30 protein-coding genes are annotated in these 45,697 nt (G+C 71.9%); 25 read left to right on the top strand and 5 right to left on the bottom strand.

The features are described from left to right. Positions 1-158: 158 nt before the first annotated feature. From E1267_RS16315 to trpA, 6 genes are all read left to right on the top strand, one after another. Positions 159-728, top strand: a complete 570-nt coding sequence (locus E1267_RS16315) for a DUF4190 domain-containing protein (RefSeq protein WP_132333384.1) — start codon at positions 159-161, stop codon at positions 726-728. Positions 729-883: 155 nt separating this feature from the next. After that, a complete protein-coding gene (locus E1267_RS16320) occupies positions 884-1,510 on the top strand; it encodes a CD225/dispanin family protein (RefSeq protein ID WP_132333386.1) in 627 nt (208 codons plus the stop codon). A 48-nt stretch (positions 1,511-1,558) separates the two neighbouring features. Continuing rightward, positions 1,559-1,990 (top strand): DUF2752 domain-containing protein, encoded by a 432-nt coding sequence (locus tag E1267_RS16325; protein ID WP_132333387.1) that lies wholly within the window; start codon positions 1,559-1,561, stop codon positions 1,988-1,990. A gap of 118 nt (positions 1,991-2,108) precedes the next feature. Then, positions 2,109-2,948 carry an indole-3-glycerol phosphate synthase TrpC gene (gene trpC / locus E1267_RS16330; RefSeq protein ID WP_132333388.1) on the top strand — a complete coding sequence of 280 codons (840 nt, stop codon included), beginning with the start codon at positions 2,109-2,111 and terminating at the stop codon, positions 2,946-2,948. A gap of 20 nt (positions 2,949-2,968) precedes the next feature. Further along, positions 2,969-4,192, top strand: a complete 1,224-nt coding sequence (gene trpB, locus E1267_RS16335; protein WP_132333425.1) for a tryptophan synthase subunit beta — start codon at positions 2,969-2,971, stop codon at positions 4,190-4,192. Between the two features lie 230 nt (positions 4,193-4,422). Continuing rightward, on the top strand, positions 4,423-5,217 hold the full coding sequence (gene trpA / locus E1267_RS16340) for a tryptophan synthase subunit alpha (RefSeq protein WP_132333389.1): 795 nt from the start codon (positions 4,423-4,425) through the stop codon (positions 5,215-5,217). 13 nt (positions 5,218-5,230) lie between these two features. Here the strand turns inward: trpA and E1267_RS16345 are convergent, their stop codons facing one another. Together E1267_RS16345 and E1267_RS16350 are read right to left on the bottom strand one after the other, a co-directional pair. After that, positions 5,231-5,905 carry a VC0807 family protein gene (locus E1267_RS16345; protein ID WP_132333391.1) on the bottom strand — a complete coding sequence of 225 codons (675 nt, stop codon included), beginning with the start codon at positions 5,903-5,905 and terminating at the stop codon, positions 5,231-5,233. Then, the gene (locus E1267_RS16350) at positions 5,875-6,480 is read right to left on the bottom strand and encodes a TetR/AcrR family transcriptional regulator (protein ID WP_132333392.1); all 606 of its coding nucleotides are present in this window, start codon (positions 6,478-6,480) and stop codon (positions 5,875-5,877) included. Before E1267_RS16350 ends, E1267_RS16345 begins: the two co-directional genes overlap by 31 nt. A 192-nt stretch (positions 6,481-6,672) precedes the next feature. Here E1267_RS16350 and E1267_RS16355 point away from each other — a divergent pair, with 192 nt between their 5' ends. From E1267_RS16355 to E1267_RS16380, 6 genes are all read left to right on the top strand, one after another. After that, the gene (locus E1267_RS16355; protein ID WP_132333394.1) at positions 6,673-7,146 is read left to right on the top strand and encodes a MauE/DoxX family redox-associated membrane protein; all 474 of its coding nucleotides are present in this window, start codon (positions 6,673-6,675) and stop codon (positions 7,144-7,146) included. Then, positions 7,143-7,907: a DsbA family protein gene (locus E1267_RS16360; protein ID WP_132333395.1), complete on the top strand. Its 765-nt coding sequence runs from the start codon at positions 7,143-7,145 to the stop codon at positions 7,905-7,907. Before E1267_RS16355 ends, E1267_RS16360 begins: the two co-directional genes overlap by 4 nt. Before the next feature lie 26 nt (positions 7,908-7,933). After that, positions 7,934-8,965: a prolipoprotein diacylglyceryl transferase gene (lgt, locus tag E1267_RS16365; protein ID WP_132333397.1), complete on the top strand. Its 1,032-nt coding sequence runs from the start codon at positions 7,934-7,936 to the stop codon at positions 8,963-8,965. Beyond that, complete coding sequence (locus E1267_RS16370) at positions 8,962-9,666, top strand: VIT1/CCC1 transporter family protein (RefSeq protein WP_132333399.1); 705 nt, start codon at positions 8,962-8,964, stop codon at positions 9,664-9,666. The genes lgt and E1267_RS16370 overlap by 4 nt, the downstream gene beginning before the upstream one ends. 830 nt (positions 9,667-10,496) lie before the next feature. Further along, a complete protein-coding gene (locus tag E1267_RS16375) occupies positions 10,497-11,354 on the top strand; it encodes a hypothetical protein (RefSeq protein ID WP_132333402.1) in 858 nt (285 codons plus the stop codon). After that, positions 11,354-11,941 (top strand): hypothetical protein, encoded by a 588-nt coding sequence (locus E1267_RS16380; protein ID WP_132333403.1) that lies wholly within the window; start codon positions 11,354-11,356, stop codon positions 11,939-11,941. Before E1267_RS16375 ends, E1267_RS16380 begins: the two co-directional genes overlap by 1 nt. 70 nt (positions 11,942-12,011) lie before the next feature. Here the strand turns inward: E1267_RS16380 and E1267_RS16385 are convergent, their stop codons facing one another. Beyond that, positions 12,012-13,571, bottom strand: a complete 1,560-nt coding sequence (locus E1267_RS16385; protein ID WP_246063942.1) for a bis-aminopropyl spermidine synthase family protein — start codon at positions 13,569-13,571, stop codon at positions 12,012-12,014. 321 nt (positions 13,572-13,892) lie between these two features. Here E1267_RS16385 and gltB point away from each other — a divergent pair, with 321 nt between their 5' ends. The 5 genes from gltB to E1267_RS16410 all read left to right on the top strand — a co-directional run bounded on the left by gltB (position 13,893) and on the right by E1267_RS16410 (position 23,603). Further along, complete coding sequence (gltB, locus tag E1267_RS16390; protein WP_132333404.1) at positions 13,893-18,398, top strand: glutamate synthase large subunit; 4,506 nt, start codon at positions 13,893-13,895, stop codon at positions 18,396-18,398. 12 nt (positions 18,399-18,410) lie between these two features. Next, entirely contained in the window at positions 18,411-19,889 is a 1,479-nt protein-coding gene (locus E1267_RS16395; protein WP_132333405.1) for a glutamate synthase subunit beta, read from the top strand. Between the two features lie 262 nt (positions 19,890-20,151). Next, positions 20,152-21,786: a S8 family peptidase gene (locus E1267_RS16400; protein ID WP_246063944.1), complete on the top strand. Its 1,635-nt coding sequence runs from the start codon at positions 20,152-20,154 to the stop codon at positions 21,784-21,786. A 137-nt stretch (positions 21,787-21,923) separates the two neighbouring features. After that, entirely contained in the window at positions 21,924-23,354 is a 1,431-nt protein-coding gene (pyk, locus tag E1267_RS16405) for a pyruvate kinase (protein ID WP_132333407.1), read from the top strand. Positions 23,355-23,375: 21 nt separating this feature from the next. Further along, positions 23,376-23,603 (top strand): hypothetical protein, encoded by a 228-nt coding sequence (locus tag E1267_RS16410; RefSeq protein ID WP_132333409.1) that lies wholly within the window; start codon positions 23,376-23,378, stop codon positions 23,601-23,603. Between the two features lie 467 nt (positions 23,604-24,070). Here E1267_RS16410 and dapD read toward each other — a convergent pair whose 3' ends face one another. Together dapD and E1267_RS16420 are read right to left on the bottom strand one after the other, a co-directional pair. Further along, positions 24,071-25,033: a 2,3,4,5-tetrahydropyridine-2,6-dicarboxylate N-succinyltransferase gene (dapD, locus tag E1267_RS16415; protein ID WP_132333410.1), complete on the bottom strand. Its 963-nt coding sequence runs from the start codon at positions 25,031-25,033 to the stop codon at positions 24,071-24,073. A gap of 22 nt (positions 25,034-25,055) precedes the next feature. Continuing rightward, positions 25,056-25,478: a pyridoxamine 5'-phosphate oxidase family protein gene (locus E1267_RS16420; RefSeq protein WP_132333412.1), complete on the bottom strand. Its 423-nt coding sequence runs from the start codon at positions 25,476-25,478 to the stop codon at positions 25,056-25,058. A gap of 225 nt (positions 25,479-25,703) precedes the next feature. Here E1267_RS16420 and E1267_RS16425 point away from each other — a divergent pair, with 225 nt between their 5' ends. The 8 genes from E1267_RS16425 to E1267_RS16460 all read left to right on the top strand — a co-directional run. Next, the gene (locus E1267_RS16425) at positions 25,704-27,041 is read left to right on the top strand and encodes a lysine N(6)-hydroxylase/L-ornithine N(5)-oxygenase family protein (RefSeq protein WP_132333414.1); all 1,338 of its coding nucleotides are present in this window, start codon (positions 25,704-25,706) and stop codon (positions 27,039-27,041) included. After that, positions 27,038-28,093 carry an iron chelate uptake ABC transporter family permease subunit gene (locus E1267_RS16430; RefSeq protein ID WP_246063946.1) on the top strand — a complete coding sequence of 352 codons (1,056 nt, stop codon included), beginning with the start codon at positions 27,038-27,040 and terminating at the stop codon, positions 28,091-28,093. The genes E1267_RS16425 and E1267_RS16430 overlap by 4 nt, the downstream gene beginning before the upstream one ends. Beyond that, entirely contained in the window at positions 28,090-29,142 is a 1,053-nt protein-coding gene (locus E1267_RS16435; protein ID WP_132333415.1) for a FecCD family ABC transporter permease, read from the top strand. Before E1267_RS16430 ends, E1267_RS16435 begins: the two co-directional genes overlap by 4 nt. Continuing rightward, entirely contained in the window at positions 29,139-29,957 is an 819-nt protein-coding gene (locus E1267_RS16440; protein ID WP_132333417.1) for an ABC transporter ATP-binding protein, read from the top strand. Before E1267_RS16435 ends, E1267_RS16440 begins: the two co-directional genes overlap by 4 nt. Next, on the top strand, positions 29,932-30,159 hold the full coding sequence (locus tag E1267_RS16445) for an MbtH family protein (protein ID WP_132333419.1): 228 nt from the start codon (positions 29,932-29,934) through the stop codon (positions 30,157-30,159). The genes E1267_RS16440 and E1267_RS16445 overlap by 26 nt, the downstream gene beginning before the upstream one ends. Positions 30,160-30,167: 8 nt before the next feature. Continuing rightward, positions 30,168-31,850 carry an ABC transporter ATP-binding protein gene (locus E1267_RS16450; protein WP_132333420.1) on the top strand — a complete coding sequence of 561 codons (1,683 nt, stop codon included), beginning with the start codon at positions 30,168-30,170 and terminating at the stop codon, positions 31,848-31,850. After that, the gene (locus tag E1267_RS16455; RefSeq protein WP_132333422.1) at positions 31,847-33,634 is read left to right on the top strand and encodes an ABC transporter ATP-binding protein; all 1,788 of its coding nucleotides are present in this window, start codon (positions 31,847-31,849) and stop codon (positions 33,632-33,634) included. The genes E1267_RS16450 and E1267_RS16455 overlap by 4 nt, the downstream gene beginning before the upstream one ends. A 6-nt stretch (positions 33,635-33,640) precedes the next feature. Beyond that, on the top strand, positions 33,641-45,697 hold a 12,057-nt coding region (locus E1267_RS16460; protein WP_132333423.1), incomplete at its 3' end, for a non-ribosomal peptide synthetase.

A 45,697-nucleotide genomic window follows, 5' to 3' on the forward strand; every position in this document is an offset into this window, starting at 1 on the left:
GCCACCCCACCGGCCACCCCACCGGCCACCCCACCGGCCACCGCTGAGCCGGGCGACGGTTACGAAACCTCCACTGTTGTGGACCTGCGGGCGCCGGGCAAACGTTTCCTCAATAGGCTGCCGTTGCAACTCGCCACGGACATCGAGGGAGCCGGCTCATGAGCTACGGGGATCAGGGCGGTAGCGGCGGATACGGCGCACAGCCTCCAGGGGGCGGCTACGGCCAGCAGCCCCCCGGCGGGGCCGGCTACGGTCAGCAACCGCCGAGCGGCGGAGGCTACGGCCAGCAACCGCCCTCCGGGAGCGGCGGCTACGGGCAGCAGCCGCCGAGCTACGGAGACCAGCCATACGCCTATGGTCAGCAGCCGCCGAGCTACGGCGGTGGTTACGGTCAGCAGCCCCCGAGCTACGGCGGCCACCCGCAGCAGGGCTACGGCTACCAGCAGCCCAGGTCCACCAACGGGATGGCGGTGGCCTCACTCGTCCTCGGCATCATCGGCCTGGTCTTCTGCGGCCTCACCAGCATCCCCGGCGTCATCCTCGGCCATGTCGCGCTCAACCGGATCAAGCGCACCGGCGAGGAGGGCTCGGGCATGGCCATCGGCGGCCTCATCACGTCCTACATCACGGTCGTGATCTGGCTCATGTGCTGGCTCATATTCGGCGGTATGCTCCTTTCCTTCATCGGGATCGCCAGTACCGCCGGCAGCACGGTGGACTACCAGTAGGCGGTACGCGGCTCGTGTAGCCGGACCGTGACGGCGTGCTTGCGGTCCGATTACGAATTGTCCGCAAAATCGACGTTGATCCACGTAGGAGATGGTTTCTCGCTAGGCTGCCGCGCGAACTGGATCCGAAGATGACGACATGAGGGGTCATTAGCATGAGTTACGGAAACCAGGGCGACGGTGGCTACGGCGCCCAGCCTCCCGGAGGCGGCTATGGCCAGCAGCCCCCGAGTGGCGGTGGCTACGGCCAGCAGCCCCCGGGCGGCGGTGGCTACGGCCAGCAGCCCCCGAGTGGTGGTGGCGGTTACGGCCAGCAGCCGCCCAGTGGCGGTGGTGGCTACGGCGGCGGTTATGGCCAGCAGCCGCCGAGCGGTGGCGGCGGTTACGGCCAGCAGCCGCCGAGCGGCGGTGGTTACGGCGGCTACGGTCAGCAGCCGCCCGGTGGTGGCTACGGCGACGGCGGTTACGGCCAACCTCCCGGCGGCGGCTACGGCGGCGGCGGCAACCCGCCCGACAACCAGCTCGTCCCGGCCATCCTCACGACCCTGTTCTGCTGCCTGCCGCTCGGCATCGTGGCGCTCGTCAAGTCGTCGCAGGTCAACTCGAAGTGGCAGGTCGGCGACTATCAGGGCGCGATGCAGGCCGCCGACGAGGCCAAGACCTGGTGGAAGCGCAGCCTGATCTTCGGCGCCATCAGCATCGTCATCGGCATCATCGCGTACATCGTGATCTTCTTCGTTCTGGCCGCGAGCGTGTCCACGTACTCGTACTCGACGTACTGAGCCGGCGCGACGGCGGGCAGCGGACGCCGGAAGGCGGATACTTAAGGCATGGGCATCGCAACAACCGAGCGGCGTGGCACGGATCGCGTCAGGCGTCTGCTCGCGCCGCTCGGTGTTGCCGCGGGCGTGGGCGCCGCGTTCGCGGTCGTCGGCGTGGTCGACCCCAACGAGCCCGGCCACTACCCGACGTGCCCGTTCCTGTGGCTGACCGGCCTCTACTGCCCTGGCTGCGGCACGATGCGCACCATGCACGCCCTCGCGCATCTCGACCCGGTCGCCGCGCTGGGGCTCAATCCGCTCGCCGTGGCCATGATCCCGTTCCTGCTGTTCTGGTGGGGGCGATGGGTGCTGCGCGCCTGGCAGGGCCGGCCCAGGCGGACGACGCTGGCGCATCCGGCGTGGCTGTGGGCGTTCATCGCGGTCGTCATGGTCTACTGGGTGGTCCGTAATCTGCCTGTCGGCGCGTTCCTCGCCCCCTAGGCAGGGCCGGTGGTGAGGTGACCCCGTGGGGGCCGATACCATCGCAGGACAAGGCGGAGAGCGTACGCGAGGCGAACTCCCCGCCACCCCCACTGTCGACCGGAGGGACTCCAAGCGCGTGAGTGAGCGGACGGAAGGGCCGAGTGTCCTCGACGGCATCCTCGACGGGGTGCGCGCCGACCTCGCCGCACGCCAGCAGACCGTGTCCATGGACGATCTCAAGCAGCGAGCCGAGCGGGCCCAGCCGCCCAGGGACGCGATGGCCGCGCTCGGAGGCGACAGGATCTCGGTGATCGCCGAGGTCAAGCGATCCAGCCCGTCCAAGGGCGCGCTCGCCGCGATCGCCGACCCCGCCGCGCTGGCCTCCGACTACGAAGCGGGCGGCGCCCACGTCATCAGCGTGCTGACCGAGCGCCGCAAGTTCGGGGGCAGCCTGGAAGACCTGGCCGCGGTCCGCTCCCGGGTCGACATCCCGATCCTGCGCAAGGACTTCATCCTCACCTCCTACCAGCTCTGGGAGGCCAGGGCCCACGGCGCCGACCTGGCGCTGCTGATGGTCGTCTGCCTGGAGCAGGAGGCGCTGGTGTCACTGATCGAGCGGGCCGAGTCGATCGGGCTCACCCCGCTGGTCGAGGTGCACACCGAGGAGGAGCTCGAACGAGCGGTCGCCGCGAAGGCCCGGGTCATCGGGATCAACGCCCGCAATCTGAAGACACTCGAGGTCGATCGCGACGTCTTCGCGAAGCTGGCGCCGAAGACCCCCGATAATGTGATCAAAATCGCCGAGTCGGGTGTGCGCGGCCCGCACGACCTGCTGGCCTACGCCAGAGGCGGTGCCGACGCCGTCCTGGTGGGGGAGAGCCTGGTCACCGGCAAGGACCCGCGCAAGGCCGTGGAGGCGCTGGTGACGGCCGGCGCCCATCCGTCGACGCGCCCCGACCACTCAGCAGAGGGATAGCAGTGGCACACGAAGGCTCCATCCTGACCGCCGCCGACCTGGCGGGCAACGGCGCGCGCGGCGACGACCCCGACGTGCACGGCAAGTTCGGCATCTTCGGCGGCAGATACGTGCCGGAGGCCCTCATCCCGGCGCTCGACGAGGTGGCCGCGGTCTACGAGAAGGCCAAGAACGACGCGCAGTTCCTGAGCGAGTTCGACCACCTCCTGCGCACCTACGCGGGCCGTCCCACCACGCTGACCGACGTGTCGCGCTTCAGCGAGCAGGCCGGCGGCGCCAGGATCGTGCTCAAGCGGGAGGACCTCACCCACACCGGCGCCCACAAGATCAACAACGTGCTCGGCCAGGCGCTGCTGACCAAGCGCCTGGGCAAGAAGCGGGTGATCGCCGAGACCGGCGCCGGCCAGCACGGTGTGGCCACGGCGACCGCCGCGGCCCTGCTCGGCCTGGAGTGCGTCATCTACATGGGCGCGGTCGACTGCGAGCGCCAGGCACTCAACGTCGCCAGGATGAAGCTGCTCGGCGCGACCGTGGTGCCGGTCACCAACGGCTCGCAGACGCTGAAGGACGCCATCAACGAGGCGTTCCGCGACTGGGTGACCAACGTCGACACCACCCACTACCTCTTCGGCACCGTCGCGGGCCCGCACCCGTTCCCCGAGATCGTGCGCGACTTCGCCCGCATCATCGGCGTCGAGGCCCGCCGCCAGATGCTCGAGCTGACCGGCCGGCTGCCCGACGCGGTGTGCGCCGCGGTCGGCGGCGGCAGCAACGCGATCGGCGCCTTCCACGCGTTCATCGGCGACGAGGGCGTGCAGCTGCACGGCTACGAAGCCGCCGGGCGCGGCCTGGAGAGCGGCGAGCACGCGCTCACCCTCACCTCGGGCTCGGTCGGCGTGCTGCACGGCTCGCGCACCTACGTCCTGCAGGACGACGAGGGCCAGACCATCGAGTCCCACTCGATCTCCGCCGGGCTCGACTACCCTGGCGTCGGCCCCGAGCACGCCTGGCTCAAGGACTCCGGCCGCGCCGTCTACCACGGCGTCACCGACGACGAGGCGATGGCCGCCTTCTCGCTGCTGGCCAGGACCGAGGGCATCATCCCCGCCATCGAGTCCTCCCACGCCCTGGCGGGCGCGCTGGTGCTCGGCCGCGAGCTCGGCCCCGAGGCGACCATCCTGGTCAACCTCTCCGGCCGCGGCGACAAGGACATGGGCACGGCGATGAAATACTTCAACCTCTGAACCTCGCGAGGCCTCGCGATTCCGAGCCTTCGGACGCCTCGCAGCTCGGGGCATCCGGAGGCCATCGAGACCGCTGAGGAGCCGGGGCCACGCGGATCCGCCGACGGCCTGCGCCGGGCCGCTCACCGCGCGGTCTCCCGCGACACCCCGGGCCTTCAGCGGCGCGGAGGATTCTGGGCGGGCGCGTGGCAGGGCATCATGGTGAGACTCGACTTTCGAAACGGACAGACATGACGACTCTTCAGACGGTTTTCGCCAAGGCGAAGGCGGACAACCGGGCCGCGCTCGTCGGCTACCTGCCCGCGGGGTTCCCGTCCAAGGACGGCGCCGTCGCCGCCGCCACGACTTTGGTCGAGGCCGGCTGCGACGTCATCGAGATCGGCCTGCCCTACTCCGACCCGCTCATGGACGGCCCCACCATCCAGGACGCCGTGCACCGGTCGCTGGTCAACGGCACGCGCATCGCCGACGTGATGCGCACGGTCGAGGGGGTCGCCGCCACCGGGGCCGCCACGCTCGTCATGACGTACTGGAACCCCATCGACAAATACGGCGCAGAGCGCTTCGCCCGCGATCTGGCCAACGCGGGCGGCGCGGGCACGATCACGCCCGACCTGACGCCCGAGGAGTCGGAGCCGTGGCGGGTGGCCTCGGCGGGCGCCGGCATCGACACCGTGTTCCTGGTGGCGCCCAGTTCGACGGACCAGCGCATCAAGGCCGTGGTCGACTGCTGCACGGGCTTCGTCTACGCGGCTTCGCTGATGGGCGTCACGGGTGCCAGGGAGAGCGTCAACGCCGCCGCCGAGGGTCTGGTGCAGCGCACTCGCGCCCACACGGACCTGCCGGTGTGCGTGGGTCTCGGGGTGGGCACCGGAGGCCAGGCGGCCGAGGTGGCGGCCTACGCCGACGGCGTCATCGTGGGATCGGCGTTCATCCGCCGCATGCTCGACGCACCCGACGAGGCCGCGGGCCGTGACTCGATCGCCGTCCTCGCGAAAGACATGGCCAAAGGCGTGCGCCGCTGACGACGGCCGCGCTTCACCCTGCGTGGCGAAGGTCGGCGTAGAGCCTGGAATGAGGGTTGTAGACGCCGCTGGGCACGAGATACAGGTTGAGCGCTACCTGCATCAGCACCAGCCACACGGCATACTGCACGGCGCTGAGGCCGGGGACGACGTCGATCGGCAGGGTATGGGCCATGACGACCCGAACGAGGGCGTCGATGATCAGTCCGACGCCGTAGATGACGGTCGCCACCCGCCAGATCCTGCGGAAGCGGGGCAGCCGATCCCACAACACGTCCCACGACTCGCGGGGCCCGAGCCGCCCTTCGATCATGAGCCTGGTGAACAAGAAGGCCAGCGGCCTGTCGCCGCGCACGCTGACCAGGAACCACAGGCCTCCGGCGGCCATGAACCAGCCGTCCTTGGCCAGCAGGAGCCTGGGGTCGTGGATCAGCGAGGCGACCGCGGCGCCGGTGAGCATCATGGTCGTCATGAACACGCCGATCCTGTCGGGCCTGCGGCGGCGTACGAGATCGGAGACGACGCTGAGGCCGGGGACGAAAGAGCAGATCAGCAACGCGGCGTAGGCGCCGACGTCGGCGGCGCGCAGGAGGTAGTACAGGCCGATGGGCACGCCCACGTCCACCGCCAGGGTGAGCAGCCCTCTGTTCCTGGCGCTCATGGCCGCGTGGCCCTGGCGAAGATCCATGCCAGTTCGTCGCCATATTCCCCAAGGTCGGCGTCCGGTACGGCCTCCAGCAGGAAGGGCAGCCCGTCGAGCGCCCGCTGGATCGCCATCGCCATCACGCGGGTGTTGAACGGGCCGAACTCGCCGCTTTCCTGGCCCTTGACGAGGAGGTGCTCGACGTGACCCAGCACCGCCAGGTCCGTGGCCGCGTCCTGCGCCGCGGAGCCGCCCTCGGGCTTGAAGTTGAGGAAGATCTCCGTGGCGGCGCGCATCTCGGCGCGGTGGCCCGCGATGTGCTCCACCAGCGAGCGGATGTAGGTGTCGAGCGCGGCGCGCGGCGTGGTCGCGGCGCTCACCCTGGCGGTCATGAACGCCGCCAGGTCGGTGTAGATCGTCCTGATCGCCTTGCTGATCAGCTCGTCCTTGCTGTCGAAGTGGTAGGAGATCAGCCGCGTGCTGCTGAGCCCGGCCCGCTCGGCGATCTTGGAGTAGGACGCCTGGCGGTAGCCGATCTCGGCGATCGTCGCGATGGCCGCGTCGACGATCTGTGCCCGACGCGCGGTGCTCGTCACCGAGTCCTCTCGCTTTACCTGCATGAGTAATTTTTAACTCATACAAGTAAAAATTGCAACTCGGGGGAGCCGGAAGGGGGAGCGGCTTAGCAGACGCTTATCGTGAACGTGATCGGATGGGAAGCCGGTACTGTGCCCATCTCGGCACAGAGAAAGAGGAGATGACCCGTGGCCGCGTCACAACCGTCACATCGAGCTACGTCAGCGATACCCTGGGTGACGGTCGTCGCCCGGCTGGTCCTGGGCGGGGTGCTGATCGTGGCGGGCGCGCTCAAGATCGGCAATCCGACGGACTCCGTGGTGGCGGTCAAGGCTTACCAGTTGCTGCCCGAGTCGGTCGCCGTCCCGGTGGGCTACGCCCTGCCGATGCTGGAGATCGTGGTCGGCGTGCTGCTGGTCGTCGGTCTGCTGACCAGGGTGGCCGCGGTGGTCGCGGGGCTGCTCATGTTCGCGTTCGTCTTCGGCATCGCCTGGGCCTGGGCGAACGGCCTGCGGATCGACTGCGGCTGCTTCGGCGGCGGCGGCCAGCTGGCACAAGGGCAGGAGCCCACCTACCTGCTCGACATCCTGCGTGACTTCGGCCTCGTGCTACTCGGCGCCTGGATCACGCGGTTCCCGCCGGGCCGCCTGGCTCTCGACGGAGCACTCGGTCTGGGAGGCGATACTCGTGATGTGGAGGACGAAGGATGAGCAAGGGGCAGCGGACGAAGGCCATGTCGAAGTCAGCGCGTGACAAGATCAAGGAACAGCAGGCCGCCGCTCGCGCTCAGGAGCGGCGAAGGAAGATCGTGACCTACGTCGCCGCGGGGGCGGTCGCGGTGGCCGCGGTCGGAGCGGGCTGGTGGTACGCGGCCAGCAACTCGCGCTCGGAGGAGGCCTCCGGCGCGCTCGCCCCCATCACGGTACAGTCCGACGGCGCCGCCGTGATGGCCAAGCAGGGCGTCACGGGGCCCGTGGTCGACATCTATGAGGACTTCCAGTGCCCCGCCTGTAAGGAGCTCGAGCGGGTCAGCGGCCAGACCTTCAAGAACCTCGCCGCCGAGGGTCTGGCGAAGGTGGTCTACCACCCCATCACGATCTTCTCCCAGGAGCCGACGAAGTCCAACTCCGTACGCGCGGGCAGCGCCTCCCGGTGTGTGGCCGACGGCAAGCAGTGGATGGCCTTCCACGACCTGCTCTTCGAGAACCAGCCGCCGGAGACCGAGCCGGGTTTCCAGCCCGAGCAGCTCGTGCAGTGGGGCAAGGACGCCGGGATCACGTCGCCGGAGTTCGAGCAGTGCGTCACCTCGGGCAAGCACGCCCAGACGCAGCTGTCGTACAGCAAGAAGGTCAGTGACGAACAGAAGCTCGACCATACGCCGACCGTGAAACTGAACGGCATAGAAATAGACAACGGGGTACTCTTCAGCCCACAAGAGTTGCGCGAAGAGATTACGAAGGCGGCCAAGTAGCCGCACTTCCGCTACCCTCACCTGACATGCCCCTTGCCTCGATTCCCAGCCCTTCCCAAGGGGTCTGGTATCTCGGAATCATCCCTATCCGGGCTTATGCGCTCTGCATTGTGCTCGGCGTCATCGTCGCTGTCTGGCTGAGCGAGCGGCGCTGGCGCGCTCGTGGCGGCGAGAAGGGGACGATCATCGACCTCGCGGTCCCCGCGGTCATCTTCGGCCTGATCGGCGGACGCCTCTACCACGTCATCACCGACTGGCAGACCTATTTCGGCAGCCGCGCGATCAAGGAGCCCATCCAGGCGCTGTTCATCTGGGAGGGCGGTCTCGGCATCTGGGGCGCGGTCGCGCTCGGCGGCGTCGGCGTCTGGTGGTGGGTGCGCAAGCGCGGCATCTCCCTGGGCGCCGTCGCCGACACGGTCGCCCCCGGCATCGCCTTCGCCCAGGGCATCGGCCGCTGGGGCAACTGGTTCAACCAGGAGCTGTACGGCGGGCCGACCACGCTGCCGTGGGGGCTGGAGATCGACGTCGCCCACGGGGGAGAGCCCGGCGTTCTCTACCACCCGACGTTCCTGTACGAGTCGGTGTGGGACATCGCGCTGGGCTTCGTGCTGCTGTTCGCAGGGGCGCGGTTCAGGCTGCACCACGGGCGGCTGTTCGCCCTCTACGTCGCCGGCTACACGCTCGGCAGGTTCTGGATCGAGGGCCTGCGCATCGACCCGGTCGGCGGGGTCGATCACGCTGTGACCTTCCTGGGGCTGCGGATCAACCAGTGGACGTCGATCCTGCTGTTCGTGGGCGCGCTGGTCTACCTCTGGGTGAGGCGGAAGAAGGACGACGAAGAGTTCGTCGTGCCCTTGTCCGAGCTCCCGGACCCGGCGCACGTGTCCGGTCAGGCCGATCCCGGCTCGCCCGACGCGCCCGACGGCGGCGGGGCCGACGGTGGCGGGGCCGACGGTGGCGGGGCCGATCGCGGGCGGCAGGACGACGACCCGGCGCCCGGCGAGCCGGAGGAGGTCCCTGACGGTGATGCCGTGACGAAGGGGAAGAAGTCGCGATGAGCGGTCGCGCGGAGGCTCACCACCAGCACCGCGACGTCACCGGAGGCTGGTTGCGGCCCTCGGTGTTCGGCGCGATGGACGGTCTGGTGTCGAACTTCGCGCTGATCGCGGGTGTCGCGGGTGGCACCGCCGACACCAAGGTCATCTCCCTTGCCGGCGTCGCCGGTCTGGCCGCGGGCGCGCTGTCCATGGCGGGCGGCGAATACGTCTCGGTGGCGAGCCAGCGTGAGCTGGCCCAGGCCGAGATCGCCGTCGAACGCCGCGAGCTCGCCCGCCACCCCGACGACGAACAAGCCGAGCTGGCGCAGACGTTCGTCGACCGGGGCGTGTCCCCGGAGCTCGCGGCCGAGGTGTCCCGGCAGATCTCACGCAACCCCGACCAGGCGCTGGAGGTGCACACCCGCAACGAGCTCGGCGTGGCCCCGGGCGAGCTGCCGTCGCCGTCCCTGGCCGCGGTGTCGTCGTTCCTGTCGTTCGGCGTGGGTGCGGTGCTGCCGTTGCTGCCGTACCTCCTCGGGGTTTCGAGCCTGACGGTGTCGGCGGTGCTCTCCTGCGTGGCGCTGTTCGGCGCGGGCGCGCTGGTCTCCACGGTGACCGCCCGCACCTGGTGGTATTCCGGTTTGCGGCAGCTCGTGGTGGGCGCGGTGGCCGCCGCGGTCACGTTCGCGCTGGGCAGCCTGATCGGAGCGGCGGCGCTGTGATGGCCAGGAGAAGAGCCACACCCGGCTCCGGCAACCCCTCGAAGCGCCCCAGGCCCGCAACCGACCCCCAGGGCGCCGGTGGGCGCAGCGGGGAGTGGCCGGTTGCGGATGGGTGGCCGGCCTCGGATGCGCTGGACGGTGGTGGTCGTGCCACTGGTGGGCGTAGTGGGGAGTGGCCCGCGGGCGCTCATGGCGGCGGGTCGCTTTCCGGAACCGAGGGCGTCCCCACGGACGGTGCGGACCGGTCACCGGGTTCCCGTGGCGGCCGGAGGGGGCGGGCGCGTGGCCGCAGGCAGCAGGCCGCGCCCGACCCGGACCTTACGAGCTCCCGTGGCCGGTCAGCGGACGGTGGTGACCGGCCCTCGGGCCAATCCGGCGGCGGCTGGCCCGCTGCGGCGAGCGGCGAGGGCGACGGCGGCCGGCCGGCTCGCACGCGCGGAGGACGCAGATCGGCCCGCCGGGCTGCCGCCGACCCACCAGCCGGCGATCCGGGAGCCGGGCCGCTCGGAGCCGGTACCAACACCGGGCCGTTCGCCGCGGGAGACGCGGCGGCAGGGGGCTTCCCTGACAGCACCGGGCAGCCCGGATCGGGAGGCGCCGGCTGGTTCCGCGACGACGGCCACGCCCACGGGCCCGGCAGAGACGGGGACATCGGCCGGTCACAGGGCCGGCGGGGCGCCGGCCGGTCCGGTGGTGAGGACGTTGGCCGGTCTGAGGGTCGGCGGGGTGGCAGTTGGGCCGGTGGTGGTGAGGACGTTGGCAGGCGGGCCGCCGGCCGTGCCGAGCGGTCCGGAGGCAGGGTCAAGCTCCGGGGAGGCGCCGGGTGGCCGTTGCAGGAGGACGGCGGTTCGGGTGAAGGCGCGCCCGGTGGCCGGGAGGCGGGCACGCCCTCGCGCAAGCGGCGGCGTACTCCTTCGTCCGACTGGCAGTTCCCGGTGCTCACCGCCTGGGGCCTGCGCCCGGATCAGCAGCGGTTGCTCGTGATCATCGCCGTGGTCGTGGGTGTGCTGGCGGGTGGCACCGGGCTGGTGTCCGTCGTGGGGTCCCTTGGCGAGTACACGCCGCAGCAGAGAACCAGCGCCGCCGTGATCGTGCCCGGCTCGACGTTGCCGCGGATTTTCCACGGCTGGAACTCGCCCAAACTGTTCGCGCCGCTGACCGACAGGACGAAGGACAAACGTGCGCTGACGAAGAAGGAAGTGTTCGGCGAGAAGCAGCTCACGGTCACCAAGAAGCTCAGGCTCAAGCTGGTCGCCAAGCAACTCGATTCCGACTGTTCGGCGGCCCTGTGGGGGCAGAGCGTCGTGGAGCGGGTCTCCGACGGCGGATGCAGCCAGGCGGCCCGCGGCCTGTACGCCAGCTCCGACGGGCGTTACGTCGGCCAGTACACCCTGCTCAACCTGAAGGACGGCGAGTCGGCCGCCGCCCTGGTGGAATCGTTGAAGACGGACTACCGGGGCGGGTGGACGATCCCCCTGCCCTCCTCCAAGGCGTCCTTTCCCGAGGGGGGCTATTCCGAGGCCGGCGGTTACGCGCTGGGCCACTATGTCGGTCTTGTCTGGCTCGGCAGGACCGACGGCGCCGAGCCGACCGCCAAGGACGACTTCGTCTCCCTGACCCTGGCGCTGCGCGGCGCGGAGAAGCCCGTCTACCGCAGGGTCGTCTCGCTGACGGGGCCGCCGGCCTGATGTCACGTCGTCTCGTCATCTCCGTCGCGATCGTGGGCGTGGTGGTCATCGCCGCGGCCGGCTGGTGGTGGTTGCGCCGCGACGCACCCCGCCCGTCCACCTTCCACGCCGAGCCCACCTCCGCCTTCTACGCGGCCATCGACGACCGCAAGAACGACGCCACCCCGCTCACCCCGCAGGAGGTCTTCACCTCCTCGGTCAAGACCGTGGGCGACATGCGGTTGGAGAGCACCCAGCAGTTCACCGACTGCGACGACGTCCTGTGGGGCGCCTCGGCCTCCGGCTGCACGCAGGCACTCCAGGCCGTCTACAAAGGGGACTCGACCGCGGGCCAGTTCGTCATCTTCAACATGGCCGACGGGCGCGCCGCCGACGCGCTGGTCTCGGCCCTCGGCGCGGACGGGTTCGTACGCCAGGGCATCCCCTTCCAGGCCGCCGGCAGTCGTGCGCAGGCCCGTGCCATGGGCCACTACGTAACGGTGAGCTGGGTAGGCGGTTCCGCGCCCGCGCAGGAACTGATTGCGGCGCTGGTGGCCCTCGACGGCCTGGGCCGTGTCGTCCAGGACCGCGTCGTCGCCGCCACCTGAGGCTCGCGCCGGGCGGTCGGCCGGTGCGGTTCGACGGAGTGCGAAGTGCGATGGGGTGTGCCGGTGCAGGTCAGGGGGTGGTGCCGGTCAGGGAGGTGACGGTCGCAGTGACCGCGTCCGGCAGGGCGGACAGGCGGTGCAGCGGCGCCTCCAACACGGTCAGGTCGTCCGACCAGGGGGCCGCCTCGCGGATGAGGGCTCTGGCGTCGTTCTTGGTGAGGGTGGTGCCCTGGTCGCGGGCCGCCGCGATGAGGGCTTCGCGCCACGTGTTGGCCAGCTTGGCGTGGCCGTTGTCGAGAATCCTGCGCAGCACGCGGGCCGCCGGGTCGCCGGGCTCCGGGAGGCGTACGGCGTCGAGTTCCTCCTCGTCGGCGCTGGTCGTGTAGACGGCGGACAGCACGTCGGGCAGCACGTCGGGCAGGGGCGGCAGGGCGGCTCCCAGAACGCGTACGCGGGAGGCGCGCGTCGCCAGGAGCAGGCGGGGGAGCGCGGCCTCCATGCCCGGTGGCAGGGCGACGGCCACGCGGCCGGGGGTGGCGGCGTACGGTTTGGCCAGCCAGGTCGGCAGCTTGACCCGGGGCTGGGTGAGGTCCTTGGGCCACTCGCCCACCAGCAGGTCGGGCTCGAAGTCTGAAATGCCCCTCTCTGAGGCTGAAATGCCCTTCTGAGCGTTTTCTATGGCTTGTGGGCCCTGAGTGTAGATGGCGGTGCTCTGGCGGCTCAGGCGGGATGTCACGGCCGGGCGGGTCTTCGTGGTGGGCCGGAGGATGTACAGGTCGGCGGCCGAACCGATGGCTTCCGCGCCGTAATAGCGGTTGAAGTCGGGATAGATGGCTTCGTAGGCGAGGTTGAGGTCCGCCAGGGCCTGCTGGACCTTGAACGCCAGCATGGGCATACGCTCCCCGGCGCCGTACGCCAGCACCACCCGCCCGTCGTCCTTCAGCCCCTCGACGGCGCGCGCCACGAACAGGCCGACCCCCTCCGGTGTGTACGGGGGGTCGGTGAGTGCCAGGTCGTGAGTCCTGGCCGAGGCCGGCAGGCCGAGCCGCAGGTCGGCCCAGCGGGTGCGGACCCCGAGCCGCTGCTCGTCGATGTAGGCCAGGACGCGCTCGTCGATGTCGGCCACCGTGACCTCGGTCTCCGGGCGGACGAGCTTGACGGCCAGCGAGGTCAGGTCGTGGTCGCCCACGCAGAGCAGGCGCGCACCAGGCAGCCAGAACCGCGCGCCGAGCAGCAGCGCCCGCCGCAGCACGGTCTCGGGCGTGGCGGCGACGTGGTCGAGGACGTGGCGGGCGCGCGGGGCGCCGGCGACGAGGGCGCTCAGGCGGTCGAGCACCCCGGAGTAGTGGGGGAGCAGGTGGGCGACGGGGTCTTCCGGGGGCGGCGCCACGGCGAAGAGGTCCTGGAAGGCGTGGGTATGGGCGAGCGGCACGCGGAAGGTGTCGCCGGAGCGCTCCAGCGGCAGCTCGCGCAGCAGCGCCTCGATGGTGCGCCTCGATGTGGCGCTTGCGCGAACCAGGTCGGCGAGCTTCCACCACCGGCCCTCGCACAGGAGTGTCAGCGCGTGCCTCAGCCGCCTGCTGTCAGCCCCTGCCTCCTGGAGCAGACGCTCCACCCCGTCACGGTCCATGGTCACGACCATATCGAGGGTAAGGGCTGGGGCAGGCACGCCGGAGAAGCGCGCCCGGCGAGCCGCCCGCCGGGCCAGGCCGGCAGAGAAATCGCCAGTCCTGCCGCATACAGGTGGGCAGAACCGGGAATGACACCGGCCTCGCCCAGAGTTTGGGATAGAGAGTTCGGATGCTGGACCAGCCCAAATGTTCGCATTGCGGACGTGGTGGGCACCATTCCGGCATCGTGTTGTAACCTCTACCCACGATATGCAGCAGGGCCAACGTCGTCCCCGCCTGTAGAGCAGTTCGAGACAGACGATGACGACGGGAGGGATTCAATGCCTGCTGCCCACCTCGGGTTCCCCGAGCCTCAGGGCCTCTACCACCCCGCCAACGAGCACGATGCCTGCGGTGTCGCCATGGTCGCCGACGTCGCGGGACGCCGTGGTCACGGCATCGTGGCCAAGGCGCTGACGGCGTTGTGCAACCTTGATCACCGGGGGGCCAAGGGTAGCGAGCCGGACACCGGCGACGGAGCCGGGATCCTGACGCAGATCCCCGATGAGTTCTACCGCGCGACAGTGCCGTTCGCGCTGCCCGCCGCCGGCGCCTACGCGACCGGCATCGCCTTCCTGCCGATCGACGAGGAGGCCAGGCGTATCGCCGTCGGCCTGATCGAGGAGATCGCGGGTGAGGAGGGTCTCACCGTGCTCGGCTGGCGGGAGCTGCCCGTCGACCGTGCGCTTCCCGGGCCGAGCGCCCGGGCCGTCATGCCGCACTTCGCCCAGCTGTTCGTGTCGGGATCCGGCGGGCTGGAGGGGCTGGAGCTGGACCGGCTCGCGTTCTGCCTGCGCAAGCGGGCCGAGCACGAGGTCGACGTCTACTTCCCCTCGCTGTCGGCCAGGACGATCGTGTACAAGGGCATGCTCACGCCTGACCAGGTCGAGCCGTTCTTCCCCGACCTGAGCGACGAACGTTACGCGACCGCGATCGCGCTGGTGCACTCGCGGTTCTCCACCAACACGTTCCCGAGCTGGCCGCTGGCCCACCCCTACCGCTACGTCGCGCACAACGGCGAGATCAACACGGTCAAGGGCAACCGCAACTGGATGCGGGCGCGCGAGGCGATGCTGAAGTCCGCCCACATTCCTGGCGATATTTCGCGACTTTTCCCCATCTGTGACCCGGATGGCAGCGACACCGCCAGCTTCGACGAGGCCCTGGAGCTGCTGCACATCGGCGGCAGGAGCCTGCCCCACGCCGTGCTCATGATGATCCCCGAGGCGTGGGAGAGCCACACCGAGATGGACCCCGCGCGGCGGGCCTTCTACGAGTTCCACTCCACGATGATGGAGGCCTGGGACGGCCCCGCCTCGATCACGTTCACCGACGGCACCCTGGCCGGCGCGGTGCTCGACCGCAACGGCCTGCGCCCCGGCCGCTTCTGGGTGACGGCGGACGGCCTGGTCGTGCTGGCCTCCGAAGCCGGCGTGCTCGACTTCAAGCCCGGCGACGTCGTCAGGAAGGGCCGCCTGCAACCGGGCCGCATGTTCCTCATCGACACCGCCCGCGGCAAGATCATCGAGGACGACGAGGTCAAGGCCGAGCTCGCGGCCGAGCTGCCGTACGCCGACTGGCTCCACGCGGGGCTGGTCCGCTTCGAGGAGCTGCCCGCGCGACAGCGCGAGGTCCCGACGCACGAGGCGCTGGTCCGGCGGCAGCAGACCTTCGGCTACACCGAGGAAGAGCTGCGCGTCATCCTGTCGCCGATGGCCAGGGCCGGTGCCGAGCCGATCGGCTCCATGGGCACCGACACGCCCGTCGCCGTGCTGAGCGAGAAGCCGCGCCTGCTGTACGACTACTTCACGCAGCTGTTCGCGCAGGTCACGAACCCGCCGCTGGACGCCATCCGTGAAGAGCTGGTCACGTCGCTGGCCAGCACGCTCGGGCCTGAGGGAAACCTGCTCGACCCCGGCCCCAGCTCGTGCCGCCAGCTCGTGCTGCCGTACCCGGTGCTCGACAACGAAGAGCTGGCCAAGATCATCCACATCAACGACGAGGGTGACCTGCCCGGCTTCCACCCGTACGTCATCAGCGGCCTCTACGACGTGGCCGGCGGCGGCCAGGCGCTGCTGCGGCGCCTGGAGGAGATCAAGGCACAGGCGTCCAGGGCGATCGCCGGCGGGGCGCGGGTCATCGTCCTGTCCGACCGGGGCTCGTCCGAGACGCTGGCGCCGATCCCGGCGCTGCTGCTGACCGGTGCGGTGCACCACCACCTGATCCAGGAGAAGACCCGCACCAAGATCGGGCTCGTCATCGAGACCGGCGAGGCCCGCGAGTGCCACCACATGGCGCTGCTCATCGGCTACGGCGCCGGCGCGGTCAACCCCTACCTCGCCGTCGAGACCGTCGAGGACCTCGTCGACTCGGGCGCGCTGCAGCTCGACAAGCGCAAGGCCGTACGCAACCTCATCAAGGCCTACGGCAAGGGCGTCATCAAGGTCATGTCCAAGATGGGCGTGTCCACGGTGGCCTCCTACACCGGCGCCCAGATCTTCGAGGCGCTCGGCCTGAGCCAGGAGGTCATCGACTCCTGCTTCACCGGCACCACCTCCCGCCTGGGCGGCGTCGGCTTCGACGTCCTGGCCAAGGAGATCGAGCTGCGGCACCGCCACACCTACCCGCGGGTGCCGAACGCCCACCGCAAGCTGCAGGTCGGCGGCGAATACCAGTGGCGGCGCGAGGGCGAGCCGCACCTGTTCAACCCCGAGACCGTCTTCAAGCTGCAGCACGCCACCAGGACCCGCCGCTACGAGATCTTCAAGGAGTACACGAACCTCGTCGACTCCCAGGCGGAGCGGCTGATGACCCTGCGCGGCCTGTTCAAGCTGCGCAAGGGCGACCCGATCCCGCTCGACGAGGTCGAGCCCGCCTCGGAGATCGTCAAGCGCTTCTCCACGGGCGCGATGTCGTACGGCTCGATCTCGATGGAGGCGCACGAGACGCTCGCCATCGCGATGAACCGGCTCGGCGGCAAGTCCAACACCGGCGAGGGCGGGGAGGACCCCGAGCGCCTGTACGATCCCGCGCGCCGCAGCGCCATCAAGCAGGTGGCCTCCGGGCGGTTCGGCGTCACCAGCGAATACCTGGTCAACGCGGCCGACCTGCAGATCAAGATGGCGCAGGGTGCCAAGCCCGGCGAGGGCGGGCAACTGCCCGGCCACAAGGTCTATCCGTGGATCGCCAAGACCCGGCACTCCACGCCGGGTGTCGGCCTCATCTCGCCGCCGCCGCACCACGACATCTACTCGATCGAGGACCTCGCCCAGCTCATCCACGACCTGAAGAACTCCAACCCGGAGTCCAGGGTGCACGTGAAGCTGGTCGCCGAGGTCGGCGTCGGCACGGTCGCCGCGGGCGTGTCGAAGGCGCACGCCGACGTGGTGCTCATCTCGGGGCACGACGGCGGCACCGGCGCCTCGCCGCTGACCTCGCTCAAGCACGCGGGGGCACCGTGGGAGCTCGGCCTGGCCGAGACTCAGCAGACGCTGCTGCTCAACGACCTGCGCGACCGCATCGTCGTCCAGGTCGACGGCCAGCTCAAGACCGGGCGTGACGTCGTCATCGCCGCGCTGCTCGGCGCCGAGGAGTACGGCTTCGCCACCGCGCCCCTCGTCGTCTCCGGCTGCGTGATGATGCGGGTCTGCCACCTCGACACCTGCCCCGTGGGCGTCGCCACGCAGAATCCGGAGCTGCGTAAGCGCTTCAGCGGCAAGCCCGAGTTCGTGGTCAACTTCTTCGAGTTCATCGCCGAGGAGATCCGCGAATATCTGGCCGAGCTGGGCTTCCGTTCGCTCGACGAGGCCATCGGGCACGTCGAGATGCTCGACATGACGGCGGCCGAGGACCACTGGAAGGCCGGCGGCCTCGACCTGTCGCCGATCCTGCACCGGCCGGAGCTGCCCGCGGGCACCGCGCTGCGCCGCGTCGTCGAGCAGGACCACGGGCTCCGGCACGCCCTCGACAACACGCTGATCCAGTTGGCCGAGGGCGCGCTCGCCAACGGCACGCCGGTGACGCTGGAGCTGCCCATCCGCAACGTCAACCGCACGGTCGGCACCATGCTCGGCTACCAGGTGACCAAGCGGCACGGCGGCAAGGGCCTGCCCGACAACACCATCGACATCTCGTTCAACGGCTCGGCGGGCAACTCGTTCGGCGCGTTCGTGCCGCGCGGGATCACGCTGAGGCTGACCGGCGACGCGAACGACTATCTCGGCAAGGGCCTGTCCGGTGGGCGGATCACGGTCCGGCCGCACGAGGAGGCGCCGCTCGACGGCCACATCATCGCCGGCAACGTCGCCCTGTACGGCGCCACGTCCGGCGAGGTGTTCGTCCGCGGCGTCGTCGGCGAACGGTTCTGCGTGCGCAACTCCGGCGCGACGGCGGTCGTCGAGGGCGTGGGCGACCACGGCTGCGAGTACATGACCGGCGGCAAGGTCGTGGTGCTCGGCCCGACCGGGCGCAACTTCGCGGCCGGCATGTCGGGAGGCATCGCGTACCTGCTGGATCTCAAGCCCGAGCGGGTCAACCGCGAGATGGTCGCCATCGAGGCGCTCACCCAGCAGGACACCGACTTCCTCACGGAGGCCGTCGAGAAGCACTTCGCGGAGACCGGCTCGCCGGTCGCCAAGCAGCTGCTCGCCGACTGGGACGTCGCGCTCGGCAGGTTCGGCAAGGTCATGCCGACCGACTACAAGAGGGTGCTGGAGGCCGCCGAGGCCGCCCGCATCGAAGGCAGGGACATCGACGAGGCGGTCATGGCCGCCGCGGTTCAGGGCTGAGGGAGGCGTAGAATGGCTGATCCGAAGGGTTTTCTCACGCACGACCGGGAGCTACCGGCGCGCCGCCCCGTCGACGTCCGCATCAGCGACTGGCGTGAGGTCTACCAGGACTTCCCGCAGGACAAGCTGACCAAGCAGGCGGCACGGTGCATGGACTGCGGCATCCCGTTCTGCCACAACGGCTGCCCGCTCGGCAACCTCATCCCCGAGTGGAACGACCTCGTCCACCGCACCGACTGGCGCGAGGCGGTCGAACGGCTGCACGCCACGAACAACTTCCCGGAGTTCACCGGCAGGCTCTGCCCGGCTCCGTGCGAGGCGGCGTGCGTGCTCGGCATCAACGCCGACCCGGTGGCGATCAAGCGGGTCGAGGTCGAGATCATCGACCGGGCGTTCGCCGAGGGCTGGGTGACTCCGCAGCCTCCGGCGGTCAGGACCGGCAAGAAGGTCGCGGTCGTCGGCTCGGGGCCCGCCGGCCTGGCCGCCGCCCAGCAGCTGACCAGAGCCGGGCACGACGTGGTGGTGTTCGAGCGGGCCGACAGGATCGGCGGCCTGCTGCGCTACGGCATCCCCGAGTTCAAGATGGAGAAGCGGCACATCAACCGCCGCCTCGACCAGATGCGGGCCGAAGGCACCGAGTTCCGCACCGGCGTCAACGTCGGTGTCGACGTCACCGCCGCCGAGCTGCGCGAGCAGTTCGACGCCGTGGTGTTGTCAGGCGGCGCCACCCAGTGGCGTGATCTGCCGGTGCCCGGACGCGAGCTCAAGGGCGTCTACCAGGCCATGGAATATCTGCCGCTGTCCAACAAGGTCCAGGAGGGCGACCTCGACCGCTCGCCCCTCTCGGCCGAGGGCAGGTACGTGGTGGTGATCGGCGGCGGCGACACCGGCGCCGACTGCATCGGCACGGCGATCAGGCAGGGCGCCAGGTCCGTCACCCAGCTCGAGATCATGCCGCAGCCGCCGGCGACCAGGCCGGACCACCAGCCGTGGCCGACGTACCCCATGCTGTTCAAGATGGAGAGCGCCCACGAGGAGCTCGCCGACGGGCAGGGAGCGCGGGTCTACGCCGTCTCCACCACCGAGTTCGTCGGCGACGACGACGGCAACGTGCGAGGGCTGCGGCTGGTCGAGGTCGAAGGGCCGCAGAACGGGTTCAAGCCGATCCCCGGCACCGAGCGGGAGATCCCGGCCGAGCTGGTCACCCTGTCGATGGGCTTCCTCGGCCCGGAGAAGGGCGCCCTGCTGCAGGACCTCGCCGCCGTCGCCGGTGACGGCTTCTACGACGCGCGGGGCAACGTCTCGCGCGACAAGACGTACATGTCCAAGGTGGACGGCGTCTTCGTGGCCGGCGACATGGGGCGCGGGCAGTCGCTCATCGTCTGGGCCATCGCGGAGGGCCGGGCCGCGGCCTCGGGCGTGGACCGGTACCTGTCGGGGGAGACGGCGCTGCCGTACCCGATCCTGCCGACCGCGCGGCCGCTGGTCTGACGTTCACGGTGCGGGGCCGCTCACGAGGCGGCCCCGCACCGCACCTGTGGGCGCTGCTGTCGCGAGGTCCGGCCGCCGGGCCGGCGCGGTCCCGGGCCGGCCCCACGCTCGGCGCCGGCCCGCGCGGCGGGTGTACGTGGGAAGAGCTGAGCGTATTGACTAGCTTCGCCACTCATCTACTGAAATTTCACTACTAAGGTGCATCGCTGATTGACTGTCGGGAACATGCTGGTTCAGCGGCCAGTCGGCGGATGGGGGAAGCATGCGGCGAGTCGCCTCTGGAATGATGGCGCTCGCCGCCACGGTCCCCCTCGCGGCCTGCGCGCCGCCGGCCCCCCAGAGACCCGCCGCGCCCCAGAACGACTATCTCGTTTTCTACGCGCAAGGACGGCACGCCGACGCCGTGCACGCTGTCGAACGGGCAGGCGGCACCATGGTCGGCGAGGACGCCAGGCTCGGCTACCTGCTGGCCAGGAGTGCGGGCGGCGGCTTCACCGAGGGCGTGGGCGCCGACCAGGCCGTCGTGGGCGTGTCGTCCGACCGGCGCATCGGCTACGCCACAGCGCGCCCGAGCGTCCACCAGGAGGCCCGCGCGGCCTTCCCCGACGCGTCGTCGTTCACCAAGAGCGCGGCCGAGCCGCTCGCCGGCCGCCAGTGGGACATGCGGATGATCGGCGCGGACCGCGCGAACGCCACGGTTCCCGGCAGCAGGCAAGTGCTGGTCGGAGTCATCGACACCGGCGTCGACGGCAAGCATCCCGACATCGCCCCCAACTTCAACCGCGAGCTGAGCCGCAACTTCGTCACCGACCGGCCCAAGGACGAGAACGGCGAGACGCTCGACGGCCCCTGCGAGGCCGAAGGCTGCAAGGACCCCGCCGACGTGGACGACGACGGCCACGGCACCCACGTCGCCAGCACCATCGCCTCCCCGATCAACGGCATCGGCATCGCGGGGGTCGCGCCCGGCGTGCAGATCGTCAACCTCAGAGCCGGCCAGGACTCCGGCTTCTTCTTCCTCAAGCCCAGCCTCGACGCGCTCGCCCACGCCGCCGACATCGGCGTGGACGTCGTGAACATGAGCTACTACGTCGACCCCTGGCTGTTCAACTGCAGGAACAACCCGGCCGACACCAGGAAGCAGCAGCTGGAACAGCGGGCCGTCATCACCGGGATGCAGCGGGCCCTCGACTACGCCCGCAGGAAGGGCGTCACGCTCATCTCCGCCCTCGGCAACGGCGGCATCGACCTCGGCCGTCCCAAGGTCGACGACCAGAGCCCCGGCTACCCGAAGGGAGACGAGAAGGAACGCAAGATCGACAACTCCTGCGTCAACGTGCCCGCGGAGTCTGACGGCGTCATCTCCGTCTCCGCGGTCGGCCCCACGGGACGCAAGGCGGTCTACAGCGACTACGGCGTCGAGCAGACCGACCTGGCCGCGCCGGGAGGCGACATCCTCGACGGCGAGGGCGCCAGGGCCGACCGGGGAATCCTGGCCGCCGCGCCCGAGCGCGTGCTGCGCGCGACAGGGCGCATCGACGCCGCGGGCAACCCCAGGGGCGCGGACGTGGTCAAGGACTGCAAGAACGGCCGCTGCTCGTACTACCAGTATCTGGAGGGCACCTCCATGGCCTCGCCGCACGCCACCGGCGTCGCGGCGATCCTGATCAGCCGCTTCGGCAAGCCCGGCGAGGGCGGCCTCCAGCTGGACCCGGACACCACCGAGCAACTGCTCTACAAGAGCGCCGCGCAGAAGGCGTGCCCGACGCCCCGCCGCCACGTCTACACCATCTACAACAAGACCGAGACGCACGAGTGCGAAGGTGACAAGGCCGACAACGGCTTCTACGGCCACGGCATCGTGGACGCCTGGAAGGCCGCCACCGTCGAACCATGACCCGGCGTGAACCACGCTGAGGCGTACCCGAACTTGGCCCGTCCTGGGGGCGCCGTTCTCGTTCTGTTCGCCTTCGGAGGGTACGTTCTCCGTCGTCAGTGACTGTTAAGTGGTCTGTACCAATTAAGGTAGGACTCGTGACTCGTCGCGCGAAAATCGTCTGCACTCTCGGCCCCGCCACTTCGTCCAAGGAACGCCTGCACGAGCTGATCGCCGCCGGCATGGACGTGGCACGGTTCAACCTCAGTCATGGCAACCATGACCTGCACAGAGAGGTCTACGACCGGGTCAGGGAGGTGGCGGCCGACCTCGGCCGCGGTGTAGGCGTGCTCGCCGACCTGCAGGGCCCCAAGATCCGTGTCGGCACGTTCGAAGAAGGTCCCGTCAGGCTGGGCTTCGGCGACGTCTTCACCATCACCACCGAAGACGTGCCGGGCGACCGCGAGCAGGTCTCCACCACCTACAAGGGGCTGCCCAACGACGTGCGCCCCGGCGACACCATCCTCGTCGACGACGGCCGCCTCGTGCTCGAGGCCACCCGCGTCGACGGCGACCGCATCGCCACCCGTGTCGTCATCGGCGGCATGATCTCCGACAACAAGGGCCTCAACCTGCCCGGCGTCAACGTCAGCGCCCCCGCGCTGACCGACAAGGACGAAGCCGACCTGCGCTGGGCGCTGCGCACCGGGTGCGACATGATCGCCCTGTCGTTCGTGCGCCGCCCGTCCGACGCCGACGTGGTGCGCAACATCATGGAGCAGGAGGCCGTGCGCCTCCCGCTGCTCGCCAAGATCGAGAAGCCGCAGGCCGTCGACCGCCTCCCCGACATCGTCGAGGCCTTCGACGGCATCATGGTGGCCCGCGGCGACCTCGGCGTCGAGCTGCCGCTCGAGCAGGTCCCGATCGTGCAGCGCCGCATCATCGAGCTGTGCCGCGAGAAGGCCCGCCCGGTCATCGTCGCCACCCAGATGCTCGACTCCATGATGAGCTCCCCGCGCCCCACCCGGGCCGAGGCCTCCGATGTGGCCTACGCGGTCATGGACGGCGCCGACGCGGTCATGCTGTCCGGCGAGACCTCCGTGGGCAACTACCCGATCGAGGCCGTCTCCACGATGGACCGCATCGCCTGCGCCGCGGAGAAACACTCCCTGCACGCCACGCACACGCTGGATCGCATGCCGGAGACGACCGGCGGCGCCATCGCCAGGGCCGCGGCCGAGGTCGGCGCCATCGTCGGGGCCAAGGCGCTGGTGGCGTTCACGATGTCCGGCGAGACGGCGCGGCGGCTGGCCCGCTACCGCTCGCCGATCCCGCTGCTGGCGTTCACGTCCGCGCCCCACGTGCGGGGGCAGCTCTCGCTGACGTGGGGGGTGGAGACGTTCCACGTGCCGTTCGTGCACCACACGGACGACATGGTGCGGCAGGTCGAAGCCTCGCTGCTGTCGTCGGGGCGGCTGGAGAAGGGCGACAAGGTGGTCATCGTGGCCGGCTCGCCTCCCGGCACGCCCGGCTCCACCAACGCCCTGCGCGTCCACACCATCGGATCCGCCGTGTCTCACGCGCACTGACTCTTCTCACAGGATCGTCGGTTGCGTGCCGGGCTGCGTGCCCTCGCCGGCCGGCTCGAAGTAGACCTCGAGCGCCTCGTGATCGCCGTGGTGGACCTGCCGTACGCCGTGGTTCGCAGGCACCTCGCCGACGGCGGTGCCATCGCGTCCAGCGTCGCCGACACGGTCGAGAACTGCGCCGACACCCTGCTCCGCGCCAGGCAGTTGGGTTCGCGGACAGCGCCCGACCCGGATGATCTCGGCGGCTGATGACGATCGCTACGGAACAGGCGGGCGCCGACACCGCTGCATCACCAGCGCGTTCCCATACGACGCTCACGCTGCGGTTCCGCGGGCCCGCTTCTTCAGATATCAGCCGTCGTTGACGTTCGGCGGGTTGTGCCGCCCCAGCAGCAGGGCGGGGACCATGGTGTCGTTCGGTCCCCGCCTTTCCTCCGGAGGAATCGGGCAACTGCGAGTAGCTTCCCACCCAGTCACCCAAACCCCGGAGTGGGCCCACTGCGCGGTTCGTTACGGCGTGCGGCCGGTGAAGGGTCAGCGGCCGTTTCCTGGAAGGTGCCCAGCCATGTGCGGCGGGTGGCATAACCGGGCGGAGCCGTAAAGGAAGGTGGTTTGTTACGCCGGGTCGGCGGTGGTTTCCTGGAGGGCCCTCAGCTGTTTACGGTGGGTGGTTGGACCCGGGCGGAGCCGTGAAGGCGCGGGCGGGCGCCGGAAAATCAATTGGCATGCAGCGCGGCATTGAGTTCGACGGTGGCGCCGTCGCGTGGCACCGCCTCCACCGCGCCGGACTGCGAGTTGCGTCGTAGCAGAATGCCGTTCGACCCCGACAGTTCGGCGGCCTTGACCACCCGGCCGCCGGGCAGCGCGACCTTCGTGCCCGCCGTCACGTAGAGGCCGGCCTCCACCACGCAGTCGTCGCCCAGCGAGATGCCGATGCCGGCGTTCGCGCCGAGCAGGCAGCGTTCGCCGATCGAGATGACCTGCTTGCCGCCGCCCGACAGCGTCCCCATGATGGACGCGCCGCCGCCGACGTCGGAGCCGTCGCCGACCACGACGCCGGCCGAGATGCGGCCTTCGATCATGGAGGCGCCGAGCGTGCCGGCGTTGAAGTTGACGAAGCCCTCGTGCATGACGGTGGTGCCGCTGGCCAGGTGCGCGCCCAGGCGGACCCGGTCGGCGTCGGCGATGCGCACGCCGGACGGCATCACGTAGTCGACCATCCGCGGGAACTTGTCGACGCCGTAGACGGTCACCGCGCCCCTGGCTCGCAGCCGCAGGCGGGTCTGCTCGAAGCCCGGCACCGCGCAGGGGCCGGCGCTGGTCCACACCACGTTGGCGAGCAGGCCGAAGATGCCGTCGAGGTTGACGCCGTGCGGCCTGACCAGGCGCGCGGAGATCAGGTGCAGCCGGAGGTAGACGTCGTGCGCGTCGACGGGGGCCTCGGAGAGCTTGGCGATGCCGGTGCGCACCGCCACCACCTCCACGCCTCGCGCCGCGTCCGGCCCGGCCGACTCCGCCAGCTCGCCGGCTTCGCCGGCGGGGAGCCGCTCGGTGCCGGAGACGGGCGCGTCGCCCAGCTCGGGCGCGGGGAACCAGGTGTCGAGCACGGTGCCGTCGGAGGCGATGGTCGCGAGGCCGACGCCGAACGCGCCGGTCGAGGTGGGGTCGATAGCAGTCACGTGGCCAAAATACCGGTTCCGCTCAGCCGAGGGCGCCCAGGTCGGCGGAGAGCCAGCGTTCCGGCCGCATCCTGAACGTGACGAGCGCGTGCAGGTCGGAGCCCTGCACGTAGCCGGACACGGCGTCGGGCGGCAGGTAGCGCGCCGAGATGCGGGTCAGATCCTCCAGCGTCGTCGGGTCGGAGCGCACGAGCGGCCCCTCCACCGACACGTACCGGTAGGTGGGGCTGACCCGCTGCACCAGCATCGTGAACCTGCCCGCCTTCGCGATCAGCCGGGCCTTGACCGAGTCGCCGTCGGTCAGGAACCGGATCTCGCCGCCGGGACTGTAGTCGTACCAGACGGGCACGCTCAGCGGCCCCCGCCCTTCGCCGGCCTCCACGGCGAGGCTCGCGATGTGCGGCTCCGCCAGGAACGCCTCCCTCGCCGCCACGTCCAACGGCATGCGCTCACCCCCGTCTTCATCGATCTTGGGACGGCTATTCCCGGTGGGAGCGGTCTCGAAAAGCCACTCGCTGTACCTTTCGCGCGCGGGTCGTCCGGCAGGCCGCCGGACGCGGCGTGGCTCGGACCGTGACTCGCGAGTGGCCTCGCGTCATGGCGGGATACCCTCCTTGCAAGGTTAGGCTAACCTAATCTAACATCTGCCGCAGAGGGAGGCGATGCCTCGGTGGAGACACTGCTGAGCAGACCTGGCGGCACCTATGACATCTTGGGAATCGGCTTCGGCCCATCGAATCTCGCACTGGCGATCGCCCTGCGCGAGCACAACGCCCGGGTCCCCGCACCCGAACGGCTCCACATGCGGTTCCTGGAGAAGCAGCCCGGCTTCGGCTGGCACAAGGGGATGCTTCTCGACGACGCCACCATGCAGGTGTCGTTCCTGAAAGACCTGGTCACCCTGCGCGATCCCGCCAGCGACTTCAGCTTCCTGTGCTTCTTGAAGGACTCCGGCAGACTGGTGGACTTCCTCAACCACAAGACGCTCTACCCGCTGCGGATCGAGTTCCACGCCTACTTCGAGTGGGCGGCCGAGCGGGTGCGCGACCTGGTGGCGTACTCCGAGGAGGTCGTGTCCGTCGAGCCGGTGACCGCGGAGGACGGCGGCATTCCCGCGTTCGACGTGGTCAGCAGGGACCCGGAGCGTCCCGGCCGCACCACCGTGCGGCGGGCCCGCGATCTCTGCGTCGCCACCGGGCTGGAGCCGCACCTGCCGCCGGAGACGGTCGTCTCCGACCGGGTCTGGCACAACAGCGAGTTGTTGCCCCGGGTGGCCGCGCTCAAGGAGGCCGGCGTCCCCGTGCGGCGGGCCCTGGTGCTCGGCGCCGGACAGAGCGCGGCCGAGACGACCGACTACCTGCACCGCGCCTTTCCCGACGCGGAAGTCTGCGCCGTCATCGCCAAATACGGCTACACCCCCGCCGACGACAGCCCTTTCGCCAACCAGATCTTCGACCCCGAGGCCGTGGACACCTTCTTCGGCGCTCCGCCGCAGGTCAAGCAGTCCCTGCTCGACTACCACCGCGGCACCAACTACTCGGTGGTCGACCTGGACCTCATCGAGACCCTCTACCGGACCATGTACCGGGAGAAGGTCCAGGGCGGCGAGCGGCTGCGCATCCTGCGCGCCTCCCGCATCCGGGAGGTCGGCGAGCACGGCGAACGCCTCGACGTCACGGTGGAATATCTGCCCACCGGCGAGCACCAGGTGCTCGAAGCGGACCTGCTCGTCCACGCCACGGGCTACCGGCCCCAGGACCTCGGCACCGTCCTCGGCCAGGCGGCCAAGTTATGTCTGCGCGACGATGAGGACCGCATCAGGATCGGCCGCGACTACCGCGTCGAGACGCCCGCGCACGTGTCGGCGGGCATCTACCTACAAGGCGCGGGTGAGCACACCCACGGCCTCACCTCGACGCTGCTGTCCGCCACCGCCGTAAGGGCCGGTGAGATCCGCGACGCGCTGCTGGCCGGCCACACGCGGCGGGCCAGGGCGGCGACCTGGTGATCCTCTCCGATCGCCGGCCGGCCGCACCGGCGGACCGGCCGGCGGGCGTCGCCGGGGGCAACGCCGGACGCGGCGGCTGGCTGCTCGTACTCGTCGCGGCGCTGGTCGCCGCGTGCCTGCTGAGCATCGCCGTCGGCACGAAGAACATCGGCCTCGGCACGGTGTGGGACGCGTTCGCCCACGCCGCCGACAGCGACGACCACACGATCGTGCGGGAGCTGCGGGTGCCGAGGACCGTCCTCGGGCTGCTGGCGGGAGCCGCGCTCGGCGTCTCGGGAGCGGTCATCCAGGCGGTGACCCGCAACCCGCTGGGCGACACGCAGATCCTCGGCATGAACGCGGGGGCGGCGCTGTTCGTGGTGTTCGCGATCGGGGTCCTCGGCCTCACGTCCATCTGGTCGTACGTGTGGTTCGCGTTCGCCGGGGTGGCCTTCGCCACGGTTCTCGTCTACACGCTCGGCTCGATCGGGCGCGGTGAGGCGTCGCCGCTCCGGCTGACGCTCGCGGGCGTGGCCCTCGGCGCCGTCATGGAGGGCGTCTCGGCCGGCATCCGGCTGCTGAAGCCGCGCGCCTTCGACTACCTGCGCTTCTGGGACGTCGGCACGCTCGGCGGGCGGCCGCTGGCCATCGCCGAAGCGGTGGCGCCGTTCATCCTGGCCGGCCTGGTCCTGGCGTTCGCCGCCGCCCGCTCGCTCAACGCCGTCGCGCTGGGCGACGACCTCGCCCGCTCGCTGGGCGCCGGCGTCACCAGGACCCGCGTGTTGTCGGTGGCCTCGGTGGCGCTCCTGACCGGGGCGGCGACCGCGGCGGTCGGCCCGATCGGGTTCATCGGCCTGATGGTGCCGCACGCCGTGCGCCGGATCGTCGGGCCCGACCAGCGGTGGATCCTCGCGTACACGGTGGTCTGCGCCCCGATCCTGCTGCTCTGCGCCGACGTCGCGGGACGCGTGCTGATCCGCCCCGGCGAACTGCAGGCCGGGATCGTCACCGCGTTCCTCGGGGCGCCCGTGCTGATCTGGCTGATCCGCCGGCGGGCGGTGACGGGCTCATGAGCGGGGTGGACTTCGGCCACCGGGTCGTCATCCTGCGCCGGCCCCGCGCGTCCCTCAGGTTCGGCGTGCGCACGGTGCTCGTCTGCGCCGCGCTCGGCCTCGCCGCCGCGGCGTTCGCCGTGCTCGGGCTGGGCACCGGCGAGTTCGAGGTGCCGCCGGGCGAGGTCATCCAGGCCCTGGCGGGGCAGGGGTCGGGCGCGACCCGCCTGGTGGTCGTGGAGTGGCGGCTGCCGCGCGTGCTGATGGCCCTGCTCATCGGCGCGGCGCTCGGGCTCAGCGGCGCCGTCTTCCAGTCGTTGCTGCGCAACCCGCTCGGCAGCCCCGACGTGATCGGGTTCAACACCGGCGCCTACACCGGGGTGCTCGTCACGATGGTGCTGGTCGGCCGCGGCTACTACGAGACCGCCGCGGGCGCGCTGGCCGGCGGGCTCGTGGCCGCCCTGGTGGTCTACCTGCTGGCGTACAGGCGGGGTGTGCAGGGGTTCCGGCTCATCATCGTGGGGATCGCGATCAGCGCGGTACTCGCCTCACTGAACCAGTGGTTCGTCATCAAGGTCGACCTGCGCCTGGCGGTCGCCGCGGCCATCTGGGGACAGGGCAGCCTGAACACGGTGAAGTGGGAGCACGTCCCGCCCGTGGCCGCCGCGCTCGTCCTGCTCGCCGGATGCCTGCTGGCACTCGGGCCGCGCCTGTCGCTGCTGGCGATGGGCGACGAGTCCGCCGCCGCGCTCGGCGTGCGCACGGAACGGGCCAGGCTGCTCTACCTCGTCGTCGGCGTGGCACTGACCGCCGTGGCCACCGCCGCCGCCGGGCCGGTCGCGTTCGTCGCGCTCGCCGCCCCGCAACTGGCCCGCCTGCTCGCGCGTACGGCGGGTGTGTCCCTGGCTCCCTCGGCCGTCATGGGCGCGCTGCTGCTGACCGCGAGCGACTGGCTCGGCCAGCGCGCGTTCGCCCCCACCCAGCTCCCCGTGGGCGTGGTGACGGTGTCGCTCGGCGGCCTCTACTTCGCCTGGCTGCTGACCGGGCCGATGCGGAAGGCGAGCTCATGAGACTGAGCGCCAGGGACCTCACCCTCGGCTATGACCAGCGGCCGATCAGCGAGCACCTCAGCCTCGACATCCCCGACGGCGCGCTGACTGTGATCGTCGGCCCGAACGCCTGCGGCAAGTCCACCCTTCTCAGATCGCTGTCGCGGCTGCTCAAGCCCACGGCCGGACAGGTGGTGCTGGACGGCAGGGACATCCATTCCTACCCGGCCAAGGAGGTCGCCAGGCGGCTCGGCCTGCTGCCGCAGTCGTCGATCGCGCCGGAGGGCATCACCGTGGCCGACCTGGTGGCGAGAGGACGTCACCCGCACCAGAAGCTGATCAGGCAGTGGTCGGCCCGGGACGAGGCGGCAGTGGCGGGCGCGATGGCGGCGACCGGCGTCACCGACCTGTCCGGGCGTCTCGTCGACACGCTCTCCGGCGGCCAGCGCCAGCGGGTCTGGGTGGCCATGGTGCTCGCCCAGGAGACCTCGATCGTGCTGCTCGACGAGCCGACCACGTTCCTCGACATCGCCCACCAAATCGAGCTGCTCGAACTGTGCCTGCGCCTGAACCGGGAGCAGCGCAACACCATGGTGGCCGTCCTGCACGACCTCAACCAGGCCTGCCGGTACGCCGACCACATCATCGCGATGAAGGCGGGCGTCGTCGTGGCGCAGGGCGACCCCAGGAAGATCGTCACCGCCGAGCTGATCGAGGACGTGTTCGGCCTGCCCTGCCGCGTCATCGACGACCCTGAGACCCACACCCCGCTGGTCATTCCCCGATCCCACCAAGCAGTCAGGAGTCACGATGTCCAACAATCCCTTCGACGATGAGAACGGGACGTTCTACGTGCTGGTGAACGACGAGGAGCAGCACTCCCTGTGGCCGACGTTCAAGGAGGTGCCGCGGGGCTGGCGGGTGGTCTTCGGTGAGGGCGGCCAGAGCAAACGCCAGGAGTGCGTGGACTACGTCGAGGAGCACTGGACGGACCTGCGGCCGAAGAGCCTGCGCGAGAGCATGGCCGCCGAGCAGTGACGCGGCCCATGACCGGCCGGCGGGTCCTGTGGCGCGCGGTGACGCGCAACCGGTGGCAGCTCAGCACGGGGACCGGCCTCATCAGCCTGCACATGGTGTGCGAGTCGCTGGTGCCGATCCTCATCGGGGTGATCGTCGACCAGGCCATCGGCCCGGGGGACGGCGGCGCCCTGGTGCTGTGGGTGGCCGCCCTCGCCGGGTTGTTCACCGCGCTGAGCCTGGCCTACCGCTTCGGCGCCCGCCGGCTCATGCTCGCCATCGCCGACGAGGCTCACCTGCTGCGCGTCGAGGTCGCCTCCAAGATCATGAACGCGCGCGGCATCAGGACCGACCGCCGGACCGGTGATCTGCTCACCGTGGCCACGACCGACACCGACAACACCTCCTACCTGCTCGACTACGTGCCGCGCGTCGCGGGCGCTTTGACGGCGACCGCGGTGAGCGCCGCCGCGCTGCTGGTGATCGACGTGCAGCTCGGGCTGGCCGTACTGGTCGGGACCCCCGTCGTGCTGCTCGGGCTCCAGGCCGCGTCCCCGGTGATCACCAAGCGGGTCACCGAGCAGCAGGACCTCGCCGGTGAGGCCACCTCCCTGGCGGCCGACCTGGTCAGCGGGGTGCGCCCGCTGCGCGGCATCGGCGCGGAACGCGCGGCGGCCGCCCGCTACGACGAGGTCAGCAGGCGGTCCCTGCGGGCGGCGTTGCGCGCCGCCCGCACCCAGGGCGCGTACCTGTCCGCCTCCACGGCCGGCGGCGCGCTGCTGGCCGGCGGCATCGCCATCCTGGCCGGGTGGTACGCGCTCAACGGCCGCGTCACCGTCGGCGAGCTCATCACCGTCATCGGACTCGCGCAGTTCCTGATGGAGCCCGTCGGCACGCTCGCCGTCGCGCCCGGCTGGGTCGCCGAGGCCAGGGCGTCCGCCGACCGCGTCGCCACGGTCCTCGACGCGCCCGCGCTGCTGCCCGAGGGCACGGAGACGCTCGGCGCCGGCTCCCCGGACCTGGAACTGCGGGCGCTCAGGTACGGTCCGCTCGACGGGGTCGACCTGCACGTGCGCCCCGGCGAATTCGTCGGCGTGGTGCCCCACCGCTCCGCCGACGGGGAGGCGCTGGTCAAGGTCCTGTCCGGCCGGGTGGCGCCCGACGAGTACGAAGGCGGCGTCCTCGTCGGAGGCACGCACCTGGCGCACCTCGACCCGGCCGACGCCCGCCGCGCGCTGCTGGTGGAACCCCACCTCACCGACCTCTTCACCGGGACCGTCGAGGAGAACGTGACCGCCGGCGGCCCGCTGGACGAGGCCACGCTGGCCGCCTCCGCCGCCGACCAGGTCGTCTCCGCCCACCCCGACGGCCTCGCGCACGTCGTCACCGAGCGGGGCGCCAGCCTGTCGGGCGGGCAGAGGCAACGGCTGGCGCTGGCCCGCGCGCTCACGGCACGCCCCCCGATCCTCGTGATGCACGACCCCACCACCGCCGTGGACGCCGTGACCGAGCACGAGATCGCCCGGGGGCTGCGCGCCCTGCGCCACCCCCGCTCCGGCGGGCTCACCACCGTCGTGGTGACGAGCAGCCCCGCCCTGCTCGCCATGACGGATCGGGTCGTGGTCCTCGACGGCGGCCGGATCGCCGCCGAGGGCACCCACGCCGCACTGGCCGTTGCCCACGACGACTACAACCGGGCGGTACTGCGATGACCGGATCGGACAGACTGCCCATCGCCGGCGCCCGCAGAACCTGGGCGTGGCTGCGGCTCGAACTCCGTGCGCGGTGGCTCGGCAGCACGTTCGCCGCGCTGGTGGGCGTCGTGGGTGCCGCCGCGTCGGTGGTGCCGGCGTACGCGCTGGGTGTGCTCGTGGACCGCGTCAAGGAGAACGCGCCGGTCTCGGCGATCGTCCCCATCGCGGTCGTGATCGTGGCCGCGGCCGTCGTCGGCGGCGTGGCCACCGGCACGGCCACGTACCTCGTCGGCCGGGTGTGCGGGCACATGCTCGCGGACCTGCGCGAACGTACGGTAGCCAGGGCGCTCCGCCTGCCCGCCACCACGCTGGAGCGGATCGGCAAGGGCGACCTGCTGTCGCGGGTGAGCAGCGACGCCGCCGCCATCGGCAAGGCCGCCACCAGCGTCATCCCCACGATGATCTCCGCGTTCCTGCTGGGCGTGCTGAGCATCGCGGCGATGGCCGGGATGGACTGGAGGCTCGGGCTCGCCGGCGCGGTCGCCGTCCCGCTGTACGTGGCGGCGCTGCGGTGGTACCTGCCGCGGGCGGCGCCGAAGTACGCCGCCGAACGGCACGCCGTGGCCGGCAACTCGCAACTGCTGGTGGAGAACATGCAGGGTGTACGGACCGTGCACGCCTACCGGCTGGAGCAGCGCCGGCTGCGCGACATCGGCGACGCCTCGTACCAGGTGCACGACATCTCCGTGTCGGTCTTCACGCTGTTCACCCGGTTCGTCGGCCGGATCAACCGGGCGGAGTTCTTCGGCCTGGCCGCGATCCTCGTGGTGGGCTTCCTCCTCGTCCGGTCGGGAGCCGCCACCGTGGGCCAGAGCGCCGCGGCGGCCGTGCTGTTCCATCGCCTGTTCAACCCCATCGGCATGTTGCTGTTCACGTTCGACGAACTGCAGGCGGCGGCGGCGAGCCTGGCCAGGCTGGTCGGCGTGGCGGACCTCGCCCCGGACTGCGGCGACGACCCTGACGGCGACGACCCTGACGGCGACGGCGTGGGCGAGCCGGCCGGTGCCGCGCTGGAGTTGCGCGACGTGCGCTTCCGTTACGACGGCGGGCCGGAGGTGCTGCACGGCGTCTCCATCAGCGTGCCCGCCGGCGCCCGCGTCGCGCTGGTCGGGTCGACGGGCGCGGGCAAGTCCACGCTCGCCGCCATCGCCGCCGGCATCCTGCGCCCCGAGACCGGCACCGTGTCCGTCGCCGGCGTGGCGCAGGCGCCCGACCGGCTGCGCGCGCACGTCGCGATCATCACCCAGGAGGTCCACGTCTTCGCCGGCCCGCTCATCGAGGACCTGCGGCTGGCCAGGCCGGGAGCCCCGGCCGGCGAGATCGCCGCCGCGCTGTCCGCCGTCGGCGCGCTGGACTGGGCGACGGCCCTGCCCGCCGGTCTGGACACGGTCGTCGGCGAGGGCGGTCACGAGCTGACCACGGCCCAGGCCCAGCAGCTCGCCCTCGCCCGCCTGATCCTCGTCGACCCGGCGATCGCCATCCTCGACGAGGCCACCGCGGAGGCGGGCAGCCTCGGCGCGCGCACGCTGGAGGAGTCCGCCGCCGCGGCCACCCGGGGACGGACCACCCTGATCGTCGCCCACCGGCTGGCCCAGGCCGCCGCCGCCGACCGGGTCGTCGTCCTGGAGCACGGCCGGATCGTGGAGCAGGGCGGACACGAGGAGCTGGTCGCCGCGGGCGGCCGGTACGCGCAGCTCTGGCGTGCCTGGGAGGCGCGCACCCCCACGTCGTCATCACGTTAGGCAGCCATGGAAACGAACTCCCCCGCAAGGACCACCACGATCGCGGACCTGTTCATCGACCAGGTGCGCCGGACCCCGCAGGCGCCGGCCGTCGTCGCGCCCGGCGTGCGGCTGACGTACGCGGAACTCGGCGCCCGCGTATTCCAACTCGCGCGGCACCTGCACGGACAGGGGCTGCGCCCCGAGGAGGTCGTCGCCGTCTCGACCCCGCGCTCGGCCGAGATGGTCGTCTCCGTACTGGCGATCATGGTGGCGGGCGGCGCGTTCGTGCCCGTGGACCCGGCCTGGCCGCAGGCACGCCGCCACCAGGTCATGGCCGAGGCGGGAGCGGTCCGCACGCTGGGCCCGCGTGAGGTGGATCTCGGCTCGTGGCGGTACGCCCACGAGCCCGCCGAGCCGCCGCCCGTGTCGATCCAGGGCGGCCGGCTGGCGTACGTGATGTTCACCTCCGGCTCGACCGGAACGCCCAAGGGCGCCATGATCCGCCACGAGGCGATCAGCCACCGCCTGCTCTGGCAGGTGGAGGACGTTCTCGGCTTCGGCCCCGGCGACGCGTCGCTGTTCAAGGCGCCGCTGTCGTTCGACATCTCCGTCAACGAGATCCTGCTGCCGCTCGTCTGCGGCGGCCACGTGGTGGTCGCGGAGCCCGGCGGCGAACGCGACCCGCACTATCTGCTGGACCTGATCGCCCGCGAGGGCGTGACGTTCGTCTACCTCGTGTCGTCGATGCTCGACGTCCTGCTGGAGATGGACCGCGAAACGTCGCTGCTGTCGGGGCTGAAGCACGTCTGGTGCGGCGGCGAGGTGCTCACCCCCGAACTGTTCGAGCGGTTCCGCGGCCAGGTGCCGACGACGCTCTACCACGGGTACGGCCCGGCCGAGGCCACCATCGGCGTCTCGCACGTCGTCTACCGCGACACCGCCGAGCGCATCGCGACCTCCATCGGCCGGCCCAACCCCCACACCCGGCTGTACGTCCTCGACGAACGCCTGGAACAGGTGCCCGCCGGCACCGTCGGCGAGCTGTACGCAGCCGGGTTCCTGCTCGGCCGCGGCTACATCAACGCGCCCGCGCTCACCGGAGGCCGGTTCGTCGCCGACCCCTTCGCCGCCGACGGCTCCCGGATGTACCGGACCGGCGACCTGGCCAGGTGGGCGCCCGACGGCTCGCTGGAGTTCGTCGGCCGCGCCGACCACCAGGTGAAGATCCGCGGCATGCGGCTGGAGCTGGAGGAGGTCGAGGCCGCGCTGGCCACCCACCCGGGCGTGCGGCAGGCCGCCGTCGTGGTGGACGAGAACGGGCGGCGGCTCGTGGGGTACGCGCGGTCGAACGACCCCGTCACGGCCGCGGAGCTTCGTGACTGGTGCGCCGGGCGGCTGCCGGCGTACATGGTGCCGGACGCGTACGTCGTTCTCGACCGCCTCCCGCTGACCGCCAACGGCAAGGTGGACCGGCAGGCGCTGCCCCGGCCGTCCGAGCCGGCGGCGGCCCGCACGCGCGCCCCCCGCACCGAGCGCGAACGTGTCCTGTGTGAGGTCTTCGCGCAGGTCCTCGGCCTGGCCTGCGTGGGGGCCGAGGACGACTTCTTCGCCCTGGGCGGCGACAGCATCGTCGCGATCGGCGTGGTCAGGCAGGCGCGGCGCGCCGGGCTCGCGGTACGCCCGCGCGACGTGTTCGCCCATCCCACCCCCGCCGCGCTGGCGGCCACGGTCACCGACGTGAGCACCGCCTCACCGCCCCCGGTGAGCGGGGTCGGGGAGGTGCCGCCGACGCCGATCACCGAGTGGCTCCAGGACGCCGGCCCGTCCATGGACGGCTTCCTCCAGTCGATGACCGTACGCACCCCTGCGGAGCTGACCGGCGACCAGCTGGAGAACATGATCGACGCGGTGCTGGCCGCCCACGACCTGCTGCGGGCGCGGACGGCCGGCACCGGCCGCTGGACTCTCATTGTGCGGCCGCCGGGACGGCCTCGGGCCGCCGACGTGATCACTCGCGTCAGGACCGCTGCCGAGCTGGAACGGCAGGTCGCCGCCGCCCCGGAACGGCTCGACCCGGCGGGCGGGCGCATGCTCGACCTGGTCTGGCTGGACGCCGGAGGCGGCGCCCAGGGGCGGCTCGCGATCACGGTTCACCACGTAATCGTGGACGGCGTGTCGCTGCGCATCCTCCTGGAGGACCTCGCCCAGGCGTGGCAGGCGGCGCGCGTAGGCCGCACCGTCGAGCTGCCCGAGGCGCCCACCTCGTTCCGGCAGTGGGCGACCCGGCTGCGGGAGTGCGATTTCGGCTCCGGCGAGGAGCACTGGCGGCGTACCGCGGCGGCGCCCGACCCCATGATCGGCAAGCGCCCCCTCGACCCGCGGCGCGACGTGGTGGCCACGGAGCGGTCGCTCACGGTCGAGCTGCCCGCCGCGATCGCCGGCCGGCTGCTCGGCCCGGTCCCCGCCGCCGTGCACGGCGGGGTGAACGACGTGCTGGTCGCCGCCGCCGCGCGTGCCGTGGGCCGCTGGCGCGGCGGCGGCTCGGCGGTGCTGCTGGAACTGGAGGGGCACGGGCGGGAGGAGGAGGCGGTCGGCGACGCCGACCTCTCGCGTACCTTCGGCTGGTTCACCACCCTGTTCCCTGCCGTGATCGACCCCGGCTCCGGGACGCCGGGCGAGGCGATCAAGGCGGTCAAGGAACAACTGCGGCGGGTGCCGCAACGCGGGCTCGGCTACGGGGTGCTGCGCTACCTGGGGAAGCGGCCGCGCCCAGACCTGGCCGTCACGCCGCAGGTGCTCGTCCACTACCTGGGACGCTTCGACGGCGACCCTACCGGTGACTGGACGGCCGGTGGCGGGACGGCCGGTGGCGGCGAGGTCGTGGTGGAGCGGCGCGATCCGCGCATGCCACTGCCGCGCGTCCTGGAGATCAACTCCGTCGCCGTCGACACGGCCGGCGGGCCGGTGCTGCGGACCACCTTCAGCTGGCCGGCGGGCGTGCTCGACGCCGACCGGGTACGGGAACTGGCCGCGTTGTGGACGCGGACCCTCACCGACATCGCCACCAGCGACACGGTCGCCGGGCACACGCCGTCCGACTTCCCGCTCGTCCGGTTGGACCAGGCGGAGGTGAGCGCCATCGAGGCGGACACGCCGGGGCTGCGGGACGTGCTGCCGCTCACGCCCTTGCAGACCGGCCTGTACTTCCACGCCACCTTTGACCCCGACGGCGACCCCGACGGCGACCCCGGCATCGATCCGTACGTCGTCCAGCAGATCATCGAGCTCACCGGGCCGCTGGACGGCGAGCGGCTGCGTACCGCCGCCGACCGGCTGCTCGGCCGCCACCCCAACCTGGGCGCGGCCTTCCGCACCACCGGCGACGGGCAGGTGGTGTCGGTGATCGCCGGCCCCGTGCGCGTGCCGTGGCGCAGCGAAGACCTCAGCGGCCCTGACCACGCCCGGCCCGTCCTGGAGGAGATCGCCGCGGCCGAGCGGGCGGTGCCGTTCGACCTCGCCCGGCCGCCCGCCATGCGGTTCGCGCTGGTGAGGCTCGGCCCGCGCCGGCACGCCCTCGTGCACACCGTGCACCACATCGTGGCCGACGGCTGGTCGGTGCCGCTGCTGCTGCGCGACCTGCTGACCCTCTACGAGGACGGGCCCCTGCCCGAGCCGCCGCCCTACCGGGAGTTCCTGAGGACGCTCGCGGCGCAGGACACCGACGCCGCGATCGAGGTGTGGGCCGAGGCACTGGCGGGCGTACGGGAACCGACCCTGCTGGCCCCCGCGCTCGCCGGACCCACCACCAGCGGAGCCGCCGGCGGCCGGTTCGGCCGGGTCCGGCGTGAGCTGCCGGCCGATCTCGGCGACCGTCTGCGGGCATGGGCGCAGGGGAACGGGCTCACCGTCGGCTCGGTGCTCGCCGCCACCTGGGGAATCCTCCTCGGGCGGCTGACCGGAGGCGACGACGTGACGTTCGGCTCGGCCGTGTCCGGCCGAGCGTCATCGGAGCCGCCGGGCATCGACGCGATGGTCGGGCTGCTGATCAACACGGTGCCCGCGAGGGTGCGCTGGCAGCCCGCCGACCCGCTGGCCGACGTGCTGCGCCGCTTCGCGCGTACGCAGCGCGAGGTCATGGAGCACGAGCACGTCCCGCTGGCCGCGCTGCACCGCCGGCTGGGCGTGGCCGAGCTGTTCGACACGCTGGTGGTCGTCGAGAACTACCCGGAGCCCCCCGCGGGGCAGGGGGACCTCACGATCTCCGGGATCGAGACGGTCGAGGCGCCCCACTATCCCGTGACGCTGATGGCAAGGCCCGGCGACCGGATCGTGCTCACGCTGACCCACGACCGGCGGCTGGTTCCGGCCGCCTCGGCCGGCCTGCTGATCGGCCAGTACGAGCGGCTGCTGGCCGCCGTCGCCGACGACGCCACGCTGACGTGCGGCCAGGTGGAGCTCGCCACCGGGGAACAACGCCGGCAGCTGATGGCCGCCGGGACCGGACCGGGGGAGGGCGGCAGCTCCGTGCTGGACCTGTTCGACCGCCAGGTCGCCGGGCACCCCGCGCGTGCCGCAGTCGTGTCCGCCGGGGCCACGCTCACGTACGCCGAGCTGGACGAGCGGTCCCGGAGGTTGTGCGGCACGTTGGCCGCGGCCGGCGTGCGGCGCGGCGACATCGTCGCGGTGGCGACGAGCCGTTCCGCGGACACGGCCGTGGCCCTGCTCGGCGTCATGCGGGCCGGGGCCGCCTACCTGCCCGTCGACCCCGGCTACCCGGCGGCCAGGATCGAGTTCATGCTCGGTGACGCGCGCCCGGCCTGCGTGCTCACCGACGAGGCGAACGCCAGGACGTTGCCCCCGCACGACCTGCCCTCCCTCACGGTCAGGGCCGCCGCGGCGGGCCCGGCCGGCGCGGGCACGCCCGTGACCCCGCTCGACGCGGTCTCCGTCGTCTACACCTCCGGCTCGACCGGCAGGCCGAAGGCGGTCGTGGGCACCCACGGAGCGCTCGCCGGCCGCCTCGCCTGGGCGGCGACGGAATGGGACGCGCGCGTGCGGCTGGCCAAGAGCTCGCTCAGCTTCATCGACGGCACGACCGAGCTGCTCGGCGGGCTGGTCGCGGGAGCGACGACGGTCATCGCCGGGGACGCCGAGGCCACCGACGGCGCGGCGCTGGCCCGGCTCGTCGAGGGGTCGGGGGCGACCCAGCTGCTGGCCGTGCCGAGCCTGGCCGCGGCGCTCGCGGACACGGCGCCCGAGCGGCTCGCCGCGCTCGACCGCTGGATCTGCAGCGGCGAACCGCTCGGCCAGGAGTGCGTCCGTTCCCTGCGCCGGGCGTCGCCCGATGCCAGGATCGTCAACTCCTACGGCTCGTCGGAGGTCGCGGGGGACGTGCTCCAGGGCGAGGTGGACCCGCGGGAGCCGGTGACGCTCGGCCGGCCGGTGCCGGGCGCGCGGCTCTACCTGCTCGACTCCGCGCTCCGGCTCGTGCCGCCCGGCGCGACGGGCGAGATCTACGTCGGCGGCGCCCAGCTCGCCCGCGGTTATCTGGGCCGGCCGGGGACGACCGCGGACCGGTTCGTCGCCGACCCGTTCGGCGACGGCGACCGCCTCTACCGCACGGGGGACCTCGGACGCTGGACTCCGGACGGGCGGGTCGAGTTCCTCGGCCGGGCGGACGACCAGGTGAAGATCAACGGGTACCGGGTTGAGCCGGGCGAGCTCGAAGCCGCGCTGATGCGCCGCGCCGGGGTCTGCGAAGCGGCGGTGGCGGTGCGGGGAGGGGCGCTGCACGCGTACGTGGTGGCCGCGCCCGGCGAGAAACTGGACCCTCAGGGGCTGCGCGCCCTGCTCCGCGCCGACCTGCCGCACTACCTGCTGCCCGCGACGGTGACCGTGCTGGACCACCTGCCTGTGCTGCCCAACGGCAAGCGGGACCGCCGCGCGCTGCCGGACCCGGAACCCGGCGTCAGGGGCGGGCCGCCGCGTACCGCCGAGGAGGCGCTGATCTGCGCCCGCGCCGGCGCCCTGCTCGGCGTCGACGGTCTCGGCGTCCACGACGACTTCTTCACCGTCGGCGGCGACAGCATCTTCGCCATCCGCCTCGTCAGCCTGCTCGCCAGGGACGGCGTCGAGCTCACCACCCGGGACGTGTTCCGCCTGCGCACGCCCGCCGCGCTCGCCGCGTCCCTGCGGGAGGCGGAACCGCCGCCAGCGCCGGCCGCGCAGGGCGAGGCGTGGCCGCTGTCGCCGCTCCAGCAGGGCGTCTACTATCAGGCGACCTACGCGGAGAGCAGCAGCACCTACATCGCGCAGAACGTCTTCGACCTCGACCGGCGCGTCGACGTGCCCGCCATGACGGAGGCGTTCGCGGCGCTGCTGCGCCGCCACCCCACCCTGCGCGCGGGGTTCGCCGCCGACGGCGGCTCGCAGCTCATCGCCGCCGACGTGCCCGCCGAGGTGCAAGTCGCCGACCTGACCGAGGCTCAGGAACGGCTCGACGCGGTCACGCGGGCCGACCGGGAGGAGCCGTTCGACCTGTCCTGCCCGCCCCTCGTCAGGCTGACCGTCGTACGCCTTCCCGGCGGACGCGACCGGCTCCTGCTGACCTCGCACTTCCTGCTGTGGGACGGCTGGTCGCGCGAGCTGGTCCTGCGTGAGCTGTTCGCGCTCTACGGCTCGGGCGGCACGCGGGGCGCGCTGCCCGCCGCGGAGAGCACGTTCGCCGACTACCTCGCCTGGATCGGCACACGCGACCGCGACGCCTCCGCCGCCGCCTGGCGGGCGGCCCTGTCGGGAGTGGAGGAGCCGACCGTCCTCGCGCCGCAGGCCGCCGGCCGCGAGCCCGTGCCGTCCGAGCGTGTCCTCGCCGCGCTGCCCGCGGAGGTCACCACACGGCTGGCCGAGCAGGCCGCCCGCGGCGGCGTCACGCTCAACGCGCTGCTGACGGCCGCGCTCGGCATCCTGCTCGGCTACGAGTCCGGACGTACGGACGTGGTGTTCGGCACGACCGTGGCCGGCCGCCCGGCCGAGCTGCCCGGCATCGAGAACGTGATCGGCCTGTTCCTCAACACGGTCCCCGCCAGGGTGGCGGCCACGCCCGGCACCACTGTGCTCGACCTGGCCCGCCGCGCCCAGGACGACCGCGTCGACCTGGCGCCGCACGAATATCTCGGCCTCGGCGACATCCACCGCGCGTGCGGCCAGGAGCGGCTGTTCGACACGCTGTACGTGTTGCAGAACTTCCTGTCCGACACCACGTTCACCGAACTGGAACGCGAGCACGGCATCGTCGGCGTCGACTACACCGACAGCACCCACTACCCCTACACCTGGGTGCTCACCCCCGGCGCCAACCTGCGCGTCAAGCTGGAGTACCGGCCCGACGTGCCCGAGCGGGACGCCCGCCGGATGGTACGCCGCTTCACCCTGTTGCTGACGACGCTGGCCGACGGCCTCGCGGTCCCGGTCGGCGCGCTCGATCTGATGCTCGACGAGGAACGCGGCGAACTGTCACGGCAGTGGGCGCGGGCCGAACACCCGATCGGCACGGAGACGATCGCCGACCTGCTGGCCGAGCGGGCCCGCACGTGCCCTGACGAGGTCGCCCTCGTCTTCGGGCAGCGGCGGCTGACGTACGCGGAGCTGGACGGCCGCATCGACCAGTGCGCCCGGATGCTGCGCTCGCAGGGCGCGGGCCCCGGCACGATCGTCGCGCTCGGGCTGCCCCGCGGCGTCGAGATGGTCGTGTCGCTGTTCGGCGTCCTGCGGGCAGGGGCCGCGTACCTGCCGCTGGACCTCGACCATCCGGTCGACCGGCTGGCCGCCATGCTGGACGACGCCCGCCCCGTCCTCCTCGTCTGCGCCGACCCCGGGTCCGCGCTGGCCGGGCACCAGCGGCGCCTCGGCGGGCGCTGCGTGCTCCCCGGCTGGGACGCCTTCGCGACCGGCCCGGTCACCGTGGACGTGCCGGGCGACCTGCCCGCCTACGTCATCTACACCTCCGGATCCACCGGCCGGCCCAAGGGCGTGGTGACGCCCTACCGCGGGCTGACCAACATGCAGCTCAACCACCGGGCCGAGATCTTCGGCCCGACCGCGCGCCGTACCGGGGGGCGGCGGCTGCGCATCGCGCACACGGTGTCGTTCTCGTTCGACATGTCGTGGGAGGAACTGCTGTGGCTGGTCGAGGGCCACGAGGTGCACATCTGCGACGAGGAGCTGCGCAGGGACGCCACCGCGCTCGTCGCGTACTGCCAGGACCACCGGATCGACGTCGTCAACGTCACCCCCACCTACGCCCACCTGCTGTTCGAGGAGGGCCTGCTCGGCGGCGAGCATGCCCCGTGCCTGGTGCTGCTCGGCGGCGAGGCCGTCAGCGAGAGCGTCTGGGACCGGCTGAGCCGGCCGGACGGCCCTGAAGGGTACAACCTGTACGGGCCGACCGAGTACACGATCAACACGCTCGGCGCGGGCACCCGCGACAGCGCCACTCCCACCGTGGGCCGCCCCATCCGGAACACCCGCGCGTACGTGCTGGACGGGTGGCTGCGCCCCGTGCCCGCGGGCGTGGTCGGCGAGCTGTACGTGACGGGCGCCGGCCTGGCCCACGGCTACCTGCACGCCCACGGGCAGACGGCCGCCCGCTTCGTCGCCGACCCCTTCGTGCCCGGGGGACGCATGTACCGCACCGGCGACCTCGTACGCCGGCGCGAGGACGGCAACCTCGACTTCCTCGGCCGGGTCGACGACCAGGTGAAGATCCGCGGATACCGGGTCGAGCTCGGCGAGGTCGAGTCGGCCCTGTCGGCCCATCCGCAGGTGCGGCAGGCCGCCGTGGTCGCCCGGCCCGATCCCGCGGCGCCGGGGCTGAAGAAGCTGGTCGCGTACGTGATCCCGGCGCCCGGCGCCGCCCGCGGCGAGCTCGCCGCCGGGCTGCGCGCGGCGCTGGCCGAACGGCTGCCCGGCTACATGGTCCCCACCCTGTACGGGGTGGTGGACGAGCTTCCGCTCACCGTCAACGGCAAGCTCGACGTGGCGGCGCTGCCCGAGCCCGTCGCGCCCGGCGGCGGGCGGAGCGAACCGAGCGGGGAGCGGGAACAGGCCCTGGCCGCCATCTACGCCGAGGTGCTGGGCCTGCCCGAGGTCGGTGTCGACGACGACTTCTTCGCCATCGGCGGCGACAGCATCTCCTCGATCGCCGTGACGGGCCGGGCGCGCAGGGCGGGCATGAACCTCACCCCACGCGACGTCTTCCGCCGGCGCACCGTGCGCGCGCTGGCCGCCGCACTCCCGCGGCAGGCGCCGGGGGAGACGCCCGATCCGGGCGCGCCCGCGACCGGGGTCGTCCCGCTCACGCCGATGCTCGCCGAGACGATGCTGGCCCGCACACCCCTGGAACACTTCTACCAGTCGATGGTGCTGCCCGTGCCGGCCGGGATCGGCGTGCGGCAGGTGGAACGCGCGGTGCGGGAACTCTGCGTCCGCCACGACCTGCTGCGGGCCCGCCTCGACCGCGACGGCGACGCCTGGACGTTGTCGGTGCCGCCGCCGGAGGGGTTCGACGCGTCCCCGCTGTGCACCCGCCAGGACAAATCCGCTGTGGAAGCCGCTGCGGAGGCCGCTGGAGGCGAGGCGGCGCGGCGCCTGGCCGAGGAGGAGGCGGCCGGGCGGCTCGACCCCGAGCGCGGGATCATGCTCCAGGCGGTCTGGTTCGACGGCGGTCCCGGGCCCGGCGACCTCCTCCTGGTCGTCCACCACCTGGTCATCGACGGCGTCTCCTGGCGGGTGATCGCCGGCGACCTGGCCGCCGCCTGGGCGGACCTGGCGGCCGGTCGCGAACCCGTGCTCGACCCGGTCCCGGTCTCCTTCCGCGCGTGGGCGTCGGCGGTTCAGGACGCGCGGCCCTCCTTCCGCGACGAGGCCGGCCGCTGGCGTGACGTCCTGGCCACCGACGATCCGCCGCTGGGCGCGCGCCCGCTGGATCCGGGGACCGACACGGCCGCCACCGTACGGTCGCTGACCGTGTCCCTGCCCGTGGGGACGAGCGCGGCCCTGCTGGGCGCCGTGCCCGCCGCGATGCACGGCGGCGTCAACGACGTGCTGCTGACGGGCTTCGCCGTCGCGCTCACCCGGTGGCGCCACGTCCACGGGCGCGGCGACGGGTCCGCCGTGCTCCTCAGCCTCGAAGGCCACGGCCGCGACGGAGACCTCGCCGGGGGCGCCGACCTGTCGCGTACGGTGGGCTGGTTCACCGCCATCCACCCCGTACGCCTCGATCCCGGGCCGCTGAGCTGGGACGAGGTCACCGCGGCCGGCCCTGCGCTGGCCCGAGCCGCCAAGACCGTCAAGGAACAGCTGCGCGCGGTTCCGCGCAACGGGCTCGGCCACGGCGTCCTGCGCCACCTCGACCGGCTCGATCTCCCGCGACCGCCGCAGATCCTCTTCAACTACCTGGGCCGCTTCGCCGCCGGCGGCCGAACCCTGCGCGAGGGCGTACACCCCGACAACCCCGCGATGGGGCTGGAGATCAACGCCCTGGCCCAGGACGGGCCGGAGGGCCCCGTGTTCTCGGCCACGCTGTCCTGGCCGTCCGGCGTCATGGCGGCGGGGGAGGTCGCCGAGCTGGCCGAGCTGTGGCTGGCCGCGCTGACGGCCCTCACCCGCTGCGCCGGCCTGGCCGGGCACACCCCGTCGGACTTCCCCCTGGTCGCGATCACGCAGGAGGACGTCGACCGGTTCGCCGGCGCCCGCGACATCCTGCCGCTGCTGCCGCTGCAGGAAGGCATGTACTTCCACGCGTCCTTCGGGGCCGGCCACACCGACACGTACGTGGTGCAGCAGGTGGCCGAGCTGTCCGGCCCCCTCGATCCCGAGGCGCTGCGCCGGGCGGTGACCGCGACGGTGCACCGCCACGACGCCCTGCGGGCGAGCTTCCAGGAGCTGGCCGACGGCCGGGTGGTCCAGGTGATCGCCGGGACGGTCGAGGTGCCGTGGCGCACGGCCGACCTGAGCGGGCTGGGCACGGCCGAGGCCCGCGAACGGCTGGCCGACCTGACCGCCTCGGAGCTGGCCGCGCCGTTCGACCTGGCGGACCCGCCGCTGCTGCGCTACGCGCTGGTCTCGCTCAGCGACACCGACCACCGGCTCGTGGAGACCATGCACCACATCCTCGCCGACGGCTGGTCGTACCCGCTGGTCTTCGGCGACGTCGTGGAGGCGTACGAGCGGGGCGGCTCGCTGCCCGCGCCCGCGGTGACGTTCCGCGACCACGTGGAGGCGGTGGCGGGGCTGGACAGGGCCGCCGCCCGCGCCGTGTGGGCGGACGCGCTGGCCGGGGTCGACGCCGCGACGCGCCTCTTCCCCGCCGCGTACCCGGTGTCCAGGCACGCCGGAGTCCACCGCGAGCTGCCCGCCGGGGCGGTCGCCGCCGCGGCCCGCGAGCGCGGCGTGACGCTGAGCACCTACGTGCACGCGGCGTGGGGCCTGCTGCTGGGCCGGCTGCTCGGGCGGGACGACGTGATCTTCGGGTCCACGGTGTCCGGGCGCGGCGGGCGGTTGCCCGGCGTCGAGACCATCGTCGGCCTGCTGATCAACACCATTCCCGTGCCGATGTCCTGGCGGCCCGAGGAGACCCTTGGGGAGATCGTCGACCGCCTGCACCGGCAGCAGGGCGACCTGCTCGACGCCCAGCACGTCGGCCTCGCCGACCTGGCCCGGCTCACCGGGGTCCGCGACCTCTTCGACACCATGGTCGTGGTGGAGAACTTCCCCGCCGCACGCGCGGGAGGGCGGTCCGGGCCGGCCCTGCGCGGCTTCACCGGCACGGACTCGCCGCACTACCCGCTCTCGCTGGTCGCCTTCCCCGGAGAGCGGCTCACCCTGGAGATCAAGTACGACGTGGAGCTGGTCGGGCAGGAACGCGCCACGCACCTGCTCGACCTCGTCACCCGGGTGCTCGACCGGCTCGTCACCGCCCCGGACACGCCCGTCGCGCGGCTCGACCTCCTCACCCCCGCCGAAGGCGCGTCCACCCTGCCCCGAACGCCCGTGGAACCGGCCGCCTCCCGTCCGACGACAGCC

The organism is Nonomuraea longispora, from assembly GCF_004348345.1.
Classification (GTDB): Bacteria; Actinomycetota; Actinomycetes; order Streptosporangiales; family Streptosporangiaceae; genus Nonomuraea; species Nonomuraea longispora.

Excerpts from the sequence above, each read along its gene's own strand:
- E1267_RS16385 (WP_246063942.1), bottom strand. The coding sequence starts at position 13,571 with ATGGACCGTGACGGGGTGGAGCGTCTGCTCCAGGAGGCAGGGGCTGAC.
- E1267_RS16420 (WP_132333412.1), bottom strand. The coding sequence starts at position 25,478 with ATGCCGTTGGACGTGGCGGCGAGGGAGGCGTTCCTGGCGGAGCCGCAC.
- E1267_RS16395 (WP_132333405.1), top strand. The coding sequence starts at position 18,411 with ATGGCTGATCCGAAGGGTTTTCTCACGCACGACCGGGAGCTACCGGCG.
- E1267_RS16315 (WP_132333384.1), top strand. The coding sequence starts at position 159 with ATGAGCTACGGGGATCAGGGCGGTAGCGGCGGATACGGCGCACAGCCT.
- E1267_RS16370 (WP_132333399.1), top strand. The coding sequence starts at position 8,962 with ATGAGCGGTCGCGCGGAGGCTCACCACCAGCACCGCGACGTCACCGGA.
- trpA (WP_132333389.1), top strand. The coding sequence starts at position 4,423 with ATGACGACTCTTCAGACGGTTTTCGCCAAGGCGAAGGCGGACAACCGG.
- E1267_RS16435 (WP_132333415.1), top strand. The coding sequence starts at position 28,090 with ATGAGCGGGGTGGACTTCGGCCACCGGGTCGTCATCCTGCGCCGGCCC.
- E1267_RS16445 (WP_132333419.1), top strand. The coding sequence starts at position 29,932 with ATGTCCAACAATCCCTTCGACGATGAGAACGGGACGTTCTACGTGCTG.
- E1267_RS16325 (WP_132333387.1), top strand. The coding sequence starts at position 1,559 with ATGGGCATCGCAACAACCGAGCGGCGTGGCACGGATCGCGTCAGGCGT.
- E1267_RS16400 (WP_246063944.1), top strand. The coding sequence starts at position 20,152 with ATGCGGCGAGTCGCCTCTGGAATGATGGCGCTCGCCGCCACGGTCCCC.
- E1267_RS16320 (WP_132333386.1), top strand. The coding sequence starts at position 884 with ATGAGTTACGGAAACCAGGGCGACGGTGGCTACGGCGCCCAGCCTCCC.
- E1267_RS16350 (WP_132333392.1), bottom strand. The coding sequence starts at position 6,480 with ATGCAGGTAAAGCGAGAGGACTCGGTGACGAGCACCGCGCGTCGGGCA.
- E1267_RS16360 (WP_132333395.1), top strand. The coding sequence starts at position 7,143 with ATGAGCAAGGGGCAGCGGACGAAGGCCATGTCGAAGTCAGCGCGTGAC.
- E1267_RS16455 (WP_132333422.1), top strand. The coding sequence starts at position 31,847 with ATGACCGGATCGGACAGACTGCCCATCGCCGGCGCCCGCAGAACCTGG.
- E1267_RS16345 (WP_132333391.1), bottom strand. The coding sequence starts at position 5,905 with ATGGATCTTCGCCAGGGCCACGCGGCCATGAGCGCCAGGAACAGAGGG.
- gltB (WP_132333404.1), top strand. The coding sequence starts at position 13,893 with ATGCCTGCTGCCCACCTCGGGTTCCCCGAGCCTCAGGGCCTCTACCAC.
- E1267_RS16440 (WP_132333417.1), top strand. The coding sequence starts at position 29,139 with ATGAGACTGAGCGCCAGGGACCTCACCCTCGGCTATGACCAGCGGCCG.
- lgt (WP_132333397.1), top strand. The coding sequence starts at position 7,934 with ATGCCCCTTGCCTCGATTCCCAGCCCTTCCCAAGGGGTCTGGTATCTC.
- E1267_RS16450 (WP_132333420.1), top strand. The coding sequence starts at position 30,168 with ATGACCGGCCGGCGGGTCCTGTGGCGCGCGGTGACGCGCAACCGGTGG.
- E1267_RS16380 (WP_132333403.1), top strand. The coding sequence starts at position 11,354 with ATGTCACGTCGTCTCGTCATCTCCGTCGCGATCGTGGGCGTGGTGGTC.